This is a genomic window from Chryseobacterium sp. Leaf394 (genome assembly GCF_001424105.1).
In the GTDB taxonomy this organism is placed as follows: domain Bacteria; phylum Bacteroidota; class Bacteroidia; order Flavobacteriales; family Weeksellaceae; genus Chryseobacterium.
The window spans coordinates 1,347,399-1,389,222 of sequence record NZ_LMQH01000011.1; the positions used below are offsets into that span (position 1 = coordinate 1,347,399).

Here is a 41,824-nt window from a genome sequence, read left to right on the forward strand (position 1 = left end):
AAAACCTTTTGGAAAGCTCACTTCTGAAATATACTGTTTCAATTTTTCCCTGGAAATTTCAGGAAGCGGATAAATGGTATCAATTATTTTGTCAATGGTCATTAGATGTTTCGGGGTTTTCTGGTTACGGGTTTCGGGATGCGGGTTTCGGGATTCGGGTTACGAAGTTTTGAATCTGTATTTAAATTTCGATAAGTGTTTTCAGTTAAAAAAATATATTTTAAATAATTCATTCTGCATCCAGCACTTCGTAACCCGTATCCAATTCTACCTCGCAACCTGCACCCCAATCTCTCCCCAAAAATAATCAATTTTAGAAATCTGAATAATATTGTCTGAAAGACCAATTTTGTTTTTACTAACTTTGCAAATCGTAATAACAGCGGATTAATTTTTTTATATGCATAAAGCAGGATTTGTAAATATCGTTGGAAAGCCAAACGCCGGAAAATCTACCCTTCTGAATCAGCTGATGGGTGAGAAGCTGGCGATTGTAACACAAAAGGCTCAGACAACCAGACATAGAATTTTTGGAATTTATAATGAAGAAGACTTACAGATTGTATTTTCTGATACTCCCGGAGTTTTAGATCCGAAATACGGTTTGCAGGAAAAAATGATGGATTTTGTAAAAGATTCTCTTCAGGATGCAGACGTTTTTCTTTTCATCGTAGACGTTACCGATAAAGCCGAACAGTCAGAATTTTTAATTGATAAATTAAATAAAATTCCCGTTCCCGTTTTATTACTTTTAAACAAAATCGACCAGACCAACCAGGAAGGTTTGGAAAAAATAGCGACCGAATGGCACGAGAGAATTCCGAAGGCTGAAATTTTACCTATTTCTGCACTAAATGCATTTAATCTTGATGTCATTTTACCGAAATTAAAATCGATGTTGCCCGAAAGTCCGGCGTATTACGACAAAGATATGTACACCGACAAACCTGAGCGTTTCTTCGTCAACGAAGCCATCAGAGAGAAAATTCTTTTGAATTATGATAAAGAAATTCCTTATTCTGTGGAAGTCGTTACAGAAATGTTCAAAGAAAAAGAGGGAATTATCTTTATCGATTCTATTATCTACGTAGAAAGAGACACCCAAAAGGGAATTATCATCGGACATAAAGGTGAGGCTATCAAAAAGGTTGGAACTGAAGCCAGAATTGATCTTGAAAAGTTTTTCTCCAAAAAAATTCATCTGAACCTTTTTGTAAAAGTGAAAAAAGACTGGCGTAAAAACGACAGGGATCTGAAGAATTTTGGATACAGATAAACTAAAGACTCACTATCCATCGTTGTATTAGTACATTTTTTGCTATCTTTAAACTAAATTTTAAGTAGATGAGCTATCAAAATTTAAAAACTAATCCACTTATTCTCGATATCGTTCTTCTCGTTGTGAGATTATTCATAGGATTTGCCATGATTTCGCACGGTTATCCGAAACTTCAGACATTGATTGACGGAGGAGATATCAAGTTTTTCGACTTTTTAGGATTAGGTCCAAAAATTTCATTAGGATTAACGGTTTTTGCAGAATTTGTCTGTTCGATATTCATTATCCTTGGACTGTTTACAAGAATTGCTGCCGGATTTCTGCTTTTCACAATGTCAGTTGCTGCATTTGTAGTTCACGGTGAAGACCCTTTTGATAAAAGAGAATCAAGTTTATTATACCTTTCAATTTACGTGATTATTATAACACTGGGAGCCGGAAGATTTTCCGTGGATGGAATGATTGAAAAAAGGAGAAGATCCTCAGACTGGTAAAAATTAGAAATAAAAAGAAATCCCGAAACTTTAAAAGTTCCGGGATTTTTATGTATCTGAATTGTTTACAATCAGAATTCTTACAAATATTCAAAAGAATTTCAAACCTCAAATTTCAAATTTCAAATCATCTTATAACCTGAATTCTTGACAATCTGAATTCCTATAAAATATTCAAAAGAATTTCAAATCTCAAACCTCAAATTTCAAATAATCGAAAATCTGATCTGTTTATAATCTGAATTCCTGTAAAATATTCAAAAGAATTTCAAATTTCAAACCTCAAATTTCAAATCATTAAGACAGTTTCTGAGAATCTGCAACAAACTGAGCCAAACCACTGTCTGTTAAAGGGTGTTTAAGCAAACTCAAAATCGGAGGAAGCGGTGAAGTAATTACATCAGCACCAATTTTCGCACAGTCGATAATGTGCATTGAATGACGGATCGAAGCTGCAAGAATTTCAGTATCATACATATAATTATCAAAAATCAATCTGATTTCCTGAATAAGATTAAGACCGTCAGTTGTAATGTCATCCAATCTTCCCAAAAACGGAGAAACGTAAGTTGCACCAGCCTTTGCAGCCAAAAGAGCCTGTCCAGGAGAGAAAATAAGAGTACAGTTGGTTTTAATTCCTTTATCTGAAAAATATTTCAAAGCTTTGATACCGTCTTTAATCATTGGGATTTTCACAACGATATTTGGATGAATGGCAGCCAGTTCGTCACCTTCCTTGATCATTTCTTCGTAAGTTGTTGATAGAACTTCGGCAGAAATATCTCCGTCCACAATTTCGCAAATCGCTTTGTAGTGGTTTTTGATGTCTTCGTTACCACGGATTCCTTCTTTAGCCATCAAAGACGGGTTGGTCGTTACACCATCAAGAATTCCAAGATCTTTTGCTTCTTTAATTTGCTCTAAATTGGCAGTGTCAATAAAAAATTTCATTTCGTTTAAATTGATTTATATTCCACAAAGATAAACAATCCTTTGAAATGAATTTCTTATGCCTCATCAATTCTCAGTTTTAATTATCTTTGTTAATACAGAATTATTCTTTATCCCTTTTTTACCGGAAAAGAATTTTATTAAATTTAAAAATGAACATTATCCTCGCCTCGACGTCCACGCTTTTTGGTGGAAATTATTTAGAATATTTAAAGGAAGAATTAATTGAACTGTATAAAGGAATCGACGAACTTATCTTTATTCCTTTTGCAAGACCTGGTGGAATTTCGCATGACAGTTATACCGAGAAAGCAAGGTCTTTTTTTGAAACTATTAATATCAAAGTTAGAGGTCTTCATGAATTTGACAACACAAAGGAAGCATTAAATTCTGCAAAAGCCTATTTTACAGGAGGTGGAAATACTTTTTTGCTGGTTAAAACTCTTCATGAAGAAAATCTGATGTCTGTTTTAAAGCAAAACATAGAAAGCGGAAAACCGTATTTAGGCTGCAGCGCCGGTAGCAACATTGGCGGACAGAATATGAAAACCACCAACGATATGCCGATCGTTTATCCACTAAGCTTTGACTGTATGGGACTGGTTCCGTTTAATATCAACCCGCATTATCTTGATACAAATCCTGATTTAAAGCACAACGGTGAGACAAGAGAAACAAGAATTAAAGAATTTCTGACTCAAAATAACATCAAAGTTGTCGGACTTCGGGAAGGAAACTGGATCAGAAGAATTGGTAATAAAATTACTGTGGAAGGAAGCGAATTGACCAGGATTTTTGAGAAAGACAAAGAGCCTTACGAAATCGAAACCGGAACTGAGCTTTAATTCTAAATTTAAATCTGAACAAACTTTTTCTTAATGAAAAAAACTCTTTTCATCCTTGCGTTTCCTACACAACTTATTTTTGCTCAAAGCATCAGTCAGAAGCTCGATGACGCCACAAAAAATTTAATGAATTCCTCTTCGGCAGTTTCATCAAATCTGTCATTTTATGTTGCGGACGAAAGTGGAAATTTAATTTACGAATATCAGGGAAATAAAGGGCTTTCAACAGCGTCAACCCAAAAGATCTTCACAGCTGCTGCGGCTTTGGAGGTTTTAGGAAAAAACTATACCTACAAAACAACATCTTCCTATACAGGAACAGTTTCTGGAGGAAATTTAAATGGAAATCTTTTTATCACTTCAAACGGTGACCCGACTTTGGGAAGCTGGAGATACGATGGCTACAAACCTGAAAATTTTAAGCAAAAATTTTTAGATGCTGTTAAAAAATCAGGAATTACAAAGATTTCAGGTGATTTGATAATTGATGATTCATATTTTGACCATCAGACCATTCCTGGTGGCTGGCCGTGGGATGATCTGGGAAATTATTACGGTGCCGGAGTGTGGGGTGTCAACTGGCGCGAAAATCAGTTTGACATCAATATAAATGGAACAGATTTTAAAAATTTCTCGTATCCTTTAGCAAATATCAAATGGCTTAATGACCTTAAAGCTGCAGGAAGTTCAGACCAGAGTTTGATTTTTACTGCTCCTCATTCTGACGTTGCGTTAATTAACGGAAATCTGCCTGCAGGAAAAGTAACGACCGTATCAGGATCTGTTCCCAATCCACCTTTGCAGTTAGGTGTGGAAGTTGAAAAATGGCTTAAAGGTTCGGGTATCGAGATTTCGGGTAAGGTTGTTACAAATTCTCAACTGGAAATCGAAGGAAAAAAACCTCTGGAATCTCCTAAGAGCAATATTATTCTCACTTACGAATCTCCAACTTTAGATAAAATCGTCTATTGGTTTTTAAGAAAATCCGTGAATCTGTACGGGGAAAATTTAATTAAAACTTTAGGCAAGGAGAAAAAAGGAGATCCGGGTTTCAAAAGTGGAGTTTCGTATTTAAAAGAATTCTGGAAATCAAAAGGAATCAATTCAAACATGATTAATTTTGCAGATGGGAGCGGACTTTCGCCTCAAAACTACGTCTCAGCAAAAGCAGAAGTACAGGCATTGATTTACGCCAAAAAACAACCGTGGTTTGAAGCCTATTACGATGGTTTTCCCACACAGGACAACGGTATGAAAATGAAAAGCGGAACGATGAGAGATACAAAATCGTATGCCGGATATCACAGTTCAAAAGACGGAAAAAAATATGTTTACGCAATTATCATCAATAATTATCAGGGCAGCGGAAGTACAGAGCTGCAGAAAATTCTGAATGTTTTAAAATAATAAATGAAGAACCGTCCTTTTTTAGCAAGAATCAGCAACTGGATTGTATTTACAGTCCTGACTGTCATCGTTTTGGCACTTATCATTTCATCCAATATTCTTATTAATAATCTGAGAAATAAGGAGGCAGAACGCATCAAGGTTTTTGCAACGGCGATAAAAATTATGCAGGGAAACCAGCAGACAAGCTCTGAAACGCAGGAATTGGTTTTTGCAATCTTGACTGAAAATGATCAGATTCCTACAATCTTAACAGATGAAAATAAGAAGCCTTTTATTTTTGAGGGCAGTTCGCGAAATATTCCACAGGAGATTTTAGAAAATCCTGAAGAACTTAGAAAGTTGATCGTAAAAATGGAAAGCAACTATGCACCGTTCGAAATTGAAATTGCAAAAGGTGATAAACAGCTGGTTTTTTACGATAACTCAAAACTGCTTAGTGATTTAAGATATTATCCTTATTTTTTGGGACTTTTCATCATTGCATATCTTGCATTTATTTTCTGGTTTTTGAGAACCATTAAAAAGACTGATGAAGGATATCTTTGGGCAGGTTTGGCAAAGGAAACAGCACATCAGATCGGAACTCCGCTGTCGTCAATGATTGGCTGGATGGAAATTATGAAGCTTGAAACCCCTGATTCTGATGGCGTTAAGGAAATTGAAAAAGATATCGAAAGACTGAGAACCATCTCCGAAAGATTCTCGAAAATAGGATCAGTTCCGGAGCTAAATGATATGAATCTGAATGCCACAATCAAAGAAAATTTTGATTATTTAAAGACACGGATTTCCAGAAAAGTAGATTTCAGTCTCAACCTTCCAAACTATCCGATTCTGGTTCCACACAATAAAATTCTGATCAGCTGGGTGATTGAAAACCTCGTGAAAAACGCTGTCGATGCTATGAAAGGTCAGGGGCAGCTACAGATCTGGATGATCGGTAAAAACAAAAATATTCTCATCGAAGTAAAAGATAACGGAAGCGGAATGACGCATAATCAGGCGAGAAATGCTTTTAAACCCGGTTATTCAACAAAAAAAAGAGGTTGGGGATTAGGTTTAAGTCTTGCAAAAAGGGTAGTGCAGGAATACCACAACGGTGATATCAAAATTTCACAGACAGAAATAGGAAAAGGAACAACCTTTAGAATTTCAATCAGAAAGTAATAAAAATTAATCAGTAATTTTATTGCTGATACCAAAATACAGGAAGCAAAAAAATCACTACTTTTGAAGCATGATTACAGCCAAAAATATTCGTAAATCATACGGAAGTTTAGAAGTTTTAAAAGGGGTAGACCTTCACATCAAAACTGGTGAAGTGGTCTCTATTGTCGGGGAATCCGGTGCGGGAAAATCTACACTTTTACAGATTCTGGGCACTTTAGACAGTCCTACAATTCCGAAAGACAGCAGTACCGAAATCACAATTGCGGGAGAATCTTTCATCAATATGACCGATAAACAGATTTCAAAATTCAGAAATCAGAATATTGGTTTTGTATTTCAGTTTCATCAGCTTTTACCGGAGTTTACAGCGCTGGAAAACGTTTTGATTCCTACTAAAATTGCAGGAGCCAATGAAAGAGAAGCGATTGAAAAGGCAGAATCAATTTTTCATGATTTGAAAATAGAACACCGTCTGGATCATAAGCCGGGACAGCTTTCTGGTGGTGAAGCCCAGCGTGTTGCGGTGGCAAGAGCATTAATCAATTCACCAAAAATAATTTTCGCAGACGAACCTACAGGAAATTTAGATTCTAAAAATGCGGATGATCTGCACCGCCTGTTTTTTGATTTGAGAGACAAGTACAATCAGACTTTTGTTATCGTAACACACAACCCGAATCTTGCTGAAATCACCGACCGAAAACTCGTGATGGTAGACGGATTAATTGTTGAATAAAATATGCTTAAAAATTTTCTTTTTTCTTTGATTCTGTTTTTAGTAAGCTGTGAAGGACATTCGCAGACTGCTGATGTGAAGATTCCAAAAGAGAAAATCACTGAGCTGAAAACTTTTATCAGCGACAAAAACTACAGTCAGGATTTGGCAATTTTCATCAATTTTAAAATTAAATCTGGAAAATACAGGTATTTTGTTTATGATCTGAAGAAAGATAAAATTCTGCAGTCCGCGATCGTTTCGCATGGCTCCGGATCAAACAGCAAAGTGTATGGAGAGCTGAAATTCAGCAATACCGAAAATTCTTTCCAGTCATCTTTGGGGAAGTACGAAATTAAAGAATCCTATTCCGGAAAATTCGGGAAATCATACCGTTTGGACGGTTTGGATGCAACCAACAGCAATGCGAGAAGCCGTGCAATTGTGATGCATTCGTTGGATTGTGTGGCTGATATTGAATCTGAAAATCCGGCATGTCTGAGTTTAGGCTGTCCTATGCTGTCGCCAAAGGCATTTAAAGAGACAGCAAAATTCATCGATAATTCCAGTAAAACAGTTATTCTTTACGCGTTTTATTAATTTAAATTTAAACTCATGTCCATTAAATTTTTAGCAGAAGACGACAGACCGAGAGAAAAATTTTTACTGAAAGGTAAGAATTCACTTTCCGATTCTGAACTTTTGGCAATTATCATGGGCAGTGGAAGCAGAGATGAAACAGCTGTGGAACTGGCAAGAAAAATCCTGGCTTCGGTGGATAACAGCTGGCATCAGCTTAGTTTACTGACGATAAAAGATTTAACTAAATTCAAAGGTGTTGGTGTAGTAAAAGCGATTTCAATCGCAACAGCTTTGGAAATTGGGCGAAGAAGAGCTGCACAGGAAATTCCAGACAAACCACAGATTACGAGCAGTAAAGCAGCGTACGATGTTTTAAAAATTCATTTATCAGATTTAAGAACAGAAGAATTCTGGGCCTTATTTTTAAATCAGAATAATAAAGTTGTCCATCTTTCGCAGCTTACTCAGGGTGGTATCAATCAGTCTCTGGTGGACCTAAGAATTTTGTTCAAAATTGCAATGGATCATTTTGCCACCGGAATTATTGTTTCTCACAATCATCCTTCAGGAAATTTAAAACCAAGTCAGGAAGATATCAGTATTACAAAAAAAATTAAAGATGCGGGAAATCTTTTGAATATTCAGCTTTTAGACCATCTCATTATTACCCAAAATTCATATTTAAGTCTGGCAGACGAAGGATTATTATGATCAGAAGACTGAAATACCACGAGATTGATTTTGAGAAATATTCACAATGCATTGAAAATTCTGCACAGAGAAAATACTCTGCAACAAAACCGTTTTTGGATCTTACTTCAGGAAAAAAATGGGAAGTGCTGGTTTTAAGAGATTATGAAGCCGTGATGCCGATTCCGTATGTGATGAAATTGGTTTTTAAAATCGTTCAGAATCCAAGACTTTGTCAGCAGCTCGGGATATATTCAAAATTGGACGACAAGAAAATCAATGATTCGTTTTTCAATTTTTTGTCTAAAAAATATATAGTTCGATATTATGCATTTAATGATTCAAACGAATTTTCATTTCAGCTGAATTTTAGAAAAAATTATCTGATTTTACCTGATTCTTATGAGAATGTCTATTCTAAATTCTCTCCCAAAAGAAAACGAAAACTCAGAACAGATCCTGAAATTCTGAAAGATATGCACATTAGAAAAATCAGTTTTAAAGATTCTGAACTGTTTATCCGCAATACTTTAAAAGGTGCTGATAAAGCAAGGGATATCGCAAAATACATCAGCCTTTTTGAAATGCTTTACAGTAATGACTGTCTTTTTTTTGAAGGTCTGTACTACCAAAACGAAATAATCAACATCATTGCAGTGTATACAGATGAGAAAACAGCTGTACTTTTGGGGACATTCAATCATCAGGATTACGTCAAGTTAGCAGGCGCATCAATCCTTATTGACAAAGTTTTAAGGGAAACCGTTGAACATAAAATTTTTGATTTTGAAGGTGGAAATCTTCCCAATCTGGATGAGTTTTTCAGGGGCTTCAGACCGGAAATGAAACCATATTTTTACATTTCAAATAATGCTAAAGATTTGATACGGACAACAATCAAAAAATATTTAAAAATCTAAAATGAAATACTGTGCTTTTCTCCGTGGCGTCAATGTAAAAGGTACCAATATGAAAATGGCTGATGTCTGCAAAGTGTTTGCAGATGCTGGAATGCGTGATGTAAGTTCAGTTTTGGCATCCGGAAATATTATTTTTTCTTCTGATAAAACGGAATCTGAATTAAAATCTATTCTTGAAAAAGCAATGTCTGAACATTTCAGTTATGAAGCTTTTCTATTTGTGAAAAATCAGGATGACATTGAGAATTTTTGGAACAGCAATCCTTTTCAGAAAAATGACAATTTACATATTTACGCATTTGTCTGTAATAAAGGTTTTGAGAAAATTTTAATGGCTGAATTTGAAAATGCTTCAAAAGCTGAAAATGAAGAAGCAAAAATAGAAAACGGTCTTTTTTACTGGCAGGTTCCCAAAGGAAATACGTTAGACTCGACTTTCGGGAAGATTTTAGGCAGAAAAAATATGAAAGATCAGTTTACCAGCCGAAATTTGAATACTTTTGAGAAAGTCATCAAAAAAATGACTTAATTTTTATGTATTTTTACTGAACTTTTTTAATTATATAAAAATGATTCAGTACTTAGAAAACATACACCACAAAGATTCCAAAAACTTTTTCTTAATCGCCGGTCCTTGCATTATTGAGGGCGAAGATATGGCACTCAGAATTGCCGAGAAAGTTGTTGAACTTACCAATAAGTATAAAATTCCCTACATCTTCAAAGGAAGTTTTAAAAAAGCCAACAGAAGCAGGGTAGATTCTTTCACAACAATTGGTGAAGAAAAATCTTTAGAAATCTTAACAAAGGTTGGTGAAACTTTTAATATTCCTACAACAACAGATATTCATGAAAATGAACATGCGGCTTTAGCGGCACAATATGTTGATGTTTTGCAGATTCCAGCGTTTTTAGTTCGCCAGACTGATCTTTTGGTTGCAGCAGCTCAGACCGGAAAATGTGTTTCTTTGAAAAAAGGACAGTTTCTTTCTCCTGAATCAATGAAATTTGCTGTTGAAAAAATTACGGATTCCAATAACGAAAAAGTTGCTATCATCGAGAGAGGAAATTCTTTTGGATACACAGATTTAATCGTAGATTACAGAGGAATTCCTACGATGAGAAATTATGCTCCGGTAATTTTGGATGTTACGCATTCTCTTCAGCAGCCTAATCAAAGTTCGGGTGTAACAGGAGGTAGGCCGGAACTGATTGAAACTGTTGCTAAAGCCGGAATTGCAGTGGGTGCAGATGGAATTTTCATTGAAACTCATCCAACGCCTGAAACAGCACTTTCAGATGGCGCAAATATGCTGAGACTGGATCTTCTTGAAGATTTACTTCAAAAACTTACCAGAGTAAGAGAAGCGATTTTGTAGATTGGCTGGATGATGGAAGCTGGATGTTCGCCTGTTTCTACAAAGACTTTTACGATAAATTCTGATTTTTTTATGTTTAAAAAGCTTTCTTTACTGTTTTTCTTTTCAATATTTTTTTGGTCTTCGGCTCAGAAAACAGATTCTTTGCAGATAGATTTTCCGGCAAAGTATAAACTGAAATTGGCTAATTCGAAAGAAAATATGCAGATGAAGGTGCTGGAATATATCCCTGAAAACGAAAACTGGGAAAATTACAGCATCATCATTACGAAACTGACAATGAAAAACATGGCACAAGTTCCGCTTCAGACTGTGTTTGAGTATCATAAAAAAATGGCTGAAGAAAAAGTAGAGAATTTAACTGTTACAGAGATTTCGAAAAATAAAGAAGGAGAAAAAGAGTTTAAACTTTTCACAATGGAAGCTGATGCCTACAAAGATAATTCGGGTACAGAATCTCAGGTTTATTATTTTGTAAAAGGAGATCAGGATATCATTATGTGTATCGCGGCCATTAAGCAGAAAAAACTTCCTGCGGAATTTGTGGATGAATGGTCAAAAATTTTTCTTAAAAGTCAGTTTATAAAATAAAATTTAATAATTTCACGTTCCGAAATCTTAAAGCATTTCTATTGAAAAAACTAGTTTTACCACTCGGTCTTATCCTTCCGGTACTTGCGTTTTCGCAGGTGAAAAAGCGAGACACCACAAGGGTTAACGATATTGAAGAAGTCGTTTTCCAGAAAAAAGCTGTTGGAAGTACGAATGATCTTACCACAGTGAAAATATCTGCAAGGGATGCCCAAAATGTTGCCAGTGTTTCCGGAGGTCTTGAGGCAATTATTAAAACTTTGCCCTCCGTAAACAGCAATACAGAGCTGTCTTCACAATACATGGTACGTGGTGGAAACTACGATGAAAACCTTATTTACATTAATGATATTGAGATTTACAGACCATTTCTGATCAGAAACTCTCAGCAGGAAGGTCTCAGTATCATCAATCCTGATATGGTTTCTACGGTCAACTTTTCAGCTGGAGGATTCGAGCCAAGGTATGGAGACAAAATGTCTTCAGCTTTAAATATTTACTACCGTGAACCGGAGAAATCTGAAGTTTCGGGCGAAGCAAGTTTGATTGGAGGAAGACTGACCGCCGGTTTGGCTTCAAAAAATAAAAAACTGACTGCTTTATTTTCGGGAAGATACAGAAATACCAACCTGGTTCTGAATACTTTAAATGAAGACACAGATTTTAACCCGAAATATTACGATTTTCAGTCTTACATCAACTATCATTTCAACGATAAGTTATCGCTGTCGTTTACAGGATTTTATTCTAAAAACGATTACGAGATGATTCCCAAAGAAAGGGAAGTGAATTTCGGATCTGTTAATCAGCCTATAAACCTGAACGTTTTTTACAACGGCCGGGAAAATGACGCTTACAAAAATATGATGGGAACGGTTTCTCTAAACTATAAACCTTCAGAAAAGTGGAAGTTCACACTGGATAATTTCGCTTATCAGAACCGTGAAAGAGAATATTACACGATTGCCTCGAGCTATATTCTGCAGACATTTGATCCGATTACGGGCGCGCCGGTGACTTCCTACGATGTAGGTGGACAGATTGAGCATGCAAGAAATGATTTGTTTGTAAGAACCTACGGAACTCAGTTGAGAACTAAATTTTCTCCGAATGTCAATACAGATATTGAATTTGGATTTAAATTCGAAAAAGAAAATCTTCAGGATTTAACCAACGAATGGAAACTGGTGGATTCTTCTGGTTACAGCATTCCTACGCTGCCTTTTGATCCAAGATTTCCGGATACTTCAGATTTAGATTTATTCTACAGCATTTCAGGTAAAAATCACATTCAGCCGACAAGACTTTCGGCTTACGGGCAATATTCACAGAAGTTTTACTGGGGATCCAGCAGAGTTTTTGTAAATGCCGGAGCCAGAGTAGCGCACTGGAGTTTTAATAACGAAACAATTTTTTCACCGAGAGCACAGTTTGCCATCAAACCTGAATGGAATGCCGATATGTTGTTCACTTTATCGGGAGGAATTTATTATCAGGCGCCTTTTTACAAGGAAATAAAGGATCTGAATGGAGATTTTAATTCTAATATAAAATCTCAAAGATCAATTCAGGCTATCCTGAAAAACGATTACGAATTTACCTTTGAAGACAGGCCTTTTAAGCTGACTACAGAATTGTACTATAAAAAAATGGACAATCTGATTCCGTACTATATGGATAATGTGAGGATCAGATATTCAGGTAAAAATAATGCAACCGGATATGCTTATGGTGTTGATACAAGACTTTTCGGGGAATTTGTTCCCGGAATAGATTCATGGTTGTCGGCGAGTTACGCAAGAGTTTACGAAAATATTGACGGAAAAGGCAACATACCGAGACCGACAGATCAACGTTTCAGATTTGCTATGTTCTACCAGGATTATATGCCGAAATTTCCTTCAATGAGAGTCAATTTAACCCTGACTTACGCTATGGGACTGCCCAACGGAGCACCGGTTTTTACCGATCCTTACCAATATCAGAAAACTTTACCTTCATACAAAAGGGTAGATTTAGGTTTGTCTAAAGTTTTCATCGACAGAAAAGACAAGAAGAAAACATATGGATTCTGGGGTAATTTTGATGAACTCATTCTCGGAGTGCAGGTGTTTAATGCATTTAACATCAACAATACGGTTTCAAACCAATGGATTACAGATTCTAACACAAGTTTGATGTATCCGGTTCCGGTCCGTCTTACAGGAAGATTCTTCAACGCAAAACTTGAGTTTAAAATTAAATAATTTAAAATGAAAACGAAATTTTTAGTTCTTGGATTGGCATTTTGCTCTGCATTATTTTTTGGGCAGATGAAGAAAAATGCGCAGGTTTCAAAGCTTTATCAGAATTATATTGCAATTAAAAACGGTTTAGCTTCAGATGACACTTCTAAAGCGGCTGCATCAGCATCAGAATTTTTGAAAACCTTATCAGGTATCAATTCTGAAGTTCTTCCCGAAGGCAATCTCACTTTGATGAGAAATAACGCCAAGGTGATTTCGGAGTCAGATCATATTAAAGTGCAGCGTACAAAATTTAAAAATATTTCAAACCAGATGATTGCGGTTGCCAAACAATTTAAGGTGGCAGAAAAACCGGTTTACGTACAGTACTGTCCAATGGTGCAGGCCGGATGGCTGAGCAGTGAGAGCAAAATCATCAATCCGTACTACGGAAGTTCGATGCTCAACTGCGGTACAGTGCAACAGGAAATAAAGTAGAGAATTACTGTCAACATCATAAAAAGTCTGCGTCACAAGCTGTGATGCAGACTTTTTACTTTTATCAGAAGTAGTACTGCAAACTTTCTGCTGTAGCTTCAGGATACCTAAGCTTATAATTCAGAACAATAGCTCGAATGCTGACTTGAAAAAACAAAACATCCTCAGAAATTAAATTCTCTGAGGATGTTTTTTCAAGTTAAATATGATGTGAATGATGAAATTATACTGAAAGAAAAACAAAGTCTGTGCCAGCAGATTTTACTGATATCTTGTATGTTCTTTCTGTTTTACAAATCTTTTGGTGATTGGCTTCAAAAGTGCTTTGTACTTCTCTGCATCAAACAGTTGAGAATCAGTGAGTGCTTTATACGTCATCCAGACGCCAAAAGGAAATAAGATCATATTCGGAAGCCATGCTGCAAGGTAAGGATTGATTTTTCCGCCCCAGGCTGCATTTTCAAAACCAACATTGATTACATAAAAAATAATGAAAATTACAATGGCAATAATTACAGGAAGACCCATACCACCTTTTCTGATAATAGATCCTAAGCTCGCACCAATCATAAAGAAAATGATGCATGTGAAAGAGTAGGTGAGAATCCGCTGCTGATAGATGATCACTTTGTTGAAGTATTTTACACTTGGGTTCAGCTCATTGTTTTTGTTATCGAGACTGCTTTTCAGATTATCTAAACGGTTGTAGCCGTTGAAAATGAGATCGAGTTTTTTATCAGCTTTAATGGTATCCAATTTATACTGTGCTTTTACAGGAGCTTTCACTTTATTTTTATCCATATAACTCACCACCGAATTGGTTTGGGAGATCAGTTCAGAACTCATGTTGTCTGCAAGTCTTTTATTGTCTTTTTTTGCAGTTGCAATCGTTGAATTTACTTCCGTATAACTCTGGAAACGGTAATCGTCTGTTATCTGTTCTTTTTCAATCGCTTTGTTAATAATTTCACTGATGTCAAAATGAGCCGTCAGCGTATCAAATTTGATGGCCTGATCCGGTTGTTTTACCCGTACATTTTCACCTTTCCCGGCATAGCTGTCTTCAAAAACGTATCCGTTAAACAGTAAAAGTTTTAGATAAGCCTGGTTTGCTGCAGGTACAAATTCTCCCCGCTGAGCTACGATAGACTGCTGATTGTCGAATGTATTTGCTTTTTTGTGAATGAATACACCTTCTAACTTTTCGGCATTTACGCCTTCAATCTTATCAAATTTAACCATGTATCCCGGAATCTGATCAATAAATTGTCCCGGAGTAAAATTTAGTGCAGGTTTTGTCTGGGCAATATTAAAAAGCATGTTCTTTGCCTTCCGCTGAAAATCCGGAACCACATTATTGGAAAAGAAAAACAGCATAATTGCGAGGGCAGTTGCAACTCCGAAAAGTGGCATCATCACCCTTGTAAGAGAGATACCGGCTGCTTTCATGGCTGCCAGTTCGTAACGCTCACCGAACTCTCCGAAAGACATAATGCTTGCCAGAAGTATGGTAAGCGGAAGCACCATTGTAATAACGTTCACTCCCAGATAAAAAAGAAGTTTCAGGATTTGAAATGTACTTAATCCTTTACCCATAAACTGCCCCAATTGAATCCAGACAATGTTTACAATAAAAATAAAAAACAGTACACTGAATATGAAAAAGAAAGGCCCAAAGAAGGTCCTTATGATATATCGGTCTAAAATTTTAAACATGAAGCAAATTTATAAAAAAACGGAAGATTACTCCCGATAAATTATTGACTGAAATTTTATTTTCCAGAATTGTACTGTATTATCATAAAGATGCAGTATCATTTAATATAAAAACAGTTTTCATATGTCACGAATTATTACTGGCAGCAAAAATATTGATGTGAAAAATGCTGAACTGTACAACACTGCCGGTCAGCTTTTACACATATATCCACTTGAAAAATCTGCAGAAAACAAATTGGATTTAACAGAGATTACAAAAGGTAATTACATTCTGAAGGTGGTTACCAAAGATAAAACGCAGAGTTTTAAGATTATTAAAAAGTAGTTTTTTTAAAGAGAAAATGCCTGTGAAATACGCAGGCATTTTTTATTTAGATCAGTCAACTGATATCTTGTAATATCCGTTTTCTTTGGTTGAACTGATGTTTTCTACATTGAGATGATCAATTTTAAAACCGTCACAATCTCCTGTCAGTTTAGAAGCGGATACCCTAAAATTAAATGTTCTTACGGGTTCTGTGGTGAGATAAACGTTGTAATTTTTCGTTCCTTCGTATATTCCGACATTTTTCAGCAAAACCCTGTTGTCATCACGAACTTCAACTTCTATCCCTGCAAAATTTCCATTGCCGTTATCCTGTTGTACCACAATTTTGGATCCCGTGAGAGTCCCGCTCTGGATCAAATTTTCGCCGGAAGAATTTACAAATTCAAATACAGTAGGATCGGGAGCTGTGTAGCAGTCGTCTTTGCAGCTTTGCATCAATAGACTGCCCGCAAACATCAGCGTGAGTAATTGTTTCATAAAGTAATTTAGTGTTATTTAAATTTTAAAACTCCAAAAGTATTGAAATATTGTATTTAAACTCAAAAAAAATCCCGCAGTTGCGGGATTTTGTATGTTATAATTCTGTTACCAGATAGGTTTTGTATTTGTTTTTGTCGAAACTGAACATCTGAGAATCGAGTTGCTGATTTTCCTTATATTCCTGAATGGCAATCACCGCGATGTCTTTGTTGTTTCCGTACTGCTCAAGTTTCAGCATCTGTTTTTTTGCAGAATCAATGTAAATGTAAACATGTTTCAGTCCGTTTGACTTTACCGGAGTCAGTTTGATGAAATCTGCACTTACCCCATTGACTGTTTTCTTGCCGTTATAAGTCACATTGTAATCATTTCTGTAGCTCGACAGGTAATTGATCGGAGAAAACATCTGGCTGCCGGCATTCGGTTTTGCCACGGTAACCTCCATATCTTCGGTGTTGATATTGTAAATCTTGTTTCCGTCGAAAATCTGCTCCGTCTCCATGATTTTCAGTTTGTATTTATCTCCGGCCAGATAATAGATTCCAGTTTCAGTTTTGCTTACTTTTCCGTTCATTCCGCTGCCGAAAGAAAATTTAAAATAAGAATTTTTCTTTGAATTGTAATTGGCTGTAACGTCATCCAAGATTTTTTTCGATTTAGCATCGATTTTCTGAGCCTGAACTAATCCTGCATTGATGATAATTAGACCTGCAGCAGTTATTTTTAATAATAGATTTTTCATTTTTTAATTTCTGTTCTGTTCTTTAGACGAAATTTAAAGTCTTATGTTAAATTTTAATATTTATAAAACTCAAATTATTATTCATATTAAATTCAAATTTTCCTTCGAGCTTAATGAATATCTTCAGCTAGTTTCAATAAAAAGCTCAACCATTGAAAAGTCTTTTATGATTTAAAATTTTAAAACAATGTTTAAAGAAATTTTTGATTTTTTAATTCCGCAGGTCTTCCAAAAACTGTTCCAAAGAATGGAGATCACTGATGAGCACTTCTCTTGCCTTAGCTCCGTTGAAACCACCAACCAAACCGCTGGCCTCAAGCTGATCCATAATTCTTCCGGCTCTGTTGTATCCTAATTTCAACTGTCTCTGAAGCATTGAAGTAGAACCCTGCTGCGTTGAAACAATAATTCTGGCAGCCTCTTCAAACAAAACATCTTTTTCGTTCGGATCAAAAGCTCCAACGCTGCTTGCTCCGTCTTCTGAAACAAATTCAGGCAGCATAAATGCGGAAGCGTAACCTTTCTGCTCCCCGATATATTCTGCCAGTCTTTCAACCTCTGGCGTGTCAACAAAAGCACACTGAAGTCTTAAGATTTCGTTTCCGTTAAAATAAAGCATATCTCCTTTTCCAATCAGCTGATCTGCACCGGTAGAATCCAGAATCGTTCTTGAATCCACACTTGAAATCACTCTGAATGCCGCTCTTGCAGGGAAGTTGGCTTTAATCATACCTGTAATTACGTTCACAGATGGTCTCTGCGTCGCAACGATCAGGTGAATTCCCACGGCTCTTGCAAGCTGTGCCAGTCTAGCAATCGGTAGCTCAACTTCTTTCCCTGCAGTCATAATTAAATCTGCAAACTCATCCACCACCAAAACAATGTAAGGCAGATAACGGTGACCGTTTTCAGGATTTAATTTTCTTTCGCTGAATTTTTTGTTGTATTCCTTTAAATTTTTACAGAAAGCATTTTTAAGCAGATCATAACGCTGATCCATTTCAATACAGAGTGAATTTAATGTATTGATTACTTTGTTGGTGTCTGTAATAATCGCATCATCAGAATCCGGAAGTTTGGCTAAATAGTGTCTTTCAATTTTAGAATAAAGAGAAAGTTCAACTTTTTTAGGATCCACCATCACAAATTTCAGTTCGCTCGGATGTTTTTTGTAGAGTAGGGAAGTCAGAATAGCATTGATACCAACAGATTTTCCCTGTCCTGTTGCTCCCGCCATCAAAAGGTGAGGCATTTTAGATAAATCGGCCATAAAGACTTCATTCGAAATCGTTTTACCGAAAACCACAGGCAAATCCATATCTGTATTCTGAAATTTCTGTGAAGCAATTACTGATCTCATTGAAACCATAGTAGGATTTTTCCGTGGAACTTCAATACCAATCGTTCCTTTCCCCGGCATTGGCGCAATAATTCTGATTCCCAAAGCAGAAAGATTCAATGCAATATCATCCTGAAGCTTTTTAATGGAAGCTACTCTGATTCCTGCTTCCGGAACGATTTCGTATAAAGTTACTGTTGGCCCGATGGTCGCCTTAATTTCAGCAATTCCGACATTAAAGTTTTTCAGAAGTCCAACAATTTTGTTTTTATTTTCCTCAAGTTCTTCTTTGTTGATTGAAATTTCTTCGTTTCCATAATCTTTCAGAAGATCTAAAGGTGGCATCTGGAATTTAGCCAGATCTAATCTGTGATCATACAAACCATGCTTGTCAACCAAATCCTGAGACTGCCTGTCTGCATCATCCACAATGTCGATCACCGGAGCAACTTCTACTTTAAATGAAATATCGTCAACAGAATTATTAGAATTTACTTTCACATCAAAAGCATCCTGAGGAGTCGTTTTCGGAAGCGAAACAGGTGCATTCACTGGAAGATTTACAGGAGCTGAAAAGTCTATTTTCACTTCTTTTTCTTCATTGAAAGAAGTTTGATTAGGCGTAACAATTGGATCGAGCTTAGGCTCCTCAATTTTAATTTCAGGAATGATTTCCGTCTTTTTAGGAGTAGAAACAACTTCCTGAACTGTAATTTTTTGTTCTGGCTGAATCTCTTCTTCAACAGCAAGTTGCTGATCTGCTTCAAAATCTTCGTCTGAATTTGGCATCATCGCTTTTACCCGTCCGATTGTATTTTCGTTGAGAGAATCTAATTTATTTTTAATTGAGCTCGGTCTTAAATTAAATTCAAGTATAAAATATAAGGCAATGCTCACAAACAAAACAACCCACAGACCAACGGAACCAATCATTGAAACCATTGTATCCATAATCTGATATCCGTAAACACCACAAAGTACGCTTTGGCCTTTAGTTACCGCTCCAAAAAATATCGGAAGCCAGCAGATGAAAAACAGGGAATGACCGAAAGTCATCCACGGTTTAAAAATCTTCTTTTTCAGGATCATTGTACCGAAAACCACAAAGAGAAACGCCACAATAAATGCTGCAACACCAATGCTTTCATAAATGAAAATTTTACCAAGCCACTGACCCATTTTCCCGAAAATATTCGATGATTTTATGGTTTTATCAAGCAGTGCTCCTGCCTGGCTCTGGTCTGATTTCCAATTGATTAAATAGGAAATAAATGATATTGTAAGAATACCTGCAAATACGATAAACAGCAAACCAAAAAAGATTCTCGGTTTGGATAATATTTTAGATTGCTCCTGCGTAACGGGCTGTGTTTTTTGTGTTTTCTTTTCCATAGCTTCAATGTGGGCAAATTTAATGTTTTTTTAGTTTAAAGTTTTCCTTTTTGGCAAGTCAATTTTGTAGATTTTTATCTAAATTCCTGTCTCTTGTCCTTCTATTTTTACTGATAATGAGGAATTAAAATTAATTATTAAGAATGATTCCAAACAAGCTTCCCATAGGCTTTGACTGACAAAAAACAGTTTTTTTTATCTGCCTTTCGTCTAATCATCCTTATTTTTGCATGTCAAGTAAAAAATAAAATGAAGAAGTTAACAGACATACTGATTTCTACCCGAACGATGGCAGTACTTTTACTCGTATATGCCTTCTCTATGGCCTACGCCACCTTTTTAGAAAATGATTACGGAACACCAACGGCCAAAGCACTCATCTATGAAGCCAAATGGTTTGAGATGGTAATGGTTTTGCTGATCATCAATTTTTGTGGAAATATTGCAAGGTATCGTCTTTGGAAAAGAGAAAAATGGCCTGTTTTGGTTTTTCACCTTTCATTTATTTTAATTTTTATTGGTGGCGCAATTACAAGATACATCAGTTTTGAAGGTCAGATGAGCATCCGTGAAGGAGAAACGACCAATGAAATTGTTACCGACAAGCATTTCTTTAAAATTCAAATCGAAGAAAAAGGCGATATTCTTACCTATCAGGATATTCCTTATCTGATGTCACCACTTCATAAAGATTTTGAAGCCAATTACGAATTTCACAATAAGAAAATCAAGGTTGTAGCAAAAGAATATGTGCAGAGAAAAAAGGACAGTTTAATTCCTAATGCTCAGGGTGCGGAATATCTTCATTTGGTTTCTACAGCCAGTACCGGAAGACAGAATATCTATCTAAAACAGGGAGAAACAAAGTCAGTTAACGGGACTCTGGTTTCTTTTGGAAGAGCAATTGAAGGCGCTGTGGAATTTGCCAATAATGGCGGACAGTTAATGATTAAAACCCCTGTGGATGCGGCTTACATGACGATGGCAACTCAGGCTACAGGAAATACTGTGAAAGATCAGTTTCAGCCATTGGTTTTGAGAAGCTTATATACCATCAACGAATTAAAACTTGTAGTTCCTGAAGGTCTGAAGAAAGGAAACCTTATTTCCGTGGAAGGCGACAGAAAGAAAGACCAGAATGTTCCGGATCAACTGACTGTTGAAATACAGGGGCCTAAAACAAAACAGCTTGTTGATCTTTCGGTTGAAAGAGGAAATCCTGATGCTTACAAGCAGGTAACCATGGACGGTCTGAACATCATGCTTGGTTTCGGACCAAAAAAATATACAACACCATTTAATATTAAACTTGACGATTTCGTAATGGAAACATATCCTGGAAGTTCGTCTCCGAGTGCCTACGAAAGTCATGTGAAAATCATTGATGAAGGCAAAGAAACCCCTTATAAAATCTATATGAACAATGTTTTGAATTATAAAGGTTACCGTTTTTTCCAGGCAAGTTATACGCCGGACAGAATGGGAACTTTACTTTCTGTAAACCATGATTTCTGGGGAACTTTAATTTCTTATATCGGTTATGCATTTTTGTTCGGTGGGATGTTTGTAATGTTTTTCTGGAAAGGAACACATTTCTGGAAGCTTAATAAAATGCTGAAAGACATCAGCAGGAAAAAAGCGACACTGCTTCTTTTGATTCTTTTAAGCTTAGGCTTAAATGCTCAAAAAATTGACATGCACGGAACAGATGGTAGCAAAGAGCATGTACATGTGGAAGGTGATGGTCATACGCATGAAGTTGCTCCGGAACTGGCTCAGCCAAAACAAAATTCTGCAGCAGCACCTTTGACGAGCATGAGAAACATTTCGCCTGACGAAATTATTTCTAAAAATAAAATCAGCAAAGAGCACGCAGATAAATTTGGGTACCTTTTGGTTCAGAATTTTGAGGGAAGAATCGTTCCGATCAATACCGAAGCTTTGGATGTTTTGAGAAAACTTTACCAAAGAGATAAATTCAAGGGAACAGACGGGAAATTTTTAACAGCTGAGCAATGGTTTATCTCCATTAATACAGATACACCAAGCTGGACGATGGTTCCGATGATTAAAGTGGATGCGAAAGGAGGTAAGGAGCTTTTGAAACTGACAAAAGCAAATGAGGAAGGTTACACTTCATTAATGAATCTTTTCCCTACAGACGCCAACGGAAATCTTACTTATATTTTAGATGCAGAATACAATACGGCATTCCGTAAAAAACCTTCGGAGCAATCTGAATACGACAAGCAGATCATTAAAATAAACGAAAGAGTACAGATTTTTAACGGTTTCTTCAGCGGACAGTTTATGAGAATTGTTCCTGTGAAAAATGATCCGAATCATACATGGAATTCATGGTTGAACCAGAAAATGGAACCGGATCCGGAATCTCAGCAGGTGATGGGACCTTACTTTGCAGAAGTGCTTCAGGCACAGAAAACCGCAGACTGGACAAAGGCAGATGCCGAATTGAAAAAGCTTTCAGATTATCAGCAAAGGTGGGGTAAATCAGTAGTTCCTTCTCAAAATAAAGTTGACCTTGAGGTTTTTATGAATAAAACCGATATCAATTTTAAACTTTTAATTTTCTACACTTTAATTGGAGGCATTCTGTTACTTCTTGGTTTTGTTGAATTATTTAAACCTAATAAAATTTTAAACAGAATCATCAGAGGTCTTATTTATATCGGAATTATCGGATATCTGTTTCACTTTTTAGGATTAATAGGAAGATGGTACATCTCAGGTCACGCGCCTTGGAGTAATGGTTATGAAGCAATTATCTTTATCTCGTGGGTAGGTATTTCTGCAGGATTACTCTTCTATTTCGGATTCGGAAACAGTGATCAGACTGATAAAACCGGAATTAAAGTTTCTAAAAATAATTCCAATGCACTGATTCCTGCAGCAGGATATATGGTTGCAGTAATTATGATGGGATTTGCGCACGGTGCATCATCACTTGATCCTCAGATCACGCCATTGGTTCCTGTTTTGAAATCTTACTGGCTGATTGTACACGTTGCGATTATTATTTCAAGTTATGGATTCTTCTCGCTTTCAATGATTATTGCGGTAATATCTTTGGTATTTTATATTATTTCAAACAAAAGAATGTTTAAACTTCACAATGATTCTACATTAAAAGAACTTGCGATTGTAGCAGAAATGTCAACCACAATCGGACTGTTTGCATTAACGGTTGGGATGTTCCTTGGAGGAATATGGGCAAATGAATCGTGGGGAAGATACTGGAGCTGGGATCCAAAAGAAACATGGGCATTCATTTCGGTTATCGTTTACGCATTTGTTTTGCACATGAGACTGGTACCTGGACTAAGAAGCCGTTGGGCGATTCACGTGGCAACAATGTTTGCTTTCTGCTCAATGCTGATGACTTACGTTGGGGTAAATTACTATCTTGCAGGACTTCACTCTTACGCAGCAGGAGATCCTGTTCCAATTCCGGCATGGGTGTACATTGGGTTTTCTACAATGGTTGTGCTTTCAGTAGCATCATACATAAAATTTAAGGCACTGACCAAAAAATAGAAAGTTTGAAAATGTGTTTTTAAGATCCTGAAGTTTTGCTTCAGGATTTTTTTATTGATTAAAATCAGTTATTTAATTTTTATTTAGTCTAAATAGTTATTATATTTGTCATGTCAAACGGGAGCGGGTGATGAGATTAGATTTATTTTGAATTTAATTATTCTGTTTCCGAATTGTTCATATCCATATTAATTTTTCATTTTTCATGAACCGGTAATTTTTTATCGGTTTTTTTGTTGGAAATTATTCTTAAGTGTTTGATATATTCAAGTTAAATTTTATTTTTACAGAAAATAAACACAGATGAAAAAAATAATTACAGCATTTTGCATGTTGCTTTCCGTGACTGCATTTTCGCAGAAATTGTATTCTAAGATTAAAAATTCTAAAATCGACCAGGAAAGATTGAACAGTGCAAAAACCTTTGCCGGTAGCTACCTTTCAAAATGTGAAAATCAGGATTATTCAAAATTTGAGAATTTCATTTTGAGCAAAAATCTGGAAAAGAAACTGTTTGAGGACCGTGGAAAATCGTGCGAAGAACTTTTAGGCCGTAATGGTAAAATCCAGATTAAATCTTTCAATTCGGCATACAATCATGCTTATTTTAAAAACGCAGATCCCGTGGAGATGTTTGTCTTTGATATCAGTACCGAAAAGAAAAGCGAATTAAAATACATAAGTGTGTGGGTTTATCTTGACCAAAATGTAATTGGCGGAATATGGTTTTCAAAAGAAATATCACTTCAACCCAATAAAGAAAAAGATAAGGCAAAGAAAGAATCCGCTCTTTAGAAGCGGATTCAGTAGATAAATACATCTCATTTTTTTAGTTAGACAACAACAAAAAGCACAGCCGACGATGCTGTGCTTAAATTTTTATATCAAATTTAATTGCAATTTCTGAAAATGGAAAAGCAAAAAAAGTTTTCATTTCATTTTTATTACATAGTAAATTTAGGAAATAAAATAATACGCAATGTAAATTAAATGTTAAAATTCACAGGTTATCCACATTTTTTTGTGGATAAAGTTTTAATACTGTTTTTTGTGATACTTAAAAATTAAAACAGATTTCGATATGTAGAACTTTTGCTATTTACTACAGATTACAGAATGAAAGATACCCAATTCAAAAAGTAAAGAATTAGCTTTAAAATGATTGATAAGTTTGCCCATCATTTTAAATTTGCAGTAATGAAAAAACTATTTTTTTTAACCCTTTTGTCCGTGCAAAGTATTTTGGTGTTCTCTCAGGAAAGGCACAATTATCTAATTGCCCTTGGAGACACACAAATTGTTATCTCTAATAATTTTATTTTACCCCAAAAAACACTTTCCGACAAAAATGTACAGTTTATAAAAGCACTATGGAAAGATCAGGTATTTAATGTTTATGGCAAGCAACTTTCCATTACAGTTTCTGATTCATGGATACGGAATATGGCTTTTAATGAAATAGTAGCAGATTCTACAAAACTCAGACAGTATAATTTTGAAAATCTGGAGTTTCAAATTCTTAAGAATGACAGGATTTTATATTCGTGGAGAAATATAGAATCCGGTTTTAGTATTGAGGATAAAACTAATCATTTAAAGAAGAGTGAAAATTTAAAGGCTTATAAAATTTTAGATCAAATTCTGAATGAAAATGATGTGGTGAAAATCTCATTCAGAACAAATGGTGAAAACCCATTTTTGACTTGTATCTTAAATAAAGTTAAAGATAATAAGGTACCACTTGTCTGCTCCAGTATTTATAATGCCAACGGAGTTTCTTTAGAAACTTTTGTCGAAGAAGCACTTTCTCACAAGAAGCAAATCGATTATAGTTTTTACGAAGACTGGCCAAGTTTGCATTCCGCAAAATATCAGGAGCCGATTGTGAAAGTAGATGAGAAAACCAAGATTGCGATTTTCTACCGTCCAAAAAATTTTGCCAACATCAAAGACATGCTTGAGTACAGGCTTTTAGAAAATGATGAGCCCACTTCTGAGACATGGAAAAAAGCAAACGACTTTATTATTCTTCATGATTTTAAACCCGGAAAAAAATATATTCTTCAGGTAAAATATCGAGGTGAAAAAAAATATATTACAAAAGAGTTTTTCTCTGAGCCCAAATGGTTTCAAAATATTTGGTTAAAAATTTCATTTGTCATTTTTGTAATAGCTTTATCTGGTTTTATATTTTTATTTCTTAAAAACAAAAGAATGAAGAGATTACAAAGAGAGCAGAAAGCAAAACTTCAGTTTATGTCTGCTCAGCTTAATCCTCATTTTTTATTTAATGCCTTAAATTCAATACAGGGTTTGATAAACTCAGGAAATGTAGAAAAATCTAATGTCTATCTAACTGATTTTTCAAAGCTGATGCGGTCTATTCTGGATTTTAGTGATAAAGATTCAATCCCTCTTTCATTAGAAATTAAAGCATTAAAGCATTATATTTCTTTAGAACAGCTTCGTTTTTCTTTTAATTTTGACTATCATATTGACGATGGAATTTCTGAATCTTCAACTGAAGTTTTACCCTTGCTTGTGCAACCTGTTTTAGAAAATTCAATACGACATGGTATTTCTATTTTAAACGAAAACGGAAAACTTTCGTTTAAAGTTCTTAAAAATGACGGCAATTTAATTTTTGAGATAACAGACAATGGAAAAGGTTTTGAGGCTGACCAAAAATTTACAGGAAAAGGGATCAGTCTTACCAAAAACAGGATTGCACTATTTAATTCATCCTCAGATAAGGTGAAAATTGATTATCTTGTAGAATGTAATAATGGTACAACAAAGACAGTAATAATTTATAAAAATTTATTAAGTAATGATTAAAGCAATCATTGTAGATGACGAGAAAAATGCAGTAGAAAACTTAAAACTTATTCTGGAAAAAAAATTCCCAAACGAAGTTGCCATTTTTGCCACAGCAAACAGTGCAGATCAGGCTTATGATGTATTTCTACGATATTCTCCTGACCTGATTTTTCTTGATATTGAAATGCCCGTAAAAAATGGTTTTGAACTTTTAAAAACGTTGGGTCATTATGATTTCGAAGTTATTTTCGTAACTGCTTTTTCTCAATATGGTATAAATGCTGTGAAATTTTCTGCTTTAGATTATGTACTAAAACCTATTGATTTCAATGAACTGGAGATAGCTGTTCAAAAAGCAAAAAAAAGAATTGCAGAGAAAAAGGTTAATAGTTCTTTAGAAAATCTTGTGGAATATTTAAAACATGAAAATGATAAATCAAATCATAAAATAGCAATATCTTCTCTGAAAGAAATACATTTTGTTGCAGTAAATGAAATTATTCGCTGTGAAAGTTCTAATAGTTACACCACGATTGTTATTGAAAATCAGGAACAGATTGTCTCTTCCACTTCTTTGTTTGAGTATCAGAGCCTTTTAGAAAAATATGGATTTATCCGCTGTCATCAATCCCATTTGGTGAATAAAAACTTTATTAAAAGCATCAAAAAATCTGAAGGAAATATACTTTTGCTGACAAATAAAGATGAGATTCCAATGTCGAGAGACAAAAGAAAACTGGTAAAAGACCAATTTAATATATAGCAGGAATTTTAGAAAATTCCTGCTATAACTTCTCCGCCACATACTTTGCCGTATGCGACTTTTCATTTTTTGCCAGTTCTTCCGGAGTTCCCGTAAATACGACTTCACCACCGTGTTTTCCTGCATCAGGGCCGATGTCTACGATGAAATCGGCACATTTGATAATGTCAGGCTGATGCTCAATGACAATCACAGAATGTCCTAAATCAATCAAGGCCTGCAATGACTTCAGTAATTTTTGAATATCGTGAAAATGCAGTCCGGTAGACGGTTCGTCAAAAATAAACAGGGTTTTGTCATTGGTGACACCTTTCACAAGGAAAGAAGCGAGTTTTACTCTCTGAGCCTCACCACCGGAAAGGGTAGAAGAGCTCTGCCCAAGCTGAAGATACCCCAAACCAACTTCCTGAAGCGGCGTGAGTTTCGTAACGATTTTGTCTTCTTTATTTTCTTTAAAAAATTCCAGCGATTCATCAACGGTCATGTGAAGGATGTCTGAAATGTTTTTTTCATCAAACTTCACTTCAAGAATTTCGTTTTTAAAACGGGTTCCTTTGCAGGTTTCACATTCCAGTTCAATGTCAGCCATAAACTGCATTGAAACGTTGATTACGCCTTCTCCTTTACACTCGTCACATCTTCCGCCATCAACGTTGAAAGAGAAATGTTTGGGCTTGTAACCCATCATTTTAGACATTTTCTGCTTGGCAAAAAGATCTCTAATGTCGTCGTAAGCTTTCAGATAGGTTACAGGATTGGATCTTGAAGATTTCCCGATAGGATTTTGGTCAATCAGTTCAATATTTTTGATCATTTTTAAAGGAAATTCCACGGAATCGTAGTCTCCCTTTTTTCCGCCCATTCCCAGCTGGATCTGAACTTCTGTGGTCAGAATTTCTTTCATTAAAGTAGATTTTCCGCTTCCCGAAACACCTGTGATCACCACAAGATTTTCCAGAGGAATATCTACATCAATATTTTTAAGATTATTCTGTCTGGCACCTTTAATATGAATATATTCTTTCGCTTTTCTTCGCTTCTTCGGAACTTCAATTTCAAGTCTTCCGGTAAGATATTTTGAAGTTAAAGTGTCGGCATCTTTCAGTTCTTTATAATCGCCTGCAAAAACCAGTTCACCACCTAAATATCCAGCTTCAGGACCGATGTCTATGATGTAATCTGCTGCTTTCATCACGTCTTCATCATGTTCTACAACGATTACAGTGTTTCCGAGGTCACGCAGATTTTTCAGAACGCCAATTAAATTTTCTGTATCTCTGGAGTGAAGTCCGATAGAGGGTTCATCCAAAATATAAATCGATCCAACCAAAGAACTTCCTAAGCTTGTAGCCAAATTAATTCTCTGGCTTTCACCTCCGGAAAGGGTGTTGGATGTTCTGTTTAAAGTTAAATATCCTAAACCGACCTTCAGCAAAAATGCAATTCTGGTCGTGATTTCATACAAAAGTCTTTTAGCAACTTCTTTGTCGTGATCAGATAATTTTAAGTCTTCAATTAGTGGGAAAAGTTCATCCAGAGGAAGCTCAATCATCGACTGAATGTTGTGGCCGTCGATTTTCACCCAGGTTGTTTCTTCTCTCAGACGCAATCCTTCACAGGTCGGACAAAGCGTTTTGCCACGGTAACGGGAAAGCATCACTCTGTACTGGATTTTATACAGATTTTCCTCCAGCATTTTAAAGAAATTATTCAAGGAAGGGAAAGTACTTTTTCCGTCGCCTTTCCAGAGGAAGTTTTTCTGTTCCTTCGTTAACTGATGGTAAGGCTTATGAATAGGGAAGTCGCCGGCTTTTTTAATGAAATCTTTTTTCCATTCGCTCATTGTTTCTCCTTTCCAAGACGCTACTGCATCTTCGAAAAGCGATAAAGCTTTGTTGGGAATCACCAGATCTTCATCTATACCAATCACTTTTCCATAACCTTCACAAGTTGGGCAGGCTCCGAAAGGATTATTGAAACTGAAGAAATGAACGTTGGGTTCAACAAATTCAATCCCGTCGAGCTCAAATTTATTTGAAAATTCTTTTACTTTTCCGGACTCCGTATTTTTCAGGGCACAATATCCCCGACCTTCATAAAATGCCATCTGAATGGAATCTGCCAATCGCTGAAGAAAACTTTCATCCTCCTCATACGAGAAACGGTCGATCACAAGATTGATGACCATTCCTTTTTCAGGAGTGAATCCGAAACTTTCCAAATCCTCAATTCCGGCAACATTTCCGTTGATCTCGAGTCTTGTGAATCCTGCTAATTTTAAAACATTTAAAGTTTCTTTAAAATTTTCAGCGTCAAAATCCAAAGGAGCCGTCAGTAAAAATGCAGTATCTTTTTTAGCCGATTTTATATAATCGATTACGTCGGAAACCGAATCTTTTTTCACCTCTTCCCCTGAAACCGGAGAAAAAGTTCTTCCGATTCTGGCAAAAAGAAGCTTCATATAATCGTAAATTTCAGTAGAAGTTCCCACCGTAGACCTCGGATTAGACGAAATTACTTTCTGCTGAATAGCGATGGAAGGTGCAAGCCCTTTTATATCATCGATTTTTGGTTTTTCAAGTTTACCCAAAAACTGTCTTGCGTAAGAACTGAGACTTTCCACATACCTGCGCTGTCCTTCGGCATAGATAGTGTCGAAAGCCAGTGAAGATTTTCCGCTTCCCGAAACCCCTGTAATCACGATGAGCTTATTTTTAGGAATAAGAACGTCAATGTGCTTCAGATTGTTAAGGTGTGCATTTTTTACGAAAAGTTGTTTTTTTATATCGATATCCGGAGTTGTAGCCATAGTAAAATTGTGACCGACAAAAATACGAAATTCTGAGTAGTAAATTTAAAAGATTTTGTAATAAAACCTTTGGTTCCCCAAAATACTGTTCGCAAAAATTTCTTTAAAAGTGAATGGTTTTTTAAAGTTTATTTTAATTTTTGTCTTAATTTAGTTTTAACTGCAAAATTAAAATTGATGTCCAAAAACAACTGACAACATTGGCTGTAAAAATAAACAGTGGTTTTATTCAAAATGATTCAATATGAGTTTTAAAAGATTTTTGTTTCTCTGCGTACTTACCTTTCAGTCAATACATTCGCAAAATAAATATGATAATGCAGCGCTTAAAATTGATTATCAGATGATTATCTCAGATGATCAGGGCGATAACAACGGGACTGACGTGCGACATTCTTATGACTTCATTCTTTTATGTAATGCGGTAAAATCAATTTACGCAAATAGTGGATTGCAAAATTATTATGAATTTATCCGAAAAAGCAGAAGTAACAGACAGGCACCAAGCTTAGACAAAAGTATGTATCCAAAATCTAAGAGCAGCGTATACAAAGATGGTGAAAGTGTAGTTGTAACTTTGCCGGTGGGAAATAATCTGTATAGTTTTAATGAGCCTGAATTGAAATGGGAAATAGTTTCAAATGAAAGAAAAGAGATTTTAGGAAATCTGTGTTTAAAGGCAAAGGCAATTACAGATACAGGCAAATTATATTATGCATGGTATTGTCCCAAAATTCCAATTCCTGAAGGACCATTTCGTTTTAAAGGACTTGCGGGATTAATTTTGGAAGTACATAACGAAGACAGAAGCCTGATCATCGAGGCAACTAAAATAGAAAAATCAAACGGTATTATTGAGCCAATTGCTTACATAAATACAGTACATTTAAAAGAGAAAGCTGATTTTATAAAAAAAAGATCAGAATATATTGACAATCCTAATGCTGATAAGTTTTCTTCACCTTACAAAGCTTACACCCTTGACGGAAAGGAGATAAAAGTTGACAAACGAAAGTCACTAAAGTTAAATGAAAATATTCTTTTAGATTAAAGCATTAATTATTAATGTACACTAATAATAAAATCCACTTTGCAAAAAGTGGATTTTTATATTTCAAAATAAATTTATCGTATTACTGATCAGCAAAATTTAAAATTATTTTAAAGCAAATTTTACAAAATATATTATGATAAGTATCATTTTTTGGTCTGATTGAAGTCTGCTAATTTTGAACGCTTCAAACTAAACTATACAAACTATGATCAGAAAACTGATTACCCTTTCTGCTGCTTCCCTGTTTTTTTCGGTTTCAGCTCAGGAAAAATCTGCGGAAATTGATTCTGTAGAGATTCAGGGCAAATTTATTGCAACACCGTACAAATCTGCCAATCAGAATATATCAGTGATTACAAAAACTGATATTCTGGCTTCACCGGCTAAAAGTATCGATGAAGTTCTTCAGTTGATTCCGGGAATGGATGTCAGAAGGCGTGGAGCCAACGGTGTGCAGAGTGATGTGAGTTTCAGAGGCGGATCATTTGAACAGATGCTGATTTTGATCAACGGAATCAGAATGAATGACTCTCAGACAGGTCATAATTCTTTAAATATCCCTTTAGATCTGGATGACGTGGAAAGAATTGAAGTAATAAAAGGCCCTGCAGCAAGACGTTTCGGACAAAATGCCTATGCCGGAGCTGTTAATATTATCACCAAAGCAGAACCCGGAAAAAGAGTTAAGATCAGTGCAGAAGCCGGAGATTATGAAACGTACGGAATGGGACTTAATGCCAATTTCGGAAACGAAAAATTCTCAAATTTACTTCAGGTGAACAGTAATTCCTCGCAAGGTTACCGTTACAATACAGATTATGAGATACGCAACGCATACTATCAGAATCAGCTTAAAATAAAAAACGGAAGTTTAAGACTTCAGGCCGGAATTTCGGAGAAAAAATTCGGAGCCAACGGTTTTTACTCATCTCCCGCAGCAACAGAGCAGTATGAAGAACTGCAGGCTTCCATAGTGAGTTTAGCGCATCAGCAGAGCTTTGGAAAATTTAAATTAAATTCAAATGTTTACTGGCGGAGAGGGCAGGATATGTATGTTTTCAACAGAGCAAAGCCGGAAATCTACAGAAATATGCACATCGGAAATAATGTAGGTGGAGAAGTCAATACAAGCTATACTTCAGGTTTGGGAACTACTGGTTTGGGTGTGGAACTGAGAAAAGAATTCTTGGCAAGTAATAATCTTGGGCACCGTGAAAGATTCGTTACGCAGGTCTTTTTTGAACACCATTTTTCGTTCTTTGATAAAAAATTAAACATCAGTCCGGGAGCTTCGTGGGCAAATTACTCCACAGACGGGAACTTTTTCTATCCGGGAATTGACGTAGGATATACTTTTCTTGAAAACAGTAAAGTGTATGGAAATATTTCCAGAGTTCACAGAGTTCCTACATTTACAGATCTGTACTATGTAAGTAAAACCGAGCAGGGAAATATGAATCTTTTGCCTGAGAATGCTATTTACGCAGAAATCGGTTATCAGTATCAGACTAAAAATATTTTAGCCAAAGCCAGCGGATTTTTAAGGGACGGAAACAACACCATCGACTGGACAAAAATAAGTCTTACAGATCCTGTTTGGTACGCAAAAAATGTGGGTGACAGTAACGTGAAAGGAATTGAACTGGAACTTGATCACAAAGTAACAGACTGGATGAGATATACAGTGGGCTATACTTTTCTCGAAAATAAACTGAAAAATACTGAATCTGTTTTTGCAAGATACAATCTCGACAATCTGAAACATCAGTTTGTGGGAAAACTTCAGAACCATTTTCTGAAATATTTCACCAACGAACTGGTGTACCGTTACAACGAAAGACTGAATTTCGGAAGCTATCAGCTCCTGGATGAGAAATTGACTTTTACCAAAAATGATCTTTCTGTTTACATTCTCGTTAATAACGTTACCAATACAAAATATACCGAAACCTTCGGTGTACCGATGCCTCAAAGGTGGTTTCATCTTGGTTTCACATATCAGCTTAATTTTAGATAATTGTTAATAATAATTTAATATGAATTAAATGTTAATTAATCTAATTTTGCAAAAATTTTTTTAGATGAAATTCTTTGTCGGTCTGGGTTTGATTTTAGGATTAGGTTTTGCAAATGCACAGGAACATATTTCCAGTTTTAATGCAATAACGCTGACATATAAATTTCATCCGAAATTTTTCCTTTACGCAGAAACTCAGATGCGTGGAATTGAAGAGTATGATTACCCCGATTATTACGAGATAAAGGGTGGTTTAGGTTATAATTTAACCAAAACCCATAAGCCTTTCCTCGGTTTGGGAAGATATGCGACATATAAAAATCATACAATCAGCCGCGAAGAATTCAGGGTTTGGCTTCAGGATGTTATTGATTTCAAAAAAGGGTCTTTCAAATTTGAAAACCGTTTCCGTGCTGAGAAAAGCTGGTTTTACGATCCTATAAAAGATATCAGATCCGAAAGGATGAGATACCGTTACCGACTCAACGTTACACTTCCTCTTAATGCAAAATCAGTAAAACCGGGAACTGTATTTGCCAATGTATATGATGAAATTTTTCTGGTAAGTCCGAACAAACCGACTTTTGCAAGAAACAGAGTCTATGGCGGCCTTGGCTACCAGATTGACGAAAACTTCGGAATGCTTGCCGGTTATCTCTGGCAGAGAGAATTTGAGGCTGCTGGCAACAAAAATGTACATTTCGTATATTTTGCCCTGAACATCAACATTGATGATACGGATAATAAACAGAAAACCTATCATTTCCCCGGAGCAGATTAATTTTAATTCCAAAAAATATAATATAAGCTAAAAAGCTAATAATCGGTGATTATAAGTCTTTTTGCTTATATTTTTTTTTAAACCTTATTTCAAAAACTACATTACATTAGATCTCAATCTCGAAATAATTTCAGGACTCCGAATATAAAATCCCCACATCTTACATCTCAACGGCTCAAATCTCAAATCTCAAATCTCAAACATCAAATTTCAAATCATATAAATAAGCAAAAAAGCTAATAATCACCATTTATAAGGGTTTTTGCTTATATTTTTTATTTATAAGGAATAATGCTTATATTTGCAAAATGATAGCGGTCATCACTGGTGATATTATTAATTCTCAACATGCAGACACTGAAGTTTGGATTACCAAACTAAAAAATCTCCTTGCAAAATGGGGAAACAGTCCACACACATGGGAAATTTACAGAGGAGATGAGTTTCAGATCAAATGCAGTATCGATGACGTTTTCTGGCGTTTCTTAGCCATTAAATCTCTCATAAAAAGTCAGGAAAATTTAGATGTAAGAATGGCGATTGGTATTGGTGAAGAAAATTTCTCATCAGAAAAAATCACAGAATCCAACGGTACCGCCTATGTAAATTCAGGAAGACTGCTCAATGACCTGAAATCTGACGGTCATACCGTATCCATCAAAACTTCAAACGATTCTTTAGACAGAGACCTTAACATTCTGTTGAAATGGTCATCTAAAGACTTTGACAGCTGGACGATGGCGACCTCAGAAATTATTCACGAAATGATCATCAATCCGGATAATACCCAGGACGATCTTGCCAAAAAATTTACGATTTCGCAATCTTCTGTAAGCCAGAGGCTGAAACGTGCCAACTACGAACTTATCGTAGAGACCAACCAGTATTTTAAAAAGAAAATTTCAGAATTATAAGATGATTTTTATTCAACTCATATTGGCACATCTACTCGGAGATTTTATTCTTCAGCCAAATTCCTGGGTTTCAGATAAAGAAAACAGAAAACTGAAGAGCAAATATCTGTACCTTCACGTTCTGATTCACACCGTATTAAGTTTTATTTTCCTCTGGGATCTTGATTTATGGTGGATTGCAGTACTGGTAGGGGTTTCCCATTTATTCATTGATGCAGCTAAGCTCTATTTTCAGAATATTAAAACCAAAAAAATATGGTTTTTCACCGATCAGGCACTTCATGTAGCTGTAATTGGCGGAGTTTCTTTTTATTTTAATGAATTTGATTTCGGTTTTCTGAAAGATGAAGAATTTTTAAAAGTGTTAATGGCAGCCTTATTTTTAACGTCGCCGGCTTCAATCTTCATTAAGTTATTATTATCATCGTGGACACCCGTAAATGAGCAGACCGGAAGTCTACAAACCGAATCTTTATCCAATGCCGGAAAATATATCGGAATTTTAGAGCGTCTGATGGTGTTCACATTTATCACGGTAAATCACTGGGAAGGCGTAGGCTTTATGGTTGCGGCAAAATCTGTTTTCAGATTCAGCGATCTTGCACAGGCAAAGCAGCGAAAGCTTACAGAATATGTATTGATCGGTACACTGCTGAGTTTTGGACTGGCTGTTTTAACAGGAATTTTAATTAAGTAAAATAATATAAATCTAACTATAACCGAAAACCTTTGATTCAAGGTTTTCTAAAGTAAAAAAAAGTAAAAATTATGAGTCAAAAGCTAGAAATGTTGTATGAAGGGAAAGCAAAACAAGTATTTGCAACAGATAATCCTGAAGAAGTTGTAGTACGTTTCAAAGACGATGCAACAGCATTTAATGCTCAAAAAAGAGGATCTGTAGATTTGAAAGGCGAAATGAACAACGCTATCACTACGCTTATTTTTGAATATTTAAATGAAAAAGGAATTGAAACTCATTTCATCAAACAGATAGACGAAAGAGAGCAGCTGGTAAAAAAAGTATCAATTATTCCTTTGGAAATGGTGGTAAGAAACTATTCTGCAGGAAGCATGGCACAGAGATTAGGTGTGGAAGAAGGAATTAAATCTCCGGTAACCATCTTCGATATCTGCTACAAAAAAGACGAATTGGGAGATCCGCTTATCAACGATCACCACGCAGTTTTCTTAGGTGCAGCTACGTATGAAGAGCTTGACGAAATGTATGAATTAACTTCAGACATCAACGAAATTCTAATCGATCTTTTCGACAAAATGAACATCATTTTGGTTGATTTCAAAATTGAATTAGGTAAAACTTCAACAGGCGAAATTATTCTTGCTGACGAAATTTCTCCTGATACCTGCAGACTTTGGGACAAAGATACGATGAAGAAACTGGATAAAGACAGATTCAGAAGAGATCTTGGTGAGGTAACTGAAGCTTACGTGGAGATCTACAACAGACTGAAAACTGTACTTAACAAGTAATTATGAGGAGTGCTGGATGTTGGATGTGTAATGATTTTCACCCAACACCCGACATCTGACATCCAACAAATTTAGAAAAATAGAAATGAAAAGTTTAGACATTCATAAAAGTGAATATTTAAAACAGTTTGAGACTCAAACCTACGGAAGAAATCTCTTCAGAACGCAGGAAGAAGAAAGACTGGATGCTCCGAATGAGGAGTGCGGTATCTTCGGAATGTATTCTGATAATGATCTCGACACGTTTTCTCTTTCCCAGTTCGGGCTTTTTGCGCTTCAGCACAGAGGTCAGGAAGCTTGTGGTATTTCTGTTCTTAAAGATGGAAAAATTACCAACATGAAAGATGAAGGTTTGGTTTTGGATGTTTATAAAGAAATTCAGGAACCTGAGACTTTTATGGGAAATTCTGCAATCGGTCACACAAGATATACGACTGCAGGAGACAAAAAGAAATATAATTTTCAGCCATTTTTTGCGAAAAACGAATATGACCAGATTATACTTTCGATCGCTCACAACGGTAATTTAACCAATGCGAGAGAGCTGAAAACGGAACTGGAAGCTGAGGGCGTTGTCTTCAGAGCAACTTCAGATTCTGAGGTTATTTTAAGATTAATTCAGAAAAATCTTGATCTTGGACTTCGCGGAGCAATCAAAGCGACGATGGAGAAAATTGAAGGAGCGTATTCAGTTGTGGGAATGACGAGAAATAAATTTTTCGCTTTCAGAGATTTCAACGGGATCAGACCTTTGGTTTTGGGAGCAACCAGCGAAAATTCTTACGTTGTGGCTTCCGAATCTGTGGCTTTGGATGCTGTGGGAGCTCAGTACGTACGTGATATTCTGCCTGGAGAAATTGTTTACACAAGCGAAAATGAACCAGGAAAACTTCATTCTTATATGGCCGATGAAGCCAAAGGAAAACAGAGAATCTGTTCATTTGAATATATTTATTTTGCAAGACCCGATTCTTCTCTGGAAAACATTAATGTTTATGAAATCAGAGAAAAATCTGGTGAGAAAATCTGGGAGCAGGCGCCTGTAGAAGCTGATATCGTTATTGGCGTTCCTGATTCCGGAGTTCCGGCTGCGATTGGCTTTTCTAAGGCTTCGGGAATCCCTTTCCGTCCTGTTTTGATTAAAAACAGATACATTGGCAGAAGTTTTATCGTTCCTACTCAGGAAATGAGAGAAAGAATTGTCAACCTGAAACTGAACCCTATTATTTCTGAAATCAAAGGGAAAAGAGTAGTGATCATTGATGATTCCATCGTTCGTGGAACTACTTCTAAACGTTTGGTTAAAATTTTAAAAGAAGCAGGTGTAAAGGAAATTCACTTCAGAAGTGTTTCTCCACCAATTATCGCACCGTGTTATTTAGGAATTGATACACCGTCAAAAGACGATTTGATTTCTGCAAATATGTCTACAGAGCAGTTGAGAGATTATCTTGGTGTAGATTCTCTTGAATTCTTGAGCACAGAAAATTTAAAGGTAATTTTAGGTTCGTCCAATCACTGCTTTGGATGTTTTACAGAAGAATATCCTGTTGCGAAGGGAGAGGAGATAGAATTATTCAGCTAAATTTATTTTAAAATAAATAAAAAGGTCAGATTTCATTACGAAACCTGACCTTTTTTTTTCTTGAAACTAAGATTTTTTATTATTAAAACTTATAGTTCAGACCTAACTGAAATCCTCTGTTTTTATTGATGTTTTTCTGATCATCGTTTGCCACGTCAGAGTTATTGGCAATATTTGTGAAACTGCTTACAAAACGTGCATTGATACCTAGATTTGGAGTGAAGTAATATCCAAGACCAAGACCCATCCCAACATTGAATTTTTTGATATCATCTTTGTTGATAGATTCAGATGCCGACTGTGTCTGTGTTACTGTGTTTCCGGCCGTCGTCGTTGCAATAGTCTGCTCACCTTTGTTTTTACCATCCAGAAAATAACTGAATTCCGGACCAGCTTCAATATAAAAATTGTCTGCCGGTTTCATCTGAAGCATCAACGGTACTGAAATGTAATTCAGTGACGTAGTAAAATCTCTTTTAGTTCTTATTGTGCTTGTTCCTGCAGTAACTTCTGTATCAGAAACAACGCTTTTTGCACCCATCTGACTGTATAAAACCTCGGGTTGTAATGCAAATTTTCTTGATAAAGGAATATTAACAAAAGCACCCGCTAAAAATCCTAATTTTTGATTATTAATACTTGCTTTCTGCTCGCTGAACTGGTTGGTGGTAGCAGCTCCTTTTATACCGAATCTCACAGGTTCTTTTACTTTGATCTGCTCTACAGAAACTTTTTCCGTTTCCTGTGCAAATGCTAATGAGCCTGCTGTAACTGCTAATCCTAAAAATAACTTCTTCATAATCTTCTATATTGAATATTTTTTTCAGCTTTAAATTTAATGCTGAACAATTAATTTTTGATTGGTGTGAGGCATGAATTTATTGTGGCGATCTTAACTTTTAAATCACCGCAACATGCCAAAAAATAAGAGGTTGGATTTCTTATACAAAAACCCAACCTCTTGCTATTGAATTAAAATTTGTTTAAAAAACGGTTGCGTATTAGAATTTAAATGCTAAACCAACCTGGAAGTTGTTGTTTCTGATAGCATCAGAACCGCTTGGTCTGTCTTTAGCAACATCTGTTACACCTGCAACGTATCTTGCTGTAAGTCCGATGTTATCTGTGAAATAATATCCTAAACCAATTCCTACACCGAAGTTGAATGTATTCAGGTTATCTTTGTCGATATCATCTGTGTAACTAGCGTTGGTAGTAGAAGTGTTTGATCCTGTAGTTACAGTCGTCGTTCTGTCACCTTTGTTTTTAGCACTTAACATAAATCCGAATTCCGGACCTGCTTCAATGTAAAAGTTTGGTACAAAGTTATATTGGAACATCACAGGTACTGTTAAATAATCAAGATTTGTAGAGTAGGATTCAACATTTCTTGTTGTAACGCCAGCGATAGTATACTCGTCTCTGCTCTCGATTTTAGCACCTAACTGGTTGTACAAAAGCTCTGGCTGAATGCTGAATGATTCTGCTACAGGAATATTTGCGAAAACACCTGCGTTAAAACCGATTTTCGATTTCTGATCTTCTAAACCAGCATCTTTAGACAGTGAAGCAACGTTCATACCTGCTTTCAGACCAAATCTCACTGGAGACATAGATGATCCTGTACTTGGTGTAGTCTGTGCAAATGCCAATGTTGTTGACAAAACTGCAATTCCTAAAATTAACTTTTTCATAATTTTAAATTTTTAAATATTTTACTAATTTCTATTTCTAAATTGTGTTATCTTTTTTAACAAGACGTGTGGATTCTTTCAAATACTTTGCCAACAATTATTTTTTTTCTGGCTCAAAATAAAATAGCCACTCGCTTTCGCGAATGACTATTTATATAATTATCTTTAAATCAATTATTTAAGTAAATGAAAATTGATATGCTTCGAATAATAGTTTATGATTTAAATCATATTTAAACTTTAAATCAAGGTTAAAATCCGCTCAGTTTTTTGTAAAAATTGATTGATTTTTGAATATTTTCAGTACTGCATTCATGATCAAACACACATGAACCAATTCCTGTGAGCAGAGAAAAATTGATTTTGGCATCAGCATTCTTTTTGTCGTTCAGTAAAAGATTAAAAATATCTTCTTCTTTAAAGTTATTTAAATCTATAAAACAGAAATGCTTCTGAATATTTTCAATAATTACTTCTGACTCTTCTTTTGAAATCAAACCTTCAAGATAGGAGAGATGGCTTTCACAGATCATTCCCAGCGCGACAGCTTCACCATGAAGAATAGGATTTTCGCTTTGGAGACATAAACTCTCAATAGCATGACCAATGGTATGACCGAAGTTTAAAGTTTTTCTCACATTCTTCTCATTAATATCAGCGTTCACCACCTCCTGTTTTATCTCCATAGACTGTTGAATAAAAGGTTCTATTCCCAATGCATCCACTTCATGGAGCTGAATTAAATCCTCCCAGTGCTTTTTATCGGCGATCAAACCGTGTTTCAGCATTTCTGCAAAACCACTTTTCAGTTCTTTTGCCGGAAGCGTTTCTAAGAATTTAGGATAAACATAAATCTGCTCCGGGAAAGAAAATGTTCCCACCATATTTTTATAATGCATCAGATCAATTCCCGTTTTTCCACCTATAGAAGCGTCGCACATGGCCAGTAAGGTCGTTGGTATGTTGATAAACTGAATTCCTCTTTTATAGGTAGAAGCTACAAAACCGCCCAAATCTGTAATCACCCCACCGCCGAGATTGATGATAAGTGCTTTTCTGTCGGCCTTCATCTCTGTAAGAATTTCCCAGAGCTGATTGACAGTCTGAATATTTTTCATTTCCTCGCCCGCCTCAATTTCAAGGATTTCAAAGGATATTTCGGTTTCTAAATTTCCTAAAAATAAAGGAAGACAATATTCGTGTGTATTCTCATCCACCAGAATAAAGATTTTGCTGAATGATTTACCGCTTAAATATTGATTGATTTGCCGGAAACTTTCGTCTAATAAAGTAATCATCGTATGATTTTTTGATAATTAATAGCTGTACTAATCTACAAAGTTATGATTCTTAATTTCTAACTCGTAACTAAATTACTATCTTTGCAAAAATATTTAGAATGAGCAGAGACAACAATAATTCGGGGAGACCTAAAAAACCTAGATCTTCAACAAGAAATTCAGACAGTCCTCGTGCTTCAAGATCAGGAAATCCAGGATCAGAACCTTTCAAAAAATCTTTCCCTAAAGCAGGTGAAAGAAATTCTGATTCCAGAAAAAGTTCAGGTACGAGCTACCAGGACAGAATGGATAAGAAATTCGGAAAAACGGAACAGAAAGATTTTATTACCAATCCAGGTGAAGATAAAAAACCTTTCAAAAAAGCTGCACCGGGAAGAGGTGGCAGCAGACCTAAAAGTTTTGACGCCAGAGATAAATACGAGAGAGGAAGCCTGAAATACGGAAGAAGACCCGGAGCTGAAGGCAATGAGGATAAAAATAAATCATTTGTTCAGAAAAGAAGACTGAGCAAGATTGATAAAGATATCCATAAAGATACCATCCGTCTCAATAAATTTATCGCCAATTCAGGAATCTGCAGCAGAAGAGAGGCCGATGAGCTTATTACTCAGGGCCTGGTGGAAGTAAACGGTAAAGTGGTTACAGAAATGGGTTATCAGGTTCAGAAAGTTGATAAAGTTGTTTTCGACGGACAGAACATCACTCCCGAGAAACCGGTTTATGTGCTTTTGAATAAACCAAAAGGATATATTTCAACCACAAAAGACGACAAAGCGAGAAAAACGGTGATGGATTTGGTGGCAAACGCTTCGCCTTACAGAGTTTTCCCTGTCGGAAGATTGGACCGTTCTACTACCGGAGTTATTCTTTTGACGAACGATGGTCACATGACGAAAAAGCTGACACATCCTTCATTTGATGCCAAGAAAATTTATCATGTAACATTGGATAAAAAACTGACGAATGAAGATCTGAAACTAATTGCAGAAGGAATCCGTTTGGATGAAGGTATTGCAGAAGTAGACCAGATATCTTTCATTGAAGGTAAACCAAGAAATGAAGTAGGAATTGAGATTCACATTGGCTGGAACCGTGTAATCAGAAGGATTTTCCAAAGATTAGGATATGAAGTGGAGGCCTTAGACCGTGTAATGTTTGCAGGTTTAACCAAGAAAAACATCAAAAGAGGACACTGGAGAATTCTTACGGAACTGGAAGTGAACAACCTTAAAATGCTTTAATTTTATTGAAATTAAATATCAAAACTGTCTCAGCTGAGACAGTTTTTTTT

At 35.8% G+C, this 41,824-nt stretch carries 37 protein-coding genes (1 of these 37 running past the window's edge); 27 read left to right on the forward strand and 10 right to left on the reverse strand.

From position 1 onward, the window contains the following. Positions 1 to 102 carry the start of a Crp/Fnr family transcriptional regulator gene (locus ASG21_RS10660; RefSeq protein ID WP_056079488.1) on the reverse strand. 462 nt of this gene lie to the left of the window's left edge, so only the first 102 of its 564 coding nucleotides appear in the window; it begins with the start codon at positions 100 to 102; the stop codon falls past the left edge of the window. A 298-nt stretch (positions 103 to 400) separates the two neighbouring features. Between ASG21_RS10660 and era the strand changes: the two genes are divergently transcribed. Together era and ASG21_RS10670 are read left to right on the forward strand one after the other, a co-directional pair. Next, complete coding sequence (gene era / locus ASG21_RS10665; protein ID WP_056079492.1) at positions 401 to 1,276, forward strand: GTPase Era; 876 nt, start codon at positions 401 to 403, stop codon at positions 1,274 to 1,276. A 68-nt stretch (positions 1,277 to 1,344) separates the two neighbouring features. After that, positions 1,345 to 1,773, forward strand: a complete 429-nt coding sequence (locus ASG21_RS10670) for a DoxX family protein (protein ID WP_056079495.1) — start codon at positions 1,345 to 1,347, stop codon at positions 1,771 to 1,773. Positions 1,774 to 2,070: 297 nt separating this feature from the next. Here ASG21_RS10670 and fsa read toward each other — a convergent pair whose 3' ends face one another. After that, positions 2,071 to 2,724, reverse strand: a complete 654-nt coding sequence (fsa, locus tag ASG21_RS10675; RefSeq protein WP_056079496.1) for a fructose-6-phosphate aldolase — start codon at positions 2,722 to 2,724, stop codon at positions 2,071 to 2,073. A gap of 152 nt (positions 2,725 to 2,876) precedes the next feature. Here fsa and pepE point away from each other — a divergent pair, with 152 nt between their 5' ends. From pepE to ASG21_RS10735, 12 genes are all read left to right on the forward strand, one after another. Further along, the gene (pepE, locus tag ASG21_RS10680) at positions 2,877 to 3,569 is read left to right on the forward strand and encodes a dipeptidase PepE (protein WP_056079500.1); all 693 of its coding nucleotides are present in this window, start codon (positions 2,877 to 2,879) and stop codon (positions 3,567 to 3,569) included. Positions 3,570 to 3,602: 33 nt separating this feature from the next. Then, on the forward strand, positions 3,603 to 4,976 hold the full coding sequence (gene dacB, locus ASG21_RS10685; protein WP_056079504.1) for a D-alanyl-D-alanine carboxypeptidase/D-alanyl-D-alanine-endopeptidase: 1,374 nt from the start codon (positions 3,603 to 3,605) through the stop codon (positions 4,974 to 4,976). Between the two features lie 3 nt (positions 4,977 to 4,979). Beyond that, positions 4,980 to 6,146, forward strand: a complete 1,167-nt coding sequence (locus ASG21_RS10690) for a HAMP domain-containing sensor histidine kinase (protein WP_056079506.1) — start codon at positions 4,980 to 4,982, stop codon at positions 6,144 to 6,146. Between the two features lie 70 nt (positions 6,147 to 6,216). Then, positions 6,217 to 6,885 (forward strand): ABC transporter ATP-binding protein, encoded by a 669-nt coding sequence (locus ASG21_RS10695; RefSeq protein ID WP_056079509.1) that lies wholly within the window; start codon positions 6,217 to 6,219, stop codon positions 6,883 to 6,885. Between the two features lie 3 nt (positions 6,886 to 6,888). Then, complete coding sequence (locus tag ASG21_RS10700) at positions 6,889 to 7,464, forward strand: murein L,D-transpeptidase catalytic domain-containing protein (protein WP_056079512.1); 576 nt, start codon at positions 6,889 to 6,891, stop codon at positions 7,462 to 7,464. A 15-nt stretch (positions 7,465 to 7,479) separates the two neighbouring features. After that, positions 7,480 to 8,157, forward strand: coding sequence for a DNA repair protein RadC (gene radC / locus ASG21_RS10705; RefSeq protein ID WP_056079515.1), 678 nt, complete (start codon positions 7,480 to 7,482; stop codon positions 8,155 to 8,157). Continuing rightward, entirely contained in the window at positions 8,154 to 9,056 is a 903-nt protein-coding gene (locus ASG21_RS10710; protein ID WP_056079520.1) for a hypothetical protein, read from the forward strand. The genes radC and ASG21_RS10710 overlap by 4 nt, the downstream gene beginning before the upstream one ends. A gap of 1 nt (position 9,057) precedes the next feature. After that, positions 9,058 to 9,585 (forward strand): DUF1697 domain-containing protein, encoded by a 528-nt coding sequence (locus ASG21_RS10715; protein WP_056079525.1) that lies wholly within the window; start codon positions 9,058 to 9,060, stop codon positions 9,583 to 9,585. A 40-nt stretch (positions 9,586 to 9,625) separates the two neighbouring features. After that, the gene (gene kdsA, locus ASG21_RS10720) at positions 9,626 to 10,435 is read left to right on the forward strand and encodes a 3-deoxy-8-phosphooctulonate synthase (protein WP_056079528.1); all 810 of its coding nucleotides are present in this window, start codon (positions 9,626 to 9,628) and stop codon (positions 10,433 to 10,435) included. 72 nt (positions 10,436 to 10,507) lie between these two features. Further along, a complete protein-coding gene (locus tag ASG21_RS10725; RefSeq protein ID WP_128414277.1) occupies positions 10,508 to 11,026 on the forward strand; it encodes a hypothetical protein in 519 nt (172 codons plus the stop codon). 41 nt (positions 11,027 to 11,067) lie between these two features. Beyond that, a complete protein-coding gene (locus tag ASG21_RS10730) occupies positions 11,068 to 13,272 on the forward strand; it encodes a TonB-dependent receptor plug domain-containing protein (protein ID WP_056079536.1) in 2,205 nt (734 codons plus the stop codon). Positions 13,273 to 13,278: 6 nt separating this feature from the next. Beyond that, positions 13,279 to 13,749: a DUF3347 domain-containing protein gene (locus ASG21_RS10735; protein ID WP_056079539.1), complete on the forward strand. Its 471-nt coding sequence runs from the start codon at positions 13,279 to 13,281 to the stop codon at positions 13,747 to 13,749. Between the two features lie 261 nt (positions 13,750 to 14,010). Here the strand turns inward: ASG21_RS10735 and ASG21_RS10740 are convergent, their stop codons facing one another. Then, positions 14,011 to 15,465: an LptF/LptG family permease gene (locus ASG21_RS10740; protein WP_056079542.1), complete on the reverse strand. Its 1,455-nt coding sequence runs from the start codon at positions 15,463 to 15,465 to the stop codon at positions 14,011 to 14,013. Between the two features lie 124 nt (positions 15,466 to 15,589). On the opposite strand from ASG21_RS10740, the gene ASG21_RS10745 reads away from it, so the two are divergent. Further along, positions 15,590 to 15,793: a T9SS type A sorting domain-containing protein gene (locus ASG21_RS10745; protein ID WP_056079545.1), complete on the forward strand. Its 204-nt coding sequence runs from the start codon at positions 15,590 to 15,592 to the stop codon at positions 15,791 to 15,793. 51 nt (positions 15,794 to 15,844) lie between these two features. Here ASG21_RS10745 and ASG21_RS10750 read toward each other — a convergent pair whose 3' ends face one another. From ASG21_RS10750 to ASG21_RS10760, 3 genes are all read right to left on the reverse strand, one after another. Continuing rightward, on the reverse strand, positions 15,845 to 16,273 hold the full coding sequence (locus ASG21_RS10750) for a hypothetical protein (RefSeq protein ID WP_128414278.1): 429 nt from the start codon (positions 16,271 to 16,273) through the stop codon (positions 15,845 to 15,847). 97 nt (positions 16,274 to 16,370) lie between these two features. After that, positions 16,371 to 17,018, reverse strand: coding sequence for an outer membrane lipoprotein carrier protein LolA (locus tag ASG21_RS10755; RefSeq protein WP_056079550.1), 648 nt, complete (start codon positions 17,016 to 17,018; stop codon positions 16,371 to 16,373). A 211-nt stretch (positions 17,019 to 17,229) separates the two neighbouring features. Next, positions 17,230 to 19,749, reverse strand: a complete 2,520-nt coding sequence (locus ASG21_RS10760; RefSeq protein WP_056079552.1) for a DNA translocase FtsK — start codon at positions 19,747 to 19,749, stop codon at positions 17,230 to 17,232. Positions 19,750 to 19,998: 249 nt separating this feature from the next. Between ASG21_RS10760 and ccsA the strand changes: the two genes are divergently transcribed. The 4 genes from ccsA to ASG21_RS10780 all read left to right on the forward strand — a co-directional run bounded on the left by ccsA (position 19,999) and on the right by ASG21_RS10780 (position 26,887). Continuing rightward, the gene (ccsA, locus tag ASG21_RS10765; protein ID WP_056079554.1) at positions 19,999 to 23,304 is read left to right on the forward strand and encodes a cytochrome c biogenesis protein CcsA; all 3,306 of its coding nucleotides are present in this window, start codon (positions 19,999 to 20,001) and stop codon (positions 23,302 to 23,304) included. A 303-nt stretch (positions 23,305 to 23,607) separates the two neighbouring features. Further along, the gene (locus tag ASG21_RS10770) at positions 23,608 to 24,099 is read left to right on the forward strand and encodes a hypothetical protein (protein WP_056079558.1); all 492 of its coding nucleotides are present in this window, start codon (positions 23,608 to 23,610) and stop codon (positions 24,097 to 24,099) included. A gap of 402 nt (positions 24,100 to 24,501) precedes the next feature. Then, positions 24,502 to 26,142, forward strand: a complete 1,641-nt coding sequence (locus ASG21_RS10775; RefSeq protein ID WP_056079561.1) for a histidine kinase — start codon at positions 24,502 to 24,504, stop codon at positions 26,140 to 26,142. Then, positions 26,135 to 26,887 (forward strand): LytTR family DNA-binding domain-containing protein, encoded by a 753-nt coding sequence (locus ASG21_RS10780; protein ID WP_199767878.1) that lies wholly within the window; start codon positions 26,135 to 26,137, stop codon positions 26,885 to 26,887. The genes ASG21_RS10775 and ASG21_RS10780 overlap by 8 nt, the downstream gene beginning before the upstream one ends. A 22-nt stretch (positions 26,888 to 26,909) precedes the next feature. On the opposite strand, the gene uvrA is transcribed toward ASG21_RS10780, so the two are convergent. Then, positions 26,910 to 29,696 (reverse strand): excinuclease ABC subunit UvrA, encoded by a 2,787-nt coding sequence (uvrA, locus tag ASG21_RS10785; RefSeq protein WP_056079564.1) that lies wholly within the window; start codon positions 29,694 to 29,696, stop codon positions 26,910 to 26,912. Positions 29,697 to 29,940: 244 nt separating this feature from the next. Here uvrA and ASG21_RS10790 point away from each other — a divergent pair, with 244 nt between their 5' ends. From ASG21_RS10790 to purF, 7 genes are all read left to right on the forward strand, one after another. Then, the gene (locus tag ASG21_RS10790) at positions 29,941 to 30,747 is read left to right on the forward strand and encodes a GLPGLI family protein (protein ID WP_056079567.1); all 807 of its coding nucleotides are present in this window, start codon (positions 29,941 to 29,943) and stop codon (positions 30,745 to 30,747) included. 208 nt (positions 30,748 to 30,955) lie between these two features. Next, entirely contained in the window at positions 30,956 to 32,767 is a 1,812-nt protein-coding gene (locus tag ASG21_RS10795; RefSeq protein WP_056079572.1) for a TonB-dependent receptor, read from the forward strand. A gap of 64 nt (positions 32,768 to 32,831) precedes the next feature. Continuing rightward, on the forward strand, positions 32,832 to 33,548 hold the full coding sequence (locus tag ASG21_RS10800; RefSeq protein ID WP_056079575.1) for a DUF2490 domain-containing protein: 717 nt from the start codon (positions 32,832 to 32,834) through the stop codon (positions 33,546 to 33,548). 308 nt (positions 33,549 to 33,856) lie between these two features. Beyond that, positions 33,857 to 34,462, forward strand: coding sequence for a SatD family protein (locus ASG21_RS10805; protein ID WP_056079578.1), 606 nt, complete (start codon positions 33,857 to 33,859; stop codon positions 34,460 to 34,462). Between the two features lies 1 nt (position 34,463). Then, positions 34,464 to 35,159 carry a DUF3307 domain-containing protein gene (locus ASG21_RS10810; protein ID WP_056079581.1) on the forward strand — a complete coding sequence of 232 codons (696 nt, stop codon included), beginning with the start codon at positions 34,464 to 34,466 and terminating at the stop codon, positions 35,157 to 35,159. Positions 35,160 to 35,230: 71 nt separating this feature from the next. Next, on the forward strand, positions 35,231 to 35,953 hold the full coding sequence (gene purC / locus ASG21_RS10815) for a phosphoribosylaminoimidazolesuccinocarboxamide synthase (protein WP_056079585.1): 723 nt from the start codon (positions 35,231 to 35,233) through the stop codon (positions 35,951 to 35,953). Positions 35,954 to 36,038: 85 nt separating this feature from the next. Further along, entirely contained in the window at positions 36,039 to 37,538 is a 1,500-nt protein-coding gene (gene purF / locus ASG21_RS10820; protein ID WP_056079588.1) for an amidophosphoribosyltransferase, read from the forward strand. 82 nt (positions 37,539 to 37,620) lie between these two features. Here the strand turns inward: purF and ASG21_RS10825 are convergent, their stop codons facing one another. The 3 genes from ASG21_RS10825 to aroB all read right to left on the reverse strand — a co-directional run bounded on the left by ASG21_RS10825 (position 37,621) and on the right by aroB (position 40,530). Further along, on the reverse strand, positions 37,621 to 38,337 hold the full coding sequence (locus tag ASG21_RS10825; protein ID WP_056079591.1) for a porin family protein: 717 nt from the start codon (positions 38,335 to 38,337) through the stop codon (positions 37,621 to 37,623). A gap of 202 nt (positions 38,338 to 38,539) precedes the next feature. Next, the gene (locus ASG21_RS10830) at positions 38,540 to 39,232 is read right to left on the reverse strand and encodes a porin family protein (RefSeq protein ID WP_056079594.1); all 693 of its coding nucleotides are present in this window, start codon (positions 39,230 to 39,232) and stop codon (positions 38,540 to 38,542) included. Between the two features lie 251 nt (positions 39,233 to 39,483). Further along, positions 39,484 to 40,530, reverse strand: coding sequence for a 3-dehydroquinate synthase (gene aroB / locus ASG21_RS10835; RefSeq protein ID WP_056079596.1), 1,047 nt, complete (start codon positions 40,528 to 40,530; stop codon positions 39,484 to 39,486). A gap of 101 nt (positions 40,531 to 40,631) precedes the next feature. Between aroB and ASG21_RS10840 the strand changes: the two genes are divergently transcribed. Then, complete coding sequence (locus ASG21_RS10840) at positions 40,632 to 41,774, forward strand: pseudouridine synthase (protein ID WP_228462849.1); 1,143 nt, start codon at positions 40,632 to 40,634, stop codon at positions 41,772 to 41,774. The last annotated feature ends 50 nt before the right edge of the window (positions 41,775 to 41,824 follow it).

What these genes read in the sequence shown, in the direction of transcription:
- ASG21_RS10760 (WP_056079552.1), bottom strand. Translation starts at nt 19,749, where the DNA reads ATGGAAAAGAAAACACAAAAAACACAGCCCGTTACGCAGGAGCAATCT.
- ASG21_RS10745 (WP_056079545.1), top strand. Translation starts at nt 15,590, where the DNA reads ATGTCACGAATTATTACTGGCAGCAAAAATATTGATGTGAAAAATGCT.
- ASG21_RS10775 (WP_056079561.1), top strand. Translation starts at nt 24,502, where the DNA reads ATGAAAAAACTATTTTTTTTAACCCTTTTGTCCGTGCAAAGTATTTTG.
- radC (WP_056079515.1), top strand. Translation starts at nt 7,480, where the DNA reads ATGTCCATTAAATTTTTAGCAGAAGACGACAGACCGAGAGAAAAATTT.
- ASG21_RS10740 (WP_056079542.1), bottom strand. Translation starts at nt 15,465, where the DNA reads ATGTTTAAAATTTTAGACCGATATATCATAAGGACCTTCTTTGGGCCT.
- ASG21_RS10780 (WP_199767878.1), top strand. Translation starts at nt 26,135, where the DNA reads ATGATTAAAGCAATCATTGTAGATGACGAGAAAAATGCAGTAGAAAAC.
- ASG21_RS10840 (WP_228462849.1), top strand. Translation starts at nt 40,632, where the DNA reads ATGAGCAGAGACAACAATAATTCGGGGAGACCTAAAAAACCTAGATCT.
- kdsA (WP_056079528.1), top strand. Translation starts at nt 9,626, where the DNA reads ATGATTCAGTACTTAGAAAACATACACCACAAAGATTCCAAAAACTTT.
- ASG21_RS10690 (WP_056079506.1), top strand. Translation starts at nt 4,980, where the DNA reads ATGAAGAACCGTCCTTTTTTAGCAAGAATCAGCAACTGGATTGTATTT.
- era (WP_056079492.1), top strand. Translation starts at nt 401, where the DNA reads ATGCATAAAGCAGGATTTGTAAATATCGTTGGAAAGCCAAACGCCGGA.
- ASG21_RS10670 (WP_056079495.1), top strand. Translation starts at nt 1,345, where the DNA reads ATGAGCTATCAAAATTTAAAAACTAATCCACTTATTCTCGATATCGTT.
- dacB (WP_056079504.1), top strand. Translation starts at nt 3,603, where the DNA reads ATGAAAAAAACTCTTTTCATCCTTGCGTTTCCTACACAACTTATTTTT.
- purF (WP_056079588.1), top strand. Translation starts at nt 36,039, where the DNA reads ATGAAAAGTTTAGACATTCATAAAAGTGAATATTTAAAACAGTTTGAG.
- ASG21_RS10710 (WP_056079520.1), top strand. Translation starts at nt 8,154, where the DNA reads ATGATCAGAAGACTGAAATACCACGAGATTGATTTTGAGAAATATTCA.
- ASG21_RS10715 (WP_056079525.1), top strand. Translation starts at nt 9,058, where the DNA reads ATGAAATACTGTGCTTTTCTCCGTGGCGTCAATGTAAAAGGTACCAAT.
- ASG21_RS10735 (WP_056079539.1), top strand. Translation starts at nt 13,279, where the DNA reads ATGAAAACGAAATTTTTAGTTCTTGGATTGGCATTTTGCTCTGCATTA.
- ASG21_RS10800 (WP_056079575.1), top strand. Translation starts at nt 32,832, where the DNA reads ATGAAATTCTTTGTCGGTCTGGGTTTGATTTTAGGATTAGGTTTTGCA.
- ASG21_RS10755 (WP_056079550.1), bottom strand. Translation starts at nt 17,018, where the DNA reads ATGAAAAATCTATTATTAAAAATAACTGCTGCAGGTCTAATTATCATC.
- ASG21_RS10770 (WP_056079558.1), top strand. Translation starts at nt 23,608, where the DNA reads ATGAAAAAAATAATTACAGCATTTTGCATGTTGCTTTCCGTGACTGCA.
- ASG21_RS10695 (WP_056079509.1), top strand. Translation starts at nt 6,217, where the DNA reads ATGATTACAGCCAAAAATATTCGTAAATCATACGGAAGTTTAGAAGTT.
- ASG21_RS10790 (WP_056079567.1), top strand. Translation starts at nt 29,941, where the DNA reads ATGAGTTTTAAAAGATTTTTGTTTCTCTGCGTACTTACCTTTCAGTCA.
- aroB (WP_056079596.1), bottom strand. Translation starts at nt 40,530, where the DNA reads ATGATTACTTTATTAGACGAAAGTTTCCGGCAAATCAATCAATATTTA.
- ASG21_RS10825 (WP_056079591.1), bottom strand. Translation starts at nt 38,337, where the DNA reads ATGAAGAAGTTATTTTTAGGATTAGCAGTTACAGCAGGCTCATTAGCA.
- uvrA (WP_056079564.1), bottom strand. Translation starts at nt 29,696, where the DNA reads ATGGCTACAACTCCGGATATCGATATAAAAAAACAACTTTTCGTAAAA.
- ASG21_RS10830 (WP_056079594.1), bottom strand. Translation starts at nt 39,232, where the DNA reads ATGAAAAAGTTAATTTTAGGAATTGCAGTTTTGTCAACAACATTGGCA.
- ccsA (WP_056079554.1), top strand. Translation starts at nt 19,999, where the DNA reads ATGAAGAAGTTAACAGACATACTGATTTCTACCCGAACGATGGCAGTA.
- ASG21_RS10750 (WP_128414278.1), bottom strand. Translation starts at nt 16,273, where the DNA reads ATGAAACAATTACTCACGCTGATGTTTGCGGGCAGTCTATTGATGCAA.
- pepE (WP_056079500.1), top strand. Translation starts at nt 2,877, where the DNA reads ATGAACATTATCCTCGCCTCGACGTCCACGCTTTTTGGTGGAAATTAT.
- fsa (WP_056079496.1), bottom strand. Translation starts at nt 2,724, where the DNA reads ATGAAATTTTTTATTGACACTGCCAATTTAGAGCAAATTAAAGAAGCA.
- ASG21_RS10700 (WP_056079512.1), top strand. Translation starts at nt 6,889, where the DNA reads ATGCTTAAAAATTTTCTTTTTTCTTTGATTCTGTTTTTAGTAAGCTGT.
- ASG21_RS10725 (WP_128414277.1), top strand. Translation starts at nt 10,508, where the DNA reads ATGTTTAAAAAGCTTTCTTTACTGTTTTTCTTTTCAATATTTTTTTGG.
- purC (WP_056079585.1), top strand. Translation starts at nt 35,231, where the DNA reads ATGAGTCAAAAGCTAGAAATGTTGTATGAAGGGAAAGCAAAACAAGTA.
- ASG21_RS10810 (WP_056079581.1), top strand. Translation starts at nt 34,464, where the DNA reads ATGATTTTTATTCAACTCATATTGGCACATCTACTCGGAGATTTTATT.
- ASG21_RS10805 (WP_056079578.1), top strand. Translation starts at nt 33,857, where the DNA reads ATGATAGCGGTCATCACTGGTGATATTATTAATTCTCAACATGCAGAC.
- ASG21_RS10795 (WP_056079572.1), top strand. Translation starts at nt 30,956, where the DNA reads ATGATCAGAAAACTGATTACCCTTTCTGCTGCTTCCCTGTTTTTTTCG.